Origin of the sequence: Providencia sp. PROV156 (genome assembly GCF_028480905.1) — a bacterium.
In the GTDB taxonomy this organism is placed as follows: Bacteria; Pseudomonadota; Gammaproteobacteria; order Enterobacterales; family Enterobacteriaceae; genus Providencia; species Providencia hangzhouensis.
Window position 1 is genome coordinate 1 of sequence record NZ_JAMPPE010000021.1, and the last position, 57,671, is coordinate 57,671.

At 40.8% G+C, this 57,671-nt stretch carries 42 protein-coding genes and 2 tRNA genes; 30 read left to right on the plus strand and 14 right to left on the minus strand.

Going from position 1 to position 57,671, the window contains the following annotated elements; translation table 11 throughout:
* Positions 1-348, minus strand: a 348-nt coding sequence (locus tag PSF31_RS15090) for an Hcp family type VI secretion system effector (RefSeq protein WP_272683205.1), incomplete at its 3' end; no start/stop codon positions are given.
* A 743-nt stretch (positions 349-1,091) separates the two neighbouring features.
* On the opposite strand from PSF31_RS15090, the gene PSF31_RS15095 reads away from it, so the two are divergent.
* The 3 genes from PSF31_RS15095 (at position 1,092) to PSF31_RS15105 (ending at position 4,271) form a co-directional block, all read left to right on the plus strand.
* The gene (locus PSF31_RS15095; protein ID WP_096864869.1) at positions 1,092-1,766 is read left to right on the plus strand and encodes a sugar phosphatase; all 675 of its coding nucleotides are present in this window, start codon (positions 1,092-1,094) and stop codon (positions 1,764-1,766) included.
* Between the two features lie 88 nt (positions 1,767-1,854).
* Positions 1,855-3,687 (plus strand): SLC13 family permease, encoded by a 1,833-nt coding sequence (locus PSF31_RS15100; RefSeq protein ID WP_004259790.1) that lies wholly within the window; start codon positions 1,855-1,857, stop codon positions 3,685-3,687.
* A 167-nt stretch (positions 3,688-3,854) separates the two neighbouring features.
* A complete protein-coding gene (locus PSF31_RS15105) occupies positions 3,855-4,271 on the plus strand; it encodes a hypothetical protein (protein WP_226616966.1) in 417 nt (138 codons plus the stop codon).
* 51 nt (positions 4,272-4,322) lie between these two features.
* On the opposite strand, the gene yfbR is transcribed toward PSF31_RS15105, so the two are convergent.
* Positions 4,323-4,904, minus strand: a complete 582-nt coding sequence (gene yfbR, locus PSF31_RS15110) for a 5'-deoxynucleotidase (RefSeq protein ID WP_004259798.1) — start codon at positions 4,902-4,904, stop codon at positions 4,323-4,325.
* A 407-nt stretch (positions 4,905-5,311) separates the two neighbouring features.
* A complete protein-coding gene (locus PSF31_RS15115; RefSeq protein WP_096864870.1) occupies positions 5,312-6,526 on the minus strand; it encodes a pyridoxal phosphate-dependent aminotransferase in 1,215 nt (404 codons plus the stop codon).
* A gap of 789 nt (positions 6,527-7,315) precedes the next feature.
* Here PSF31_RS15115 and PSF31_RS15120 point away from each other — a divergent pair.
* From PSF31_RS15120 to nuoN, 14 genes are all read left to right on the plus strand, one after another.
* The gene (locus PSF31_RS15120; RefSeq protein ID WP_036958083.1) at positions 7,316-8,239 is read left to right on the plus strand and encodes a LysR family transcriptional regulator; all 924 of its coding nucleotides are present in this window, start codon (positions 7,316-7,318) and stop codon (positions 8,237-8,239) included.
* 1,114 nt (positions 8,240-9,353) lie between these two features.
* Positions 9,354-9,797: an NADH-quinone oxidoreductase subunit A gene (locus PSF31_RS15125; protein WP_004259806.1), complete on the plus strand. Its 444-nt coding sequence runs from the start codon at positions 9,354-9,356 to the stop codon at positions 9,795-9,797.
* Positions 9,798-9,815: 18 nt separating this feature from the next.
* Positions 9,816-10,490 carry a NuoB/complex I 20 kDa subunit family protein gene (locus tag PSF31_RS15130; protein ID WP_004912254.1) on the plus strand — a complete coding sequence of 225 codons (675 nt, stop codon included), beginning with the start codon at positions 9,816-9,818 and terminating at the stop codon, positions 10,488-10,490.
* Between the two features lie 74 nt (positions 10,491-10,564).
* Positions 10,565-12,367 (plus strand): NADH-quinone oxidoreductase subunit C/D, encoded by a 1,803-nt coding sequence (nuoC, locus tag PSF31_RS15135; protein WP_004259810.1) that lies wholly within the window; start codon positions 10,565-10,567, stop codon positions 12,365-12,367.
* A gap of 2 nt (positions 12,368-12,369) precedes the next feature.
* Complete coding sequence (gene nuoE, locus PSF31_RS15140; protein ID WP_164561090.1) at positions 12,370-12,918, plus strand: NADH-quinone oxidoreductase subunit NuoE; 549 nt, start codon at positions 12,370-12,372, stop codon at positions 12,916-12,918.
* Complete coding sequence (nuoF, locus tag PSF31_RS15145) at positions 12,915-14,273, plus strand: NADH-quinone oxidoreductase subunit NuoF (RefSeq protein WP_004259820.1); 1,359 nt, start codon at positions 12,915-12,917, stop codon at positions 14,271-14,273. Before nuoE ends, nuoF begins: the two co-directional genes overlap by 4 nt.
* A 98-nt stretch (positions 14,274-14,371) precedes the next feature.
* On the plus strand, positions 14,372-17,095 hold the full coding sequence (gene nuoG, locus PSF31_RS15150; protein ID WP_176489323.1) for an NADH-quinone oxidoreductase subunit NuoG: 2,724 nt from the start codon (positions 14,372-14,374) through the stop codon (positions 17,093-17,095).
* Entirely contained in the window at positions 17,095-18,072 is a 978-nt protein-coding gene (gene nuoH, locus PSF31_RS15155; RefSeq protein ID WP_004912244.1) for an NADH-quinone oxidoreductase subunit NuoH, read from the plus strand. Before nuoG ends, nuoH begins: the two co-directional genes overlap by 1 nt.
* 14 nt (positions 18,073-18,086) lie before the next feature.
* Entirely contained in the window at positions 18,087-18,629 is a 543-nt protein-coding gene (gene nuoI, locus PSF31_RS15160) for an NADH-quinone oxidoreductase subunit NuoI (protein WP_004259834.1), read from the plus strand.
* Between the two features lie 12 nt (positions 18,630-18,641).
* Positions 18,642-19,184, plus strand: a complete 543-nt coding sequence (nuoJ, locus tag PSF31_RS15165) for an NADH-quinone oxidoreductase subunit J (protein ID WP_096864872.1) — start codon at positions 18,642-18,644, stop codon at positions 19,182-19,184.
* Positions 19,181-19,483 carry an NADH-quinone oxidoreductase subunit NuoK gene (gene nuoK / locus PSF31_RS15170; RefSeq protein WP_004259841.1) on the plus strand — a complete coding sequence of 101 codons (303 nt, stop codon included), beginning with the start codon at positions 19,181-19,183 and terminating at the stop codon, positions 19,481-19,483. The genes nuoJ and nuoK overlap by 4 nt, the downstream gene beginning before the upstream one ends.
* Positions 19,480-21,321, plus strand: coding sequence for an NADH-quinone oxidoreductase subunit L (gene nuoL, locus PSF31_RS15175; protein WP_096864873.1), 1,842 nt, complete (start codon positions 19,480-19,482; stop codon positions 21,319-21,321). The genes nuoK and nuoL overlap by 4 nt, the downstream gene beginning before the upstream one ends.
* Positions 21,322-21,340: 19 nt before the next feature.
* The gene (gene nuoM, locus PSF31_RS15180) at positions 21,341-22,861 is read left to right on the plus strand and encodes an NADH-quinone oxidoreductase subunit M (RefSeq protein ID WP_004259848.1); all 1,521 of its coding nucleotides are present in this window, start codon (positions 21,341-21,343) and stop codon (positions 22,859-22,861) included.
* Between the two features lie 6 nt (positions 22,862-22,867).
* Entirely contained in the window at positions 22,868-24,328 is a 1,461-nt protein-coding gene (nuoN, locus tag PSF31_RS15185; protein WP_004259851.1) for an NADH-quinone oxidoreductase subunit NuoN, read from the plus strand.
* Between the two features lie 56 nt (positions 24,329-24,384).
* Here the strand turns inward: nuoN and PSF31_RS15190 are convergent, their stop codons facing one another.
* A complete protein-coding gene (locus PSF31_RS15190; protein WP_164561088.1) occupies positions 24,385-25,368 on the minus strand; it encodes an alpha-xenorhabdolysin family binary toxin subunit B in 984 nt (327 codons plus the stop codon).
* A gap of 11 nt (positions 25,369-25,379) precedes the next feature.
* Entirely contained in the window at positions 25,380-26,588 is a 1,209-nt protein-coding gene (locus tag PSF31_RS15195) for an alpha-xenorhabdolysin family binary toxin subunit A (protein WP_164561087.1), read from the minus strand.
* Between the two features lie 745 nt (positions 26,589-27,333).
* On the opposite strand from PSF31_RS15195, the gene PSF31_RS15200 reads away from it, so the two are divergent.
* The 6 genes from PSF31_RS15200 (at position 27,334) to menE (ending at position 34,463) form a co-directional block, all read left to right on the plus strand.
* A complete protein-coding gene (locus PSF31_RS15200) occupies positions 27,334-28,668 on the plus strand; it encodes an isochorismate synthase (protein ID WP_136134376.1) in 1,335 nt (444 codons plus the stop codon).
* A 119-nt stretch (positions 28,669-28,787) separates the two neighbouring features.
* Positions 28,788-30,461, plus strand: coding sequence for a 2-succinyl-5-enolpyruvyl-6-hydroxy-3-cyclohexene-1-carboxylic-acid synthase (gene menD / locus PSF31_RS15205; protein WP_004259862.1), 1,674 nt, complete (start codon positions 28,788-28,790; stop codon positions 30,459-30,461).
* Positions 30,461-31,225: a 2-succinyl-6-hydroxy-2,4-cyclohexadiene-1-carboxylate synthase gene (gene menH, locus PSF31_RS15210; protein ID WP_096864874.1), complete on the plus strand. Its 765-nt coding sequence runs from the start codon at positions 30,461-30,463 to the stop codon at positions 31,223-31,225. The genes menD and menH overlap by 1 nt, the downstream gene beginning before the upstream one ends.
* Positions 31,226-31,237: 12 nt before the next feature.
* Positions 31,238-32,095 carry a 1,4-dihydroxy-2-naphthoyl-CoA synthase gene (menB, locus tag PSF31_RS15215; protein WP_094962302.1) on the plus strand — a complete coding sequence of 286 codons (858 nt, stop codon included), beginning with the start codon at positions 31,238-31,240 and terminating at the stop codon, positions 32,093-32,095.
* Positions 32,095-33,066, plus strand: coding sequence for an o-succinylbenzoate synthase (gene menC, locus PSF31_RS15220; protein WP_096864875.1), 972 nt, complete (start codon positions 32,095-32,097; stop codon positions 33,064-33,066). Before menB ends, menC begins: the two co-directional genes overlap by 1 nt.
* Positions 33,054-34,463 carry an o-succinylbenzoate--CoA ligase gene (gene menE, locus PSF31_RS15225; protein ID WP_096864876.1) on the plus strand — a complete coding sequence of 470 codons (1,410 nt, stop codon included), beginning with the start codon at positions 33,054-33,056 and terminating at the stop codon, positions 34,461-34,463. Before menC ends, menE begins: the two co-directional genes overlap by 13 nt.
* Positions 34,464-34,507: 44 nt before the next feature.
* Here the strand turns inward: menE and PSF31_RS15230 are convergent, their stop codons facing one another.
* Positions 34,508-35,947, minus strand: a complete 1,440-nt coding sequence (locus PSF31_RS15230; protein ID WP_004259872.1) for a catalase — start codon at positions 35,945-35,947, stop codon at positions 34,508-34,510.
* A gap of 334 nt (positions 35,948-36,281) precedes the next feature.
* Between PSF31_RS15230 and PSF31_RS15235 the strand changes: the two genes are divergently transcribed.
* A complete protein-coding gene (locus PSF31_RS15235) occupies positions 36,282-36,824 on the plus strand; it encodes a YfaZ family outer membrane protein (protein ID WP_096864878.1) in 543 nt (180 codons plus the stop codon).
* Positions 36,825-36,975: 151 nt separating this feature from the next.
* On the opposite strand, the gene PSF31_RS15240 is transcribed toward PSF31_RS15235, so the two are convergent.
* Positions 36,976-37,926 (minus strand): Rpn family recombination-promoting nuclease/putative transposase, encoded by a 951-nt coding sequence (locus PSF31_RS15240; RefSeq protein ID WP_096864879.1) that lies wholly within the window; start codon positions 37,924-37,926, stop codon positions 36,976-36,978.
* A gap of 281 nt (positions 37,927-38,207) precedes the next feature.
* On the minus strand, positions 38,208-39,356 hold the full coding sequence (gene tyrP / locus PSF31_RS15245) for a tyrosine transporter TyrP (RefSeq protein ID WP_231135994.1): 1,149 nt from the start codon (positions 39,354-39,356) through the stop codon (positions 38,208-38,210).
* Between the two features lie 479 nt (positions 39,357-39,835).
* Between tyrP and PSF31_RS15250 the strand changes: the two genes are divergently transcribed.
* Positions 39,836-41,176 (plus strand): anaerobic C4-dicarboxylate transporter, encoded by a 1,341-nt coding sequence (locus PSF31_RS15250; RefSeq protein WP_096864880.1) that lies wholly within the window; start codon positions 39,836-39,838, stop codon positions 41,174-41,176.
* A 72-nt stretch (positions 41,177-41,248) separates the two neighbouring features.
* Here PSF31_RS15250 and yfaE read toward each other — a convergent pair whose 3' ends face one another.
* The 4 genes from yfaE to ubiG all read right to left on the minus strand — a co-directional run bounded on the left by yfaE (position 41,249) and on the right by ubiG (position 46,035).
* Positions 41,249-41,512 (minus strand): class I ribonucleotide reductase maintenance protein YfaE, encoded by a 264-nt coding sequence (yfaE, locus tag PSF31_RS15255; RefSeq protein WP_004259896.1) that lies wholly within the window; start codon positions 41,510-41,512, stop codon positions 41,249-41,251.
* Positions 41,513-41,514: 2 nt separating this feature from the next.
* Positions 41,515-42,651, minus strand: coding sequence for a class Ia ribonucleoside-diphosphate reductase subunit beta (nrdB, locus tag PSF31_RS15260; RefSeq protein ID WP_004259897.1), 1,137 nt, complete (start codon positions 42,649-42,651; stop codon positions 41,515-41,517).
* Between the two features lie 11 nt (positions 42,652-42,662).
* Positions 42,663-44,954: a class 1a ribonucleoside-diphosphate reductase subunit alpha gene (gene nrdA / locus PSF31_RS15265; protein ID WP_272683206.1), complete on the minus strand. Its 2,292-nt coding sequence runs from the start codon at positions 44,952-44,954 to the stop codon at positions 42,663-42,665.
* 358 nt (positions 44,955-45,312) lie between these two features.
* Positions 45,313-46,035, minus strand: coding sequence for a bifunctional 2-polyprenyl-6-hydroxyphenol methylase/3-demethylubiquinol 3-O-methyltransferase UbiG (gene ubiG / locus PSF31_RS15270; protein ID WP_004259907.1), 723 nt, complete (start codon positions 46,033-46,035; stop codon positions 45,313-45,315).
* 308 nt (positions 46,036-46,343) lie between these two features.
* Between ubiG and gyrA the strand changes: the two genes are divergently transcribed.
* Both gyrA and rcsC read left to right on the plus strand, forming a co-directional pair.
* Positions 46,344-48,959 (plus strand): DNA topoisomerase (ATP-hydrolyzing) subunit A, encoded by a 2,616-nt coding sequence (gene gyrA / locus PSF31_RS15275; RefSeq protein WP_201276746.1) that lies wholly within the window; start codon positions 46,344-46,346, stop codon positions 48,957-48,959.
* Positions 48,960-49,172: 213 nt separating this feature from the next.
* Positions 49,173-51,959: a two-component system sensor histidine kinase RcsC gene (rcsC, locus tag PSF31_RS15280; RefSeq protein WP_232062974.1), complete on the plus strand. Its 2,787-nt coding sequence runs from the start codon at positions 49,173-49,175 to the stop codon at positions 51,957-51,959.
* 78 nt (positions 51,960-52,037) lie between these two features.
* Here the strand turns inward: rcsC and rcsB are convergent, their stop codons facing one another.
* A complete protein-coding gene (rcsB, locus tag PSF31_RS15285) occupies positions 52,038-52,688 on the minus strand; it encodes a response regulator transcription factor RcsB (RefSeq protein ID WP_004259923.1) in 651 nt (216 codons plus the stop codon).
* A 1-nt stretch (position 52,689) separates the two neighbouring features.
* Positions 52,690-55,383, minus strand: coding sequence for a phosphotransferase RcsD (gene rcsD / locus PSF31_RS15290; protein ID WP_096864882.1), 2,694 nt, complete (start codon positions 55,381-55,383; stop codon positions 52,690-52,692).
* Positions 55,384-55,596: 213 nt separating this feature from the next.
* Here rcsD and PSF31_RS15295 point away from each other — a divergent pair.
* The 3 genes from PSF31_RS15295 (at position 55,597) to lpxL (ending at position 57,258) form a co-directional block, all read left to right on the plus strand.
* A tRNA-Ser gene (locus PSF31_RS15295) sits at positions 55,597-55,684 on the plus strand.
* A gap of 5 nt (positions 55,685-55,689) precedes the next feature.
* Positions 55,690-55,765: transfer RNA gene (locus tag PSF31_RS15300), tRNA-Thr, on the plus strand.
* A 569-nt stretch (positions 55,766-56,334) separates the two neighbouring features.
* The gene (gene lpxL / locus PSF31_RS15305) at positions 56,335-57,258 is read left to right on the plus strand and encodes an LpxL/LpxP family Kdo(2)-lipid IV(A) lauroyl/palmitoleoyl acyltransferase (protein ID WP_096864883.1); all 924 of its coding nucleotides are present in this window, start codon (positions 56,335-56,337) and stop codon (positions 57,256-57,258) included.
* Positions 57,259-57,671 lie beyond the last annotated feature (413 nt).

Below are 57,671 nucleotides of genomic sequence, written 5' to 3' on the forward strand. Positions count from 1 at the left end.
GGTCAGTGTGGTGGTGAAGAAATGCTCTTGCTTGCCTTCTACTGACGTGCGGTACCATTTGAGTTCCACTTTCGGCAGCATTTCACCGGAGGCTAAGGCGTTATACAGCAGCGGAACGGCTTTATTTAACGCCACGGTGAAACGGAACGGCTTGTGCGCACGTTGGCCTGAAGGCTGGCCGGATTGTGGGTCTGTCGGCACAGTTACGACGTGAGAAAACTCTTGCACCAGCATTTGGTCTTCATGACCTTGCACGTAGATGTTACCCACTGAATCGGCAGTAAATGCACCGGCAGTGATGTTGCCTTGGGTTTTTCCCTCAATGGAAATATAACATGGAGTTGGCATAGCGATATCCTTTATCCAGAATGACAAATTGGGTTAAGTCGACATAATTATCGATTAATTTACGTCATCTCAGCCAGTGCGCACGGTAAGATTTGAGTTAAGGATAATAAAAGCTGATGAATGGACTGTAAACCTGAGGGCTGGTTTGTATCTCTCTAGGATAAGTGACTTAGCGTAAACGGGTTGAAATATCGCTATATAACTCCAGAAAAACACTAAAAATGAATCATAACCAAATAATCATCGAGCAAAAAACACACCAAACTGCGATAAGCCCAGTAAGTTCTAATGTACATAGAAATAAACTATGTAACCAAATATTTCAGCTTGCGATATTTTCATAACGACATGATTTAAAATAAATAAAATAGAGAATTTAAGCTCCCCTCTACTAGCCGTGAAATTATCGGTCTAATTTTATAGTGTATTTAACTGCCCACCATGAAATTACAAGTGATTAATATCGACAAATGTACTAACCAACTGTAAGTTTTACGTTTTTCCTGTGTGGTACAGGAGCAATATAATGATTTCGTAAAAAAGCAAATACAACAGAAATCACCATGTCGTTCAAAAAACACAAAGATCAACAGCCCTAGCGCATTCAAATTTATGTCTTAGGCTCAATTCTTAACTATTTTTAATATTGAGGTTGCGTATGAGCGCCTATTTAGCGTTAACTAGTGGGCTAGAATCGATTCAACTTTTTATGTTATGTGAATTGCAAAATTAAAGGGGTAGATGTGAAATTAAAGGCAAAAGGGTTTCTATTTGATTTAGACGGTACGTTAGCGGATTCACTCGCAGTCGTTGAACGTTGCTGGTGCAAATTTGGTGAGCGTATTGGTAAAAGTGCGGACGAAGTTATTAGCTATATTCATGGCAAACCCGCAATGACCAGTTTGCGCCATTTTTTACCCGAGGCGAGTGATGAAGAAATTATGGAATACTTCCATTGGCTAGAAAAAATGGAAAGCGAAGATGTGGAGGGCGTTGTTGCTCTACCCGGCGCTATTGCTTTGCTGACGCGTTTAAATGAAATTGGCGCGCCGTGGGCAATTGTCACCTCTGGTACTGTACCAATTGCTCATGGGCGTCAACAAGCGGCAGGGTTACCAGAGCCTAAACATTGGGTAACATTTGAAAAAGTGTCCAAAGGTAAGCCTGACCCAGAGCCGTTTTTACTTGGTGCCCAAGCACTTTCTTTTCCTGCAAAATCCTGTATTGCCTTTGAAGATGCACAGGCAGGCATCCATTCAGCATTAACAGCCGGTTGCCAAGTGGTGGCAGTCCATGCACCAGAAGGGATGCCACGTCGTGAAGAAATTCAAGTAATAGTGAGTTCATTGGAACAAATTTCCGTTATGGGACCTGACAATAATGGTGATTATGAACTTTTCGTGTCTAATTTGACTTAATGGTGATTTAATCAAAGAAATTCTCCGTAAAACATGCTTAACTAAATAAAATTCTTAGCAATGTTTTTTTTCGTCGAAAGGGGATATTTTGAACGGAGAATTGCTGTGGGTCTTAACCCTTCTATTGATTGCGATAGTTCTATTTACCACAAATAAAATTCGCATGGATGTGGTCGCGTTACTTGTCATTGTCGCGTTTGTGCTGAGCGATACCTTAACGCTAGAACAAGCTACCGCAGGTTTTGCTGACCCCAACGTCCTGCTAATTGCAGCATTGTTTGTTATTGGTGATGGCCTTGTTCGCACAGGGATAGCCTATCAAATGGGAGACTGGCTTGTTCGCGTTGCAGGAAGCAGCGAAAGCAAAATGCTGGTTTTCTTAATGCTCACTGTCGCTGGGTTAGGGGCTTTTATGAGTTCCACAGGAGTGGTGGCTATCTTTATCCCCGTCGTATTAAGCGTTGCATCACGCATGAAAACGTCCCCTAGCCGGTTGATGATGCCATTAGGCTTCGCAGGGCTTATCAGTGGAATGATGACACTGGTGGCCACGCCACCGAATATGGTAGTGAATAGTGAGTTAGTACGAGAGGGGATCAAAGGCTTTCAATTTTTCTCTATTACCCCGATTGGCATTCTCATTTTATTAGCCGGTATTGCCTACATGTGGCTAACAAGGCGTTGGCTAGGCAGTAATGAACCCGACAAACTCCCTGAGCGTTATCGACGTACTTTCCGTGATTTAATTCGTGATTACAAATTGACGGGTAGAGCTCGCCGCCTTGCTATCCGCAAAGGCTCGCCACTCATAGGCCATACGCTTGATGAACTGCATCTTCGCTCCCGTTATGAAGCTAACGTGGTTGGGATAGAGCGTTGGCGTAAATTCCGTCGCGTGATGGTGAGCGCAACGGGGGGAACCGAGCTACGCGAGCGGGATGTTTTATTAGTCGATATATCCGTGAGTGATGACGATTTGCGCCAATTTTGTAGCGAGCAACTTCTTGAACCGATGATTTTACGGGGAGATTATTTTTCAGACCAATCACGTGATGTGGGAATGGCTGAAGTGTCGATGAACCCTGATTCCGAACTATTGGGGAAATCGTTGAGGGACATTAAATTTCGTACTCGTTATGGTTTGAACGTTGTTGGTATTCGTCGAGATGGCAAGGCACTGGATGGAAAGCTAGTTGATGAACCGCTTAGGTTAGGTGATATTTTATTAGTTATTGGTGATTGGAAATTGATCCGAATTTTATCGACTAAGCCGCGTAACTTTATTGTATTGAACCTAGCTGCTGAAGTCGAGGCCGTTGCACCCGCTGCATCTCAGGCTCCTCATGCCTTGTTTTGTTTGGCGCTAATGGTCGCGATGATGGTGACCAATGAAATTCCTAATTTTATTGCAGCACTTATTGCCTGTTTGCTAATGGGGAAATTTCGTTGTATCGATATGGAAAGTGCCTATAAGTCAATCCACTGGCCTAGTATTATCTTAATTGTTGGGATGATGCCTTTTGCGCTAGCATTACAAGAAACAGGGGGGATTGCGCTTGCTGTCGATGCGTTAATGAAAGTGGCTGGTGGGTTAGGGCCGCACGTGATGTTATTGTGCCTGTTTATTTTGTGCGCCACTATTGGCTTATTTATTTCCAATACTGCAACTGCGGTGTTAATGGCGCCGATTGCCATTGCGGCGGCGCGTCAAATGGAGGTTTCACCACTTCCTTTTGCCATGATTGTTGGGATAGCCGCATCCGCTGCCTTTATGACCCCAGTTTCATCACCAGTGAATACCTTAGTTTTAGGGCCTGGTGGGTATAAATTTGCTGATTTCCTAAAAATTGGTGTGCCGTTTACTATTATCGTAATGCTAATTAGTATTTTGGTTGTACCGGTATTATTTCCCTTTAATTAATCTTTGTTATTTATAATTTCAAAATTACCATCAATAACGAATGAAAAGCAAATCGTTATTGATGGTTTTCTATTAAAAAAACGTAAGCGTTAATATTTATTCGTTTTTTCATTTGATAGATGAAATGCTAGCTTATTTCTGACAAATCAATGTGAGGAATATATAATATGAATAAAGAAACTGCTACACCGGAAAGGTATTATTTGGGCTTGGCAACATTTGAAAACTTTTGGGGGGAAGACTTAAGTTCTGTTGTCATTGAGCACTATGTTAATAACCTTAGTAATAGCAGAACGAAAAAATATCCCAGTTCACAAACTTTGTCTAATATTGCCAATAAAGCAGTTATGAAAGATATTTTTGCATTTAAATATGAGATCGGTATTAATGATTCATATGATTACTGGGTAGTTGAAATAACAACTAAAAGTGGCAAAAAATATCGTACAAAATCGAGCTTTTATTGTTCTATTACCTTTGAAGATAAAGGAAAAGTGGTTTTGGGGGTTAATGGGGACTTTAAGCGGCTGTATGTGCATTTTCCGTCATCGTCTGACTGTTCTACGGCATTTAACGAAGTATAATTAATAACTGCTTATGCAGAGTAGGAATATTTATTATTCCTACTAAAAAAATTAATTACTGATTTCATCAAGGGAAAGTTTAAAACCTGGGACAAATTTTTCCATAAAATAGTCCATTTCAGGGCTTTTCCTTTCTTCTAATATTTTCTCTAGGCGTTTTTTTGCAAGTTTAAATTCACTATTACCCGCGGAAAGCTCTTCTAAACATTTTAAATAAGCGCACAATGAGTCAGCTTGTTTAACCAATGAATGTTCTTCATCAGTTTGTAAATCTTCAATAATTAGTTCACGGAAGTCATCTTGCAGTTCTTCTGGTAGCATTTCGAGTAATTTTTGTTGGGCGAACTTCTCTATTTTTTTGTATTCATGAGCAATTTGCTGATTATGATATTTAATCGGAGTTGGTAAATCTCCAGTGATAACTTCGCTCGCATCATGGTACATGGCTAACATGGCTATTCGTTCTGCATTAACCTGACCGCCGAATCGACGATTTTTGATGATAGCAAGAGCATGGGCAACCATAGCCACTTGTAAGCTATGTTCCGAAACGTTTTCAGTTCGTACATTGCGCATTAAAGGCCAGCGGTGAATGAGTTTCATTCTAGCAAGGTGGGCGAAAAAGTAGCTCATAAGTCCTCTTCTGTGGTGTCTGCAAACAACTAAAATTATAACGGAAATAATGTGGTAGTGATATATTTTTATTGTTTTTTAATAAGTTACTAGTTCGTAATTATTTATTAATATTTATTTTCATATTAAGATGATCATAATAATATAATCAGGATTTGACTTTAATTTAACTGTTATTTTAATTGTGTTGAATTATAGAATCAAAAAAATATAATGAATGTTCAATTCAAAAATAAAGAGGCAATATGAAATATTTTCCATTTATATTATTGGGCTTTTTCCTGGTGGCAATTTATTTTATTTCTATTATTTGATTATCAGAATAATACAGTCTATTAATGATGACTCGATTTAGAATAAAAAAGCCTCCGGAGTAGGAGGCTTTTACTTTATGTTTGATAAAATTCTTATTGGTGATAACCTTCAAGGAAACGGCCGAATTTATTAATCGCCATTTCAAGGTCATCTGCATAAGGTAATGTGACAATTCTAAAGTGATCGGGTTCAGGCCAGTTAAATGCGGTACCTTGAACTAATAACACTTTCTCTTGTAACAATAGGTCTAAAATCATTTTCTGGTCGTCATAGATATTAAATCGTTTAATATCTATTTTTGGGAACATATACAGAGCACCTTGTGGTTTGACGCATGAAACGCCCGGTATTTGGTTGATCAACTCCCATGCACGATTACGTTGCTCATATAAACGCCCACCTGGTTGAATAAATTCACTGATACTTTGGTAGCCTCCGAGTGCAGTTTGAATAGCATGCTGCATTGGAACGTTAGCACACAGGCGCATCGAGGCCAGCATTTCTAAACCTTCAATATAGCTTTTTGCATGTTTTTTCGGGCCGTTTAATACCATCCAACCTTGGCGAAAACCAGCGACGCGATAAGTTTTAGATAAACCATTAAATGTGATGGTTAATAAATCAGGGGCGAGGGCAGCAATAGAGTGATGTACAGCATCATCATAAAGAATTTTATCGTAGATCTCATCAGCATAAATAATAAGATTGTGCTGGCGAGCCAATTCGACAATTTCCATTAACAGATCTTTACTGTAGACCGCACCGGTTGGGTTATTTGGGTTTATGACCACAATACCACGCGTTCTTGGGGTGATTTTTTTGCGAATGTCTTCAATATCAGGCATCCAACCTTGTTGCTCATCACACATATAATGAACGGCTTTCCCACCTGAAAGGGAAACCGCAGCGGTCCATAATGGGTAATCAGGCGCAGGCACTAACATTTCATCACCATTATTAAGCAGCGCTTGCATGGCTTGTACGATTAATTCAGAAACGCCATTACCAATGTAGACATCTTCCACGGTCATTTCATGAATACCGCGAGCTTGGTAATGCTGCACAATCGCTTTACGGGCAGAATATAAGCCTTTTGAATCACAATAACCCTGAGAACTAGGCAGATTACGCAAGACATCAACTAGGATTTCATCTGGGGCTTCAAAACCAAATGGGGCCGGGTTACCAATATTGAGCTTGAGGACTTTGTTGCCTTCTTCTTCTAGGCGTTTAGCTTCTTTTAAGACGGGCCCACGAATGTCATAGCAAACATTATCGAGCTTACTGGATTTAGTTAGATTATTCATAGTTTTCTCATTACCCTAAGGGTTACATTGGTGGAGCCGGCGTTATTCCTTTACTCTACTCCTCCCTCAGAAGCTTTTGAAGATGCAAGGTTATTTTTGGTGTAAAAGGTTGGTTTACGCTTAAATGTAATGTTTGGTATCTTATTATATAGTTTAAGTTGGTTGTATATTCCTAAAATATAGCATTATCTGGATTATAATTTTAACATTTATTGATGTTTTGGAGTATAAAAAGTAAAAAAGCAGAAAAACAGAGGAAAAAGGAAAATTTGTATCAAAATGTAATATTAAGCATTGAATCATTAAAACAGACATGATTTTTTTGCTGTAATAGCCTTTTTTTATAATAATTAGTGTGATTTTGTTAGTAATATTGATTGTTTCGAGTCATTTTTTTTAGCAAAAAGTGTCGCTTAAAACTATAACTATTTGATATTAATAGCTATGAGTAAATAGTGAAACGAATTTTATAATGTGCTTACATTAAAATAATTGTGATTACATTAAATATGTTACTATTTAGACGTGTTCTAGAAAGCGCTTTTTAGTTTGTTTTTTAGGAAAACATCTCCTTTTTATTAAAACTATTTGATTTTTGGAAGTATGCTATTTGCACACGTGCTCTATCAATTATAAATGATGAGCAGGGTGGAAAAGTAAAATAATTAGAAGTTATTGCAGATCTATGGATTAGAAATGCACTCGCTTAGTAGTCGCTATAAACTCGCTGATTCTCATGGAGGAGAGCAGAAACACCAGGTAACATAAAATTATATAAGAGAATGAACGATGATAAATTCCAATCGTCCCATCATGAACCTAGATCTTGATTTGCTACGTACTTTCGTTGCTGTCGCAGATCTTAATACATTTGCAGCTGCAGCTGCAGCCGTTTGTCGAACACAATCTGCTGTGAGCCAGCAAATGCAACGTTTAGAACAATTAGTCGGTCGTGAGCTTTTTGCTCGTCATGGACGAAATAAACTGCTTACCGCACATGGATTGCAATTACTTGGCTACGCAAGGCAAATATTGCGCGCCAATGACGATGCAACGGCATCATTAACTTATAATGACGCTGATGGTGAATTGCGCATCGGTGCATCTGATGACACCGTCGATATCCTATTACCTTTCTTGCTTAATCGTATCGCGTCTGTCTATCCAAGAATTGCAATTGAAGTACGCATTAAACGAGCTCAGTTTATTGAGTCAATGCTTGATAACCATGAGATAGATCTTGCATTAACAACGGCAAGAATTAGCCACCATCCTAAAACGGCTTTAAGAACCGTGCCTGTTTTGTGGCATAGCGCACCCGATTTTCAATTGCGTCCGAATGAGCCGATTCCATTAGTTGTTATGGATGAAACTAACCCATATCGTAAACTTTGTACTAGTGCCCTTGATGATGCAGGTTTGTCATGGCATGTTGCATATGAAGCAGCTTCTCTGCCTGCTGTTCGTGCAGCAGTTAATGCGGAAGTAGGGGTAACTGCAAGGCCAATGGAAATGCAAAATGCAGATTTACGTATTTTGAATGAAGCTGATGGGTTACCACGTTTACCTGATATTCAGTATTGGTTATATAAAAACGCAGACGAACAAAAAGATTTTGTTCTGACGGTATTCGGTGCGATTGAAAACAAAAAAATTCCTTATGTGGCAGCCTCAGCAAGTGAGTTGATGGATAGCAACGAGGAAAGTAATTAAGTTAATCGATTCATCTGGTTGCTTTAATCGCAATATCTAATCGATTTATTGTACTGGCGGTAATTCCAATTATCTTGGGATTGCCGTTTTTTTATATCATTTTTGTTAGTTTATTACTGAATCACTTGTTTGTGATCAATGTGTTATTGGCTGTGTACAAATAAAATCAATGTGTTAATCGCAATCTAAAGAAGGCTCGTGTGGCGACTGAGATAGCTATTTTTGGTTAAATGGTTAACGCACGGGTAGGTTAAGTTGTTAGATAACAGTTTAACGGATTCGTTGGTAATAACTGAAACGATTATTTCATGCAGTGGAACTCAATTTTCAATATTGGGAAATGGTATCGAGAAATTTGCTTTTATGCATGTTTAAATAATGTCCAGTGATATCCTTAGTAGGATATCGAGTTCAAATTTATCGATTTTTTATTAATTTCCGCTCATAAAAAAAACAAATAACCACTTAATAAGTATGGTTAAATAAGAAAGACCATGAAATAATTGTGATGTAGCTGGCATAACCTGAATTTCATTGTTTGGTTAACAATTTGTTATGTTATTAACAATGTTTTTTTATTGAATAGATAAAATAGCGCTGTAATGTCAGTTAGTTACTTGAAGTAATGCGTTAAAAAGAGTTACAAAGACTTAAAGTTAAATTGAATGCTATGTAAACAAATTGAGTACTTTTTCAATAAAAGTGTGCGTTAGATCAAATAAAAAGAGCAATTTTTCATCTGTTAAGACAGGTTTTTCCTGAGATAATGGTGTAGTAAAAACGAATAATCAGTTAAACTAGTTTGCGTGTTTACTTGAGTATCATTACACTGACACGTTTTAGCAGATTATGAGTGCTTTTTGTTGTTCTGTTGTTTTCAAAGTGTGAAGTTTTTGTAACAAATACGGGTTATTTTACTTAGTTTAAGTGAAATAAATTGTAATGAGAGAGGACAAACCAAACGCAGTCAACAGGCTGATTTAAGTTTGGTGATATTTTAGTTTGTGATCAATTTTGGTCTTTCTTCTCGATTAACTGGGCAATTGTGGTGCAATACTGCCGTGATGTAAAAAAGAGCAGCTAACACACCATAAGTAATGAGTAAGCAACGAGTATGTCTACATCAATCCTAGCGTTAGCCCATAACTGGGCGTTTGCGATATTCCTTATCGGCACTATCGGTCTTTGTGCTTTCATGTTGGTCGCAGGTCACTTTCTAGGTAGCCGCGCCAAAGCCAGAACAAAACATGTTCCTTATGAGTCAGGTATCGACTCGGTCGGTAGTGCACGTCTCCGCATGTCTGCTAAGTTTTACTTAGTTGCCATGTTTTTCGTTATCTTCGATGTTGAAGCCATGTTCTTATTTGCATGGTCAGTTGCCATCCGCGAAGCCGGTTGGGTAGGTTTCATCGAAGCCGCGATCTTTATTTTGGTATTGTTGGCGGGACTGTTTTACCTCGTCCGCGTTGGGGCATTGGATTGGACTCCAGTCCGTTCCCGCGGAAAAGTAAAGCATCCTAGTGAAGTTATTAAAATCAGCAATCGTCATCCGCAGTAAAAAGCGAGGCATTATACAATGGATTATACGCTCACCCGCATAGATCCGAACGGTGAGAACGACCGTTACCCACTGCAAACTCAGGAAATCGTTACTGATCCACTGGAGCAGCAAGTTGAAAACAGTGTTTACATGGGAAAACTTTCTCATGCACTTCACGATGTGGTTAATTGGGGGCGCAAAAACTCTCTATGGCCATATAACTTTGGTCTTTCATGTTGCTATGTAGAAATGGTGACTTCGTTCACGGCTGTTCATGACGTTGCCCGCTTTGGTGCAGAAGTACTGCGTGCTTCACCTCGTCAAGCCGATTTCATGGTAGTAGCAGGTACTTGTTTCACAAAAATGGCACCTGTTATTCAACGTCTGTATGACCAAATGCTTGAACCAAAATGGGTTATTTCCATGGGTTCATGTGCCAACTCTGGTGGCATGTATGACATTTACTCTGTTGTACAAGGCGTCGATAAATTTATTCCTGTGGATGTGTATATCCCAGGTTGCCCACCGCGTCCAGAAGCCTATATGCAGGCTCTGCTTCTGTTGCAAGAATCTATCGGTAAAGAGCGTCGACCGCTGTCTTGGGTTGTTGGAGACCAAGGGGTTTACCGTGCCAATATGCAATCAGAAAGAGAAAGAAAGCACGGTGAACGTATTGCAGTGACAAACCTGCGTACACCAGACGAAATTTAAGGCTTAAAGCCATACAGCGTAACAGAGCAATGTTGTTGCGAAATAATAAACCTGATCAAGCGTTATGGTGAAGAATGATGACAGATCAGATAGCGCAAGCGAGTAGTAACCAGCCAGGATGGCAGACACAGGATCACTTAAACGACCCTGTGCTTCTGGAACTGCGCAATCAATTTGGGCCGGATGCCTTTTCTGTTCAAGCAACTCGCACTGGTATGCCAGTGCTTTGGGTGCGTCGTGAACAGTTACTGGAAGTGGTCGATTTCCTAAAGAAATTACCAAAACCGTATGTCATGTTATTTGACTTACATGGGGTAGATGAACGTCAACGAATTCACCGTCAAGGTCTGCCAGAAGCAGACTTTAGTGTTTTCTACCACCTCATCTCTATCGATCGTAACCGCGATATCATGTTAAAAGTCGCTCTTAATGAGAAAGACTTAAACGTGCCTTCTATTGTTTCCCTGTTCCCGAATGCGAATTGGCATGAGCGTGAAGTGTGGGATATGTTCGGTATAACGTTCCAAGGTCACCCAAATTTACGCCGCCTTTTAATGTCACCAAGCTGGGAAGGTCACCCACTGCGTAAGGATTATCCTGCGCGTGCGACTGAGTTTGACCCTTTTGTTCTGACTAAGCAGAAACAAGATCTGGAAATGGAAGCCTTGACTTTCAAACCAGAAGAGTGGGGCATGGCACGTGGAAATGAAAACGAAGATTTCATGTTCCTAAACTTGGGGCCAAACCACCCATCCTCACACGGTGCGTTTCGTATCGTATTACAACTGGATGGTGAAGAAATTATTGACTGCGTACCTGACATTGGCTACCACCACCGTGGTGCTGAAAAAATGGGTGAACGCCAGTCATGGCACAGCTACATTCCTTACACTGACCGTATCGAGTATCTCGGTGGTTGTGTGAATGAAATGCCATATGTGTTAGCCGTTGAAAAACTGGCTGGCATTGAAGTGCCGGATCGCGTGAAAACCATTCGTGTCATGCTTTCTGAGTTATTCCGCATTAACAGCCACTTACTGTACATCAGTACCTATATCCAAGACGTTGGTGCGATGACCCCTGTCTTCTTTGCGTTTACCGACCGTCAAAAAGTCTACAACGTGATTGAAGCGATTACCGGTTTCCGTATGCACCCTGCATGGTTCCGTATCGGTGGTGTTGCGCACGACTTACCGCGTGGTTGGGAAAAACTGCTGCGTGAGTTATTAGACTGGTTGCCAAAACGTTTAGAGTCTTATGTGACTTCTGCACTGAAAAACTCCATCTTAAAAGGTCGCTCTATTGGGACAGCAATGTACTCAAAAGAAGAGGCGTTGGCATGGGGTGTGACAGGGGCTGGATTACGTGCAACAGGCGTTGATTTTGACGTGCGTAAATGGCGTCCATATTCAGGCTATGAAAACTTCGAGTTTGATATCCCTATTGCTCATAACGGTGACTGTTATGACCGTGTGATGATCAAAGTAGAAGAGATGCGCCAGAGTATTCGTATTCTTGAGCAATGCTATAAGAATATGCCAGAAGGTCCTTTCAAAGCTGACCATCCATTGACAACTCCGCCACCAAAAGAGCGCACGTTGCAGCATATCGAAACCCTGATCAACCACTTCTTACAAGTGTCTTGGGGGCCGGTGATGCCAGCAAATGAGTCATTCCAGATGGTTGAAGCGACGAAAGGTATCAACAGCTACTACTTAACCAGTGATGGCAGCACAATGAGCTACCGTACGCGTATTCGTACGCCAAGCTACGCTCACTTGCAGCAAATTCCTGCCGTGATCAGAGGTAGTTTAGTTTCAGACTTAATCGTCTATCTGGGTAGTATCGATTTTGTAATGTCGGATGTGGATCGCTAACCATGCATAATGAACATAACGAAAATGAGAAGCACAACGAGCTCAATGTCGTGAATGTGTTTGAACCGCAAGTCAATCATGGCTTTGTCTTTACAGAGAAAGAGCGTGAAGAGATTGAAGGTGAGAAACACCATTACGAAGACGCACGTGCTGCCTCAATTGAAGCACTGAAAATTGTGCAAAAAAACCGCGGTTGGGTTGAAGATGGTGCGATCCATGCTATCGCTGACGTCTTAGGCATCCCAGCCAGTGATGTTGAAGGTGTGGCGACATTCTATAGCCAAATCTTCCGCCAGCCAGTGGGTCGCCACATTATTCGCTATTGCGACAGTGTTGTTTGCCATATTACAGGTTACCAGGGCTTAGAAGCTGAAATCATTAAACAGCTGAATATTCGCCCTGGTCAAACAACAGCTGATGGCCGCTTTACATTGCTGCCGACCTGTTGCTTAGGTAACTGTGACAAGGGTCCAACGATGATGATCGATGATGACACTCACAGCTACGTGCAGCCTGAAAATATTCAAAAATTACTGGAGCAGTATCCATGACAAATTCTGTTAATCCAGTGATCCGTACTGCTGAAACTCATCCTCTAACATGGCGTTTGCGTGATGACAATCAGCCTGTTTGGTTAGATGAGTATCGCAGTAAAAACGGATACAAAGGTCTTGAGCGCGCGCTCAAAGGCATGGCACCGGATGAAGTTGTGAATCTCGTAAAAGACGCTGGCCTGAAAGGGCGAGGCGGTGCGGGCTTCTCAACAGGTCTGAAATGGAGCCTGATGCCAAAAGACGAAAACATGAAACTGCGTTACTTTTTATGTAATGCGGATGAAATGGAACCGGGCACCTATAAAGACCGTTTATTGATGGAGCAACTCCCTCACTTGTTAGTTGAAGGGATGATCACGGGCGCTTATGCACTTAAGGCCTACCGTGGTTATATCTTCTTACGGGGTGAGTATGTTGAAGCCGCGCAAAACCTGCGCCGTGCCATCGAAGAAGCCAAAGCGGCAGGTCTATTAGGCAAAAATATCCTCGGTTCAGGTTTCGATTTTGAACTGTTTGTCCACACCGGCGCTGGGCGTTATATCTGCGGTGAAGAAACCGCACTGATTAACTCTTTAGAAGGCCGCCGTGCTAACCCGCGTTCTAAACCACCATTCCCTGCAACATCAGGTGCTTGGGGTAAGCCAACTTGCGTTAATAACGTCGAAACCATTTGTAACGTGCCTGCCATTTTAGAGCACGGAGACCAATGGTATATCGATTTAAGCGCCGGTAAGAGTAAAGACGCGGGTACTAAATTAATGGGCTTCTCTGGCCGTGTGAAAAACCCGGGTCTGTGGGAATTGCCATTTGGTACAACGGCACGTGAAGTGTTGGAAGATTACGCAGGTGGTATGCGTGATGGACTGAAATTAAAAGCATGGCAGCCGGGTGGAGCAGGGACAGACTTCCTAACCAACGACCACCTCGACTTACCAATGGATTTCGAAAATATTGCCAAAGCAGGAAGCCGTCTTGGTACTGCATTGGCGATGGCGGTTGATCATGAAATCAACATGGTTTCTTTAGTGCGTAACTTAGAAACCTTCTTTGCTCGTGAATCCTGTGGTTGGTGTACGCCGTGCCGTGATGGTCTGCCATGGAGTGTGAAAATTTTACAAGCGCTGGAAAAAGGAGAAGGGCAGCCGGGGGATATTGAAACCCTAGAGCAGCTGTGCCGTTTCTTAGGACCGGGTAAAACTTTCTGCGCTCACGCACCGGGTGCGGTCGAACCGCTACAAAGTGCCATCAAATATTTCCGTGATGAATTCGAAGCGGGTATCTCGCAAAAAGATCTGCGTAACATCGTGCAGATTGCAGGTATCCAACCCAACCTGCTGAAGCAGCGTTGGTAATTATTTAGCGATTGAGCAACCGCTAAAGAGATTTTTCACGAAGAACGTATTTTTGATTAACGCCTGCTTTATGCGGGCCTTTGGGAAGCATGCTGACTATGGCTACAATATATGTAGACGGCAAAGAATATGACGTAAACGGGTCTGAAAACCTGTTACAAGCCTGTCTTTCTCTCGGGCTAGATATTCCTTATTTTTGCTGGCATCCGGCGCTGGGAAGCGTTGGCGCTTGCCGCCAGTGTGCGGTTAAGCAGTATCAGAACGCAGATGACACACGCGGTCGCCTAGTAATGTCTTGTATGACACCCGCAACGGAAGGTACCTACATCTCAATTGATGATGAAGAAGCCAAACAATTCCGTGAAAGTGTCGTGGAATGGCTGATGACCAACCACCCTCATGACTGCCCAGTCTGTGAGGAAGGGGGGAACTGTCACCTACAAGATATGACGGTAATGACCGGTCATAACATGCGTAAATATCGTTTTACGAAACGGACTCACATTAACCAAGACCTTGGTCCATTTATTAGTCATGAAATGAACCGTTGTATTGCGTGTTATCGCTGTGTTCGTTACTACAAAGATTACGCAGATGGCACGGATTTAGGGGTTTATGGGGCACATAACTATGTGTATTTCGGTCGTACTGAAGACGGTACGCTGGAAAGTGAGTTCTCCGGTAACTTAGTTGAAGTTTGTCCAACCGGGGTATTCACCGATAAAACCCACTCTGAGCGCTATAACCGTAAATGGGATATGCAGTTTGCACCCGGTATCTGCCAACAGTGCAGTATCGGTTGTAACACTAGCCCTGGTGAGCGTTATGGTGAAATCCGTCGCATCGAAAACCGTTATAACGGCTCGGTAAACCACTATTTCCTCTGTGACCGTGGTCGCTTTGGTTATGGTTACGTCAACCGTAAAGACCGCCCTCGCCAAGCCGTACTCAATAAAAATGGCGTTAAGCAGGTCATCTCGGCTATCGAAGCGATGCAAAGTGGTGCGCAAATTATCAATCAAGCGAAAAAAGTGATTGGTATCGGCTCGCCGCGTGCTAGCGTTGAAAGCAACTATGCATTACGCGCATTAGTTGGAGCAGAAAACTTCTATTCCGGTATTTCTGCGGGAGAGCAGCGTCGTTTAGCATTAATGCAAAATATTCTGCAAAACGGCGGTATCTATACGCCAACACTGCGTGAAGTGGAAGGCTATGATGCGGTACTGGTACTGGGTGAAGATTTAACTCAGACAGGTGCACGCATGGCGTTATCTGTACGCCAAGCGGTGAAAGGTAAAGCTCGTGAGATGGCGGCAGCACAAAAAGTGGCTGACTGGCAAATCGCGGCAATCATGAATATTGGTCAACACGCAAAATATCCGCTGTTTATCACCAATGTTGATGACACGCGTTTAGACGATGTGGCTGCCTTCAATTACCGTGCTCCAGTGGTTGACCAAGCGCGCTTCGGTTTTGCTATCGCCAATATGATTAATGGCGAAGCCCCTGCGGTGAATGATTTACCCGCAGACTTAAAAGCCAAAGTTGAAACCATTGCTCAAGCATTAGCCAGTGCGAAAAAACCATTAATTATCAGTGGTAGCCATAGTGCCAGCGAGGCAATGATCCAAGCGGCCGCTAACGTGGCATTCGCACTGAAAGCGAAAGGCGCGAACGTTGGGTTATCTTACTTAGCGTCTCATGCAAATAGTGTCGGTCTGGCAATGATGAATGCACAGCCATTAGACAGCGCTTTAGCTCGCATAGAAGCGAACGAAGCGGATGTGGCTATTGTTATCGAAAACGACCTGTACCGTCACAGCAGCGTGGATGCAGTCAATAGCGCATTAGCGAAATTGAGCCACTTGATTGTAGCGGATCATCAGCAAACCGACATCATGGATAAAGCAACATTAGTTCTGCCAGCAGCAAGTTTTGCTGAAGCAGACGGTACGTTGATTAACCAAGAAGGTCGTGCACAGCGTTTCTTCCAAGTCTTCGACCCAACGTATTACGATAAAGCTATCGTGATGAACGAAAGCTGGCGCTGGATGCATTCATTGCAAACTGAAGCGCAAGAGCGTGATGCGGATTGGTCTCAACTTGATCACGTTATCGCTGATTGTGTTGCCGCAATGCCACAATTCTCAGGTATGGTTGATGCCGCACCAAAAGCGTCTTTCCGTATTCGTGGTCAAAAACTGGCGCGTGAACCACATCGTTACAGTGGCCGTACAGCGATGCTAGCAAATCAATCTGTCCATGAACCTCGTCAACCGCAAGATATTGACTCTCCATTTGCTTTCTCAATGGAAGGGAACAACAGCCCAACCGCGCCGCGCCAGCAAATTCCATTTGCATGGGCACCAGGTTGGAACTCACCGCAAGCCTGGAATAAATTCCAAGCCGAAGTGGGGGGGCACCTGTTATTTGGTGACCCGGGTATCCGTTTGTTCAATTCAACAGAGAGCAAATTGGCTTACTTCACTGAAATTCCAGCGGCTTATCAAGCTAGCGAAGCGCAGTGGGTCGTCGCACCTTATTACCACCTGTTTGGCAGTGATGAAATGTCACAGCGTTCAGAGGTGATCCAAGAGCGTATGCCTGAGCCTTATATCATGCTGAACACGCAAGATGCTGCGGCACTGGGGCTGTCAGCGGGTGCTAAAGCTGAGTTTAGCCATGCAGGTCAAGCGTTTAACTTGACTGTTCGCCTCAGTAATCACCTGTCTACCGGTCAAATTGGCTTACCGCTAGGAATGCCAGGTATCGCACCGTCAATGGCTGGCGTGTCAGTCAATAATCTGCGGAGGGGAGCATGATGGATTGGATTTCTCCTGAAGTGATGGAAGTATTAATTTCCATCCTTAAATCTGTCGTCATTTTATTGGTTGTTGTGACTTGTGGGGCATACATGAGTCTGGGAGAGCGCCGTATTCTCGGTCTGTTCCAGAACCGTTATGGTCCAAACCGCGTTGGCCCGTTTGGGATGGGCCAGTTAATCGCCGACATGTTCAAAATGCTGTTTAAAGAAGACTGGATCCCACAGTTCGCGGATAAGAAAATCTTTACGCTAGCACCAGTTATCGCATTTTGTTCATTGTTCCTTGCATTTGCAATCGTGCCTGTCAGCCCGACTTGGCACGTAGCAGACTTGAACATTGGGATTCTATTCTTCCTGATGATGGCGGGTCTAGCGGTCTATGCGGTGTTATTCGCGGGTTGGTCAAGTAACAACAAATACTCATTATTAGGTGCGATGCGTGCGTCAGCACAAACCGTGAGTTACGAAGTATTCTTAGGCCTTTCTTTAATGGGTGTGGTTGCACAAGCAGGTTCATTCAACCTGATTGATATTGTGAACTCCCAAGAAGGCATGTGGAACATTATTCCTCAATTCTTTGGTTTTGTGACTTTTGCGATAGCGGGCGTTGCGGTATGTCACCGTCATCCGTTTGACCAACCAGAAGCAGAACAAGAGATTGCGGATGGTTACCACGTTGAATACTCAGGGATGAAGTTCGGTCTGTTCTTCGTTGGTGAGTATATCGGTATCGTAACGGTTTCTGCACTGATTGTGACGCTGTTCTTTGGTGGCTGGCATGGTCCATTCCTGCCGTCATTCTTGTGGTTTGCTATCAAAACTGGCTTCTTCATGATGATGTTTATCTTGATCCGTGCCTCTTTACCGCGTCCACGTTATGACCAAGTGATGTCTTTCGGTTGGAAAATTTGCCTGCCGCTGACACTGCTTAATCTGCTGGGTACTGCAGCAGTGATTTTATACAACGCTCAGTAAGGGGTGATTGAACCATGACATTGAAAGAGTTATTGGTCGGTTTCGCCACCCAAGTACGTAGTATTTGGATGGTCGGCCTACATGCGTTCGATAAACGCGAAACGCAAATGTATCCAGAAGAGCCGGTTTATCTGCCACCCCGTTACCGTGGTCGTATCGTGTTGACGCGCGATCCAGACGGTGAAGAGCGTTGTGTTGCATGTAACTTGTGTGCGGTAGCTTGCCCTGTGGGTTGTATCTCACTGCAAAAAGCTGAACACGAAGATGGCCGCTGGTACCCTGAATTTTTCCGCGTTAACTTTTCGCGCTGTATTTTCTGTGGTCTGTGTGAAGAGGCTTGCCCTACCACGGCAATCCAATTAACACCTGATTTTGAAATGGCCGATTGGAGACGTCAGGATCTGGTTTACGAGAAAAATGACCTGTTGATTTCAGGTCCGGGTAAATATCCTGATTATAACTTTTACCGTAAATCAGGTATGGCGATTGCAGGTAAAGACAAAGGTGAAGCGGATAACGAAGCGAAACCTATCAACGTCAAAGACCTGTTGCCATAAGGAGCGATATTCATGGAATTTACATTTTATATCGCCGGTCTAGTTGCCATTTTAGCAACTTTAAGGGTGATAACGAATACAAATCCGGTGCATGCACTGTTGTATCTGGTTGTTTCTCTGCTGGCTCTGTCAATGGTGTTTTTCTCCCTCGGTGCGTATTTTGCTGGAGCGTTGGAAATCATCGTTTATGCAGGTGCCATCATGGTCCTGTTCGTGTTCGTCGTGATGATGCTCAACCTAGGACGTTCTGTTCAAGAACAAGAGCGCGCTTGGTTGACGCCGAAAAACTGGATTGGTCCTGCTGTGTTATCCGCAGTTTTATTGGCTATCTTAGTTTACGGCATTACCTCATTGTCATATCAAGAAGGCATTGAGGGCACCATCATTGGGGCGAAAGAAGTGGGTATTAGCTTGTTCGGGCCTTACGTTCTGGCTGTCGAATTGGCGTCACTGTTACTACTAGCTGGTTTAGTTGTCGCATTCCACGTTGGACGTGACCATAAAGAAAACGGTGCTGATCTTGTCAGTATCGCGAAGGCGGAGGAGCAAAAATGATACCTCTAGAACATGGTCTGATTTTAGCGGCGATTTTATTTGTGATGGGGCTTAGCTGCCTTGTTATTCGCCGCAATCTGCTTTTCATGCTGATCGGACTGGAAATCATGATTAACTCAACTGCACTGGCATTTGTGGTTGCAGGGAGTTTTTGGGGGCAGCCAGACGGCCAAATTATGTATATATTGGCAATTACATTGGCTGCAGCGGAGGCGAGTATTGGATTGGCGTTGTTACTGCAACTCCATCGTCATCGTCAGAACCTGAATATTGATAAAGTCAGTGAGATGCGCGGATGAACCTACTCTATTTAACTATTCTGTTGCCTTTACTGGGGTCGGTGTTGTTAGCCTTCTCCCGTGGACGCTGGTCAGAAAACGTTTCGGCCATTATTGGTGCGGGGTCGGTCGGCTTAGCGGCCATCGTCGCATTCTATGCTGGCAATGAATTTTTAGCTCAAGACGCTGGTAGCGTGTTCATCCAACCTCTGTGGACTTGGATGTCTGTCGGTACCTTTAATATCCCATTCACCCTAATGTTAGATGGTCTATCTCTGACCATGTTAGGTGTGGTAACGGGTGTGGGCTTCCTTATTCATGTATACGCTTCTTGGTATATGCGTGGTGAGGAAGGTTACTCACGTTTCTTCGCTTACACTAACCTGTTTATCGCGAGTATGGTGGTCTTAGTCCTCGCTGATAACATGATGCTGATGTATCTCGGTTGGGAAGGGGTAGGGCTGTGCAGTTACCTGTTGATTGGTTTCTATTATACCAATCCAGAAAACGGTAAAGCCGCAATGAAAGCGTTCTTTGTCACGCGTATCGGTGACGTATTCCTCGCAATTGGTATGTTTATCCTGTGGAATGAGCTCGGCACATTGAATTTCAGCGAAATGGCGGTGTTAGCACCTCAGAAATTTGCTGAAGGTTCGAGTGCGATCAATTGGGCAACCTTGATGTTATTAGGTGGCGCAGTCGGTAAATCAGCACAGTTACCATTGCAAACGTGGTTGGCAGATGCGATGGCGGGTCCTACGCCAGTTTCAGCATTGATCCACGCCGCAACCATGGTAACGGCCGGTGTGTACTTAGTGGCTCGTACCCACGTTCTGTTCTTATTAGCGCCAGAAGTTTTACATCTAGTTGGCGTTGTGGGCGCAGTGACATTAGTACTGGCAGGGTTTGCTGCACTGGTTCAAACCGATATCAAGCGTGTGCTTGCTTATTCCACGATGAGCCAAATCGGTTATATGTTTTTGGCTCTCGGTGTGCAAGCTTGGGATGCTGCGATTTTCCACCTGATGACGCACGCTTTCTTTAAAGCACTGTTGTTCCTGTCAGCAGGTTCGGTCATTTTGGCATGCCACCACGAGCAAAATATCTTCAAAATGGGCGGATTGCGTAAGCAAATTCCATTTATCTACGCTGTGATGTTGATTGGCGGAAGCGCACTGGCAGCATTGCCATTGTTTACTGCTGGTTTCTACAGTAAAGATGCCATTTTGTGGGGTGCGCAGCTTGATGGACAAACTGTATTGTTGTGGGCAGGTATCCTCGGTGCATTAATGACCGCAATTTATACCTTCCGTATGATTTTCATCGTGTTCCACGGTGAAGCAAAAATCAAAGCGCATAAGGTTAAAGGCATCACTCACACATTACCACTGGGCATTTTGGCTATCCTTGCAACGTTCGTTGGTGCATTAATCCACCAACCACTCGAAGGGGTATTCCCTGCAGAAGCGGCTAGCAGTGAAGACGGTAAAGTCTTACTCGAAGCGATTTCTGGCGGGTTTGCTATCGCTGGTCTATTAATTGCGGTATTCCTCTACCTGTTTAGACGTTCAATAGTCGATGCTATCGCGAAAACTGCGGTGGGTCGTTTCTTCAGCGCATGGTGGTACCAAGCGTGGGGCTTCGACTGGCTGTATGACGTAGTCTTTGTAAAACCGTTTAAAGGTATTGCATGGCTACTGGAAAGCGATCCGATTAACTCTCTGATGAATATCCCTGCACATCTTTCACGTTGGGCAAATAAAGGGCTTGCAGTGAGTGAAAACGGCCAAATCCGTTGGTATGTTGCCTCGTTGGGGCTGGGTGCAGTGCTGATTCTTGCTCTGCTGCTTTTGGTTTAATTAAGGGACACATTGCGCCATGCTATTACCCTGGCTAATACTCATTCCCTTCATCGGAGGCCTGCTAAGCTGGCAGGCTGACCGGTTCAGTCATCGCGCACCGCGCTGGATTGCACTGGCGACGATGGGAATAACATTAATACTCTCCGTGCAATTGTGGTTAGAAGGGAATTACTCTCTTGTTAATCCACAAGGGATTCCACAATGGCAATCTGTTTTCTTTATGCCGTGGATCCCGTCACTGGGAATTGACTTTCATTTAGCTATTGACGGCTTATCACTGCTGATGGTCGTATTAACGGCTATCATGGGGGCTTTCTCGATTCTGAGCTCTTGGAGTGAAAACCAGAAGAACCAAGGTGCGTATCACTTTAACCTGCTGTGGATTATCACAGGTGTGATGGGGATTTTCACCGCAGTTGACTTGTTCTTATTCTTCTTCTTCTGGGAGATGATGCTGATCCCAATGTACTTCCTGATTGCCAATTGGGGACACAAAGGGTCAGATAACCGAAAACATATCAACGCTGCGACCAAGTTTTTTATCTATACGCAGGCAAGTGGCTTGATTATGTTGGTCTCCATCATTGGATTGGCACTAGCGAATTACAATACTTCAGGCGTATTAACATTCGATTATAACCAACTGTTAGGCGCAGAGCTGTCTAGTAACGTTGCGTTTATGTTGATGTTAGGCTTCTTTATCGCCTTTGCCGTTAAAATGCCATTGGTTCCTTTCCATGGTTGGATGGCAGATACCCAAGAACAGTCGCCTACAGCGGGTTCCGTGGATATCTCCGGTATCATGCTAAAAACCGCAGCATATGGTCTGTTACGCTTTACCTTGCCTCTGTTCCCTGAAGCCTCTATCCAGTTCACACCAGTGGCGATGACACTGGGTGTGATTAGTATCTTCTACGGTGCATGGTTGGCGTTCAAACAAACGGATATCAAACGTCTTGCAGCATACAGTAGCTTATCCCACATGGGCTTTGTGACAGTCGCTATTTACGCGGGTTCAACCTTGGCCTACCAAGGTGCTGTAGTTCAAATGATCACCAATGGTTTGTCTGGTGCGGCACTGATTATCATTAGTGGTCAACTGTATGAACGTACGCAAACTCGTGATATGCGCATGATGGGTGGATTATGGAAACGCATTAAATGGTTACCAGGAATGTCCCTGTTCTTTGCTGCGGCAACGCTAGGAATGCCAGGTACAGGTAACTTCATTGGTGAATTTATGATCCTGTTTGGCAGCTTCAGCCAATTCACGTTAGTGACTTGTATTATGGTCTTTGGTGTGGTGTTTGCGTCTATCTACTCACTGTGGATGATGCAACAGACATATTACGGCACACCAAAATCAGAAAAAGAAATGAAAGGGTTAACGGCACGTGAATTTGGTGTGCTGCTGGCTCTGGCTGCTTTACTGGTTATTATCGGTTTCTACCCACAACCAATTTTAGATACATCAATTGGTTCGATGGAAACATTGCATAACCTGTATTCTGCTTCACTTACAACATTAGGGCTGTAATTCGCCATGACAATAACTCCTCAAGAACTGATCGCAATACTACCACTGATGATCGTCGGGTTGACGGCGGTGGTTGTGATGCTGTCCATTGCGTGGCGACGCGATCACCTTACCAGTGCCGCGCTGACAGTATCTGGCTTTGTTATTGCGTTGCTTTCACTGATTTGGGTAGCCGATGGCTATCTAATGGATGTGACTTCGCTTATCCGTGTTGATGGCTTTGCGCTGTTCTATAGTGCATTAGTCCTGATTGCAGGTATCGGTACCAGCATCTTTGCCTACCACTGGCTGGAAGGTTTTGGCGACAATAGAGATGAATTCCACTTGTTAGTTGCTATCGCGGTGGCAGGTGGTGTGCTGTTATCTATGTCAAACCATATGGCGTCGATGTTTATCGGTATTGAGCTGATTTCATTGCCACTGTTTGGCTTAGTTGCCTATACCTTTGAGCGCAGTCGCACATTAGAAGCTGGGATCAAGTACATGCTGTTATCTGCAGCAGCGTCTTCATTCCTGTTATTCGGAATTGCGTTACTGTATGCGGAATCGGGTAGCTTAAGCTTCGCAGCTGTTGGTCAAAGTCTTTCTGATAACCAAATTCACGCCCCATTAGTGATGATTGGTTTCGGTATGCTCATTGTTGGTTTTGGCTTTAAACTGTCACTGTTTCCATTCCAACTGTGGACACCAGACGTTTACCAAGGTGCGCCTGCACCTGTGTCAGCTTTCTTAGCAACGGGTAGTAAAATCGCTATCTTTGCTGTATTAGTGCGTATCTTTTTGGAAGCACCAATTGCCAACAGCAATACGTTAGCGATTGTGATTTCAGTGATTGCCATAGCATCTATCTTGTTTGGTAACTTACTGGCTATCACACAAAAAAGCGCAAAACGCTTGCTGGGTTACTCATCTATCTCGCATATGGGTTATTTACTCGTTGCCCTTGTTGCGTTACGTATCGACCCAGTAGCGTCACAAGTGACTATCGCAATCTACTTAGTGGGTTACTTGTTTGCAAGCTTAGGCGCATTTGGTGTTGTGAGTATCGTTTCCAGTCCTTATCGTGGTGATGACCAGGATGATTTCAGTGCATTCCGTGGGCTGTTCTGGCATAAACCCGTTCTAGCAACGGTAATGACTGTGATGATGCTGTCGCTGGCGGGTATTCCAATTACATTAGGATTTATTGGTAAATTCTATGTGATTGCATCTGCGGTGAATGCAGAGTTATGGTGGTTAACAGGAGCTGTAGTGGTTGGTAGTGCAATTGGCTTATATTACTACCTAAGCTTTATGGCTAGCCTATATAGCCGTGATGCAGAACATGCAGAACGTTATACAGGCCCTGAAAAAGCAACGTTAGGGACCGTTGTTGCTGTTATTTGCGCCATTGCGGTTATTGTCTTTGGTGTATGGCCACAACCTCTTATTGATATGACATCAACAGCACTTGCTGTGATTAACTAATAGGCCAAAATTTCCTATAGTTGATAAACCGGCTACTTTTGAGTAGCCGGTTTTTTTTAATCAGGTAACTGACGCTGATATTGGTATTCCATATCATCTAAAAAAGACATTAGTACTTGGCTTGCGGTATTGATCTTTTGAATATTCACTGTTTTTTCAGACGATTTTTCATTAATAAAATGGCACCATTCCCACCAATAATTCTTAATGAGGCCTATCTGAGTAATAATTGATAATTTATGTGAATCTATAGCGGTGATTTGTTCTGATAAGAGCATGAGTTGAGAAAGCTTAAATATTGTTTTATCAATGTGATTAACTTCTTCCTTTAATTCTAAAATTTGGTTTCCTAAATCTAGCCTGACCTCTACAAGTTGCGCAAATTCTAAACCATCATCAATGACTGATAATAAATTTTTAATAAAAGCAATGGCTGACTTTAATATTTGCTTTTTATTTGTTGGCATATCAATTGAGTCAATTAACTCATCATTTAACAAATGTTTTTTTAAGAAATCAGTGATTTTAGATTTTAAGATGATATCTTCTGCTGCGGTAATAACGGAGTGTTGCTGATTGATTTCGTTTATTTTTAGCATTTTACTATTTTTGGATGTGACTAGGAGTTCTTTTTGTTCTGCGTATTGCTGTAGTTTATGTTGGTTGCTTTCTTCCACATGAATGAGTGATAGAGAGTCGGTGGTGTAACTGAATTTGGTAATTATTCTTTCTAGCTCTAATTTAAAATCAATTAAATCTTCAATAAAGCTTGTGACTAAAATTCCGTCAGGTATATTTGTATTTTCACTATTTAATTCACTTTTTAAAATATAATTTAATTTTATTTTTAGCTTCGGTATCGAGTTTCTGATTATTTCATTTATATTGAAAGTCTTACTTGCAATTTTTTGTATCTTTCCGTGTATGATAAAGTCATAATGTATTATATTTTTATTAAATGCGGAAATTTCATTTGACATATGCCTTAACTGATAAATATCAATGGAGGGCAATATCGGTAAATCAAGCTTATCTTGCATATGAGTACCTTTTATTGAGGGGGGGTGCTATTTGGTTGAATTTGGTCAAATAACGTTATTAAATGTGTAGAGTATTCTTGAATGGTATACCAGGATGTAACAATTCGTTTGAAATGAGTAATGAATTTAATAAGTTTATCAGCGTTATTGATTTTTTTGAAAACCTCGATTGATTGGGTTATTTCAGTTAGGAGGACAAGCCACATATAATCTAAATGGTCAACGGCTAACCGTGCATCTTTAAAGAAACCATCGATTTTATGGAGGTTAATTTGAATATCAAAGATAACTTTTTTGATGAGTTCTTCTTTGTTAATTTGGTCGTTAATTGATTTTATTTCTGCTAATGTTTCATTTTTTCTTGCTCGAATTTTTTCAGCTTTCGAGCCAAAAATACTACCAGTAATAATGAGACCGATGACACCACCTGCTAAGCCGGTGAAGCTGAGTTTTACAAAATGTGAATACTCTTGTTCTAATTGCTGTAGTTCCTGTTTTTTCGTTTTAAGTAATTCTTGTAAGTAGGTATCTGTAATTTCATTATCAGTAGTTTCAAGTTGATTATATAGCCCTTTAATATTAAACAATAATGATTCAACGTGTTGATAATTAGATAGATACCCACCTGTAATATGTACTCTAAAATCTGAAATGATATTTTTAATATTACTTGTCTTAATGGATTGCTCCTTAATATCATCTTTAATTAATTGTAAGATATTAGTTAGTTCAGTCGCTATTTGTTGGTCATCGCTTTGATAAAATATTTCATCTAACTCACTTTCATTAATATCATTCAAACTGTCTGATACTCTTTTCAATATAGGCATATGGTTTATATATTCAATAATCTGCCCTCCTGTATGTATAATGTTTCGGCTAGCTAGAGATAGGTTGACAGATTGCTCTTTAACATGTTGCTCGACATTATCCCAGGTATTGGCATGATCTCGAATATTGATAATAGTATTAATTAATTCGTCTGTATCTATTGGTAAAGTGGTTGATGAGGTAATACCAAACCATTTTAGAATATCATTTTTTTTCCAAGGCAAAGAAAGAGAGAAGTAAACATGGCGATGTATGCTAATTAAATCGTCTAATGTAAAAATACCGACTTCGCGGGTTGAAAGAGCATCTTGATTCGTTAATAAAGCTAAGGTTGTATGGCCTATATGCTCTTTTTCAATAATTCTGTCGTAATTTTCTTTTGTATTCATTTTAAAATCCATGTTGATTAAGTTAAGGATTGAACACTAATTTGTATTAGCACTATTGTATGGTTGAGTTACCTATTTATTGTAAATGAAAATATAAATTTCATATTTGTTAACCTACTAGAAATTGACTGAAAGTTTTATACTAAAAAATGAAAAACAGAGCTAAAAAATAGCACTTTGAGCAAGTCAATACATGTTTAAAATATTATTTTTTATTATATATATTTAGAAATCATCTATAGTGATACTAAATTAAATAACGCATAACAATATGATGATAATTAAAATTTACGGCGGTTTTACTTTTGAAGGCTAAATAGAATTGTAATGGAATATAGGTTTGCAGCTTAAATATAACTATGTTTCAAAATGGAATTCTTTTTGGATAAAAATGAAGCAATTTCGAGAGAGAGGAAAGAAGAAAGGGGATAAAATCACATTTTCCATTAATTAAATGAATGGAATGACGTGTAATATATATAATAAGCTATACTATCAACAACCTGAACCTCTATTCGTGTAACAAGGTTGGTTTTGATGTGATTTCTCTTGGCTATCGTCATTTGGGGCATAAGCGATAATTATAGTGATGTACTAAAAACAATTTGTTTATTGCAGATAATCTGTTTTTAGTGCTGAACCGGTGACATAGCATTTACTGTTAGTCATCAATGTATTAAAAAATGGTTTTGCGCTATATAATAACGCGTAGTGAATTTGTGTGATGTAGCAGTGGGAATCTAAAGTGAACTATAAAAAAATTGATCAACTGATAACTGAAATTTTGGATCATTTGTCTACATTGACACTAAAAAACCAAGAGTTTATTCGTTTTGTTTGGCAATTGGATGCGCAGACCGCTTTCCCTGGTCTTTCATGGCTATCAGTGCAAGAAAGCTACCCTCAATTTTACTGGTATCAACGGACGGGAGCTGAAGAATGTAGTGCTCTTGGCATGGTGAAATCTTTTGATTCGATAGATAAGGCTCAAGCTTTTTTATCGCAATACCCTGATATACCAGAAATGCGCCTATGGGGGCTTAATGGGTGGAATGCCGTCGGGGATGGGATCCCTGACGAGATAAAACGTCAAGCAACATTTTGTTTTTTACCTCGTATTGAAATTCATCGACTACGTTCAACGATTAACGTTAGTATCAATATAGAAGGTGAAGAAGATCGCTTAAATGCCATTCATCTTTTACAGCAATTAAAACCCGCTTCTCAAGTGACATTGGCACTGAATGCGGATATTACTGCGCAAGAACATATTCCTACTCATGATGAATGGTGCCGTTTATTAAATTGCGCTATTGATGATATGAAGTCAGGGAAAATGGAAAAAGTGGTTATGGCAAGGGAAACAAAACTCACCCTGTCTAAGCCTATTGCGGTTGCTCAGTTTTTAGCACAAAGCCAGCAAGTGAATCATCATTGCTACCATTTTATGATGGCCTTCAACGCGCATTCTGGTTTTATTTCTTCAACCCCCGAGCGTTTATATTTACGTCAAGATGGCCAATTAAATTCTGAGGCCTTAGCGGGAACCGTCGCTAATGACCCTGATGATGCAGTCGCAGCAGAGTACGCTAAATGGTTGATGGAAGATAAAAAAAACCAACATGAAAACTTAGTGGTTGTTGATGATATTTGTCAACAATTGCAAGGGGCGGTGACTGGGGTAGATGTGTCTTCAGCAAAAGTTATTCGTTTAAGAAAAATTCAACACCTTTATCGTTCAATTGTTGCGACGCTAATCACCCCTTCTGATAGCGATTGTTTACAACGCCTCCAACCTACCGCAGCCGTGTGTGGTTTGCCACGAAAAGTCGCTCGGCAATTTTTAGCCAAAAATGAACCTTTTTCTCGCGGCTGGTATGCAGGAACGGGTGGTTTTATGAGCTTAAATAAAAGTGAATTCGCGGTATCTCTACGTTGTGCGCAAATAGAGGGTGCACAGGTCTCATTATATTCAGGCGCTGGTATTGTCAGTGGCTCAGACCCAGAGCAAGAGTGGATAGAAATTGAAAATAAAGCGGCTGGGCTAAAGTCTTTATTTGAAAATAACGAAAAACCATAAAATAAAAATGGTTATTTTCTTTTTTATTTCAATTAGTTCATCAAAAATTGTCCTGAGATCAAGAAATTTATTTCAGCCAGTCTAAACTAATTGATAACTAATAATTTGCTGAGCATATTATGTCGAATTCTGCTTTTAACCTCCGTTGGGCTGAAGTGATTATCGAAGCACTGTCTCGCCACGGAATGAAACACATCTGTATTGCGCCTGGTTCGCGCTCAACACCCTTGACCCTTGCGGCGATTAACCATGGTAAATTGCATTGCCATACGCATTTTGATGAGCGTGGTTTAGGGCACCTAGCTCTAGGTTTAGCAAAAGCCAGTCATGAGCCTGTAGGGGTTATCGTTACCTCTGGTACAGCTGTTGCAAACCTTTACCCTTCATTAATTGAAGCCGGTTTAACAGGGGAAAAGGTGATTTTTCTTACCGCTGACAGACCGCCAGAATTGATTGATTGCGGTGCTAATCAAGCTATTCGGCAAACACATATTTTTGCGTCTCACCCCTCTCAATCATTAATGTTGCCAAGGCCGACGCAAGATATTTCAGCGAAATGGTTGGTCACCGCGATTGATAATGGCATGAACCAGTTACACCATGGTGCCTTTCATATTAATTGTCCATTTGCAGAGCCACTATATGGTGAAATGGATGGGGAATATGAGTGGCAGCAAACACTTGGAGAATGGTGGAATTCTTCTCACCCGTGGTTAACGGAGCCATTAACCCATTCCGTCGCATTGGTTGCGGATTGGTATTTTTGGCGTCAGAAAAAAGGCGTTGTGATTGCAGGGCGAATGACAGCGAGTGAAGGGGAGTTAGTTGCAAAATGGGCACAGGAACTTGGATGGCCAGTACTCGGTGATGTGCTGTCTCAAACCGGACAACCTTTTCCATGTGCCGACTTATGGCTACAACATCCAGAAACTCAGTCTATTTTAAAAGATGCGGAATTAGTCGTTCAGTTTGGTTCAAGCTTAACGGGAAAACGGCTCTTACAATGGCAAGCCAATTGTGAGCCGCAAGAGTATTGGATTATCGACTCAATACCTCAGCGGTTAGACCCAGCCAATCATAAGGGAAGAAAATTAACCTGTTCAATCAAGGGTTGGCTAGATAACCATCCTGCACAGCCGAGAAGCTTGTGGTGTGAGTCGCTGCCCACTTTAGTGCAAAAAACTCAACACCATGTGCGCCAACGCTTACAAGCGCAGTTTTCAGAAGCCGCAGTTGCACACCAATTACCTGAACTGCTGCCTCCACGAGGCCAACTATTTGTTGGCAACAGCTTAATTGTCCGTTTGGTAGATGCACTAGCACAACTTCCATTGGGCTATCCTGTTTATAGTAACCGGGGCGCGAGTGGTATTGATGGTTTGATTTCTACCATGGCAGGTGTTCAGCGGGCAACAGCACGGCCAACATTGGCTATTGTTGGGGATATTTCTGCACTATATGACTTGAATAGTTTGGCTTTGTTGCGTGAGCCTTCAGCGCCCACCGTTCTGATCGTGGTGAATAACAATGGTGGGCAAATTTTTTCTATGTTACCTACACCAGACGAAGCAAGACAAAACTATTACTGTATGCCGCAAAATGTCAGTTTCGAGCCCGCGGCGAAAATGTTTGGCTTACAATACTGTGCGCCGACAGACTGGACAACACTAAAAAATACCGTTCAACAATTTTGGCGCCGTCAACAGGGCACATTGCTGGTGGAATTGCAGGTGGCAAGTGATGAAGGCGCCCGTACGTTAAAACAACTATTGAATGAAGTTGTGGAACTGTAATGTTATCTGCCCATAGACATAATTCAGTCTCATCTTCTCCTTGGGTCATCTGGCTGCATGGCTTGTTAGGTAGTGCCGATGACTGGCAACCTGTGATTGAACAAACACGTGCTTTTCCATCGTTAGCGGTGGATTTACCAGGGCATGGCGGTTCTCACTCAGAGCCATGCCAAGGTTTTTCACATTTTGATCAACAACTCAGCGCTCTTTTACAGTATCATCAAATTAATGAATACTACTTGGTTGGCTATTCACTCGGTGCTCGGTTAGCGATGCATTTTGCCTGTCACTATCAGCCTAACGGATTATTAGGTTTAGTGATTGAGGGGGGCAATGTGGGATTAGTCAATGAACAAGAACGAGTTGCTCGGGCGGCTAATGATAAGGCATGGGCACAACGTTTTCGTTCAGAACCCATCGAAGAAGTGTTAGATGATTGGTATCAACAAGCTGTATTTGCTGATTTGTCGACCACTCAGCGCCAACATTTAATTCAGTTACGTCGGCAAAATAACCCGCACAGTATTGCTGCTATGCTAGAAAATACATCATTAGCAAAGCAACCTTTCTTGGCGGACAAATTGCATCAATTGACCTGTCCTTATCGTTATTTTTGTGGCGAAAAGGATAAAAAGTTTCGAAGCGTTTCGCAACAATATGAATTGCCGTTAACGCTAATTGAAAATGCAGGGCATAATGCGCATCGGGAAAACCCAATGGGCTTTGCAGCTGCACTACACCATTTTTTATCACACTGTGGTTAAAGGAATCTGATAATGATTTATCCAAGCGAAGAAAAATTATACGCACCAATTGAATGGCAAGATTGCTCTACAGGGTTTGAAGATATTCGCTATCATAAATCTCCTGAAGGGATTGCAAAAATTACGATTAATCGCCCAGAAGTGCGTAATGCTTTTCGTCCACAAACCGTGAAAGAAATGATCCAAGCTCTATCTGATGCACGCTATGATGACCAAGTTGGAACTATCATTTTAACGGGTGAAGGTGAAAAAGCATTTTGTGCCGGTGGTGACCAAAAAATTCGTGGCGACTACGGCGGGTATCGTGACGAAAGTGGTACTCATCACTTAAATGTATTAGATTTCCAACGTCAAATTCGTACTTGTCCAAAACCTGTGGTGGCAATGGTCGCCGGTTTCTCTATCGGTGGTGGTCATGTGTTACATATGATGTGTGACCTGACTATTGCTGCAGATAACGCAATCTTCGGCCAAACCGGTCCAAAAGTTGGCTCATTTGATGGTGGATGGGGCGCGTCTTATATGGCACGTATCGTAGGGCAAAAGAAAGCACGCGAAATTTGGTTCCTGTGCCGCCAGTATAATGCACAAGAAGCGTTGGAAATGGGACTGGTTAATACTGTCGTTCCTTATGCTGACTTAGAAAAAGAGACTGTGCGTTGGTGCCGTGAAATGTTAGAAAACAGCCCAATGGCATTACGTTGTTTGAAAGCTGCTTTGAATGCAGATTGTGATGGTCAGGCTGGCCTGCAAGAGCTCGCAGGTAATGCCACTATGTTGTTCTATATGACAGATGAAGGGCAAGAAGGCCGTAACGCCTTTAATGAAAAACGTGCTCCAGACTTCTCTAAATATAAGCGTAATCCATAATGCGTAAAGCCAAGATTTATTCGTTCAGCCTGCCGATGGAGGCAGGCGTTATCCTTCGTTATCAGCGACTAAAAACGCGTGATGGGCTTTTAGTCTGTTTACAAGATGGGGATAATGAAGGTTGGGGAGAAATTTCGCCTCTACCTGAATTCAGTCGTGAAACATTAGAAGAAGCAACCGCAGAAACTATTAAGCGACTGAATGAATGGGTGAAAGAAGGCAAAATTTCTAATAGTTTATTACCCTCTGTGGCTTTTGGGTGCAGCTGCGCTCTAGCGGAGCTGGCAGGGGAACTTCCTGAACAAGCGGACTACCGCAAAGCACCTTTATGTAGTGGTGATCCTGACGATTTAATCTTAAGCCTTGATGCAATGGAAGGTGAGAAAGTCGCTAAGGTTAAAGTCGGTCTATATGAAGCGGTACGTGATGGTATGGTGGTTAACCTGTTACTAGAGGCAGTTCCAGAACTGAAACTGCGTTTGGATGCGAATCGCAGTTGGACCCGAACAAAAGCCGACGGTTTTGCTAAATATGTTAACCCAGACTACCGTAGTCGTATTGCGTTTTTAGAGGAGCCGTGTAAGACCCGTGAAGAGTCACTGCAATTTGCAGCAGATACTGGCATTAGTATTGCTTGGGATGAAAGTGTACGTGAAGAAGGCTTTATGGTAGAAGCGCAGGAAGGGGTTTCTGCGATAGTCATTAAACCGACCCTGACAGGCAGCTTGTCATATTGCCGCTATTTAGTGGAAGAATCACATCGCTTAGGGTTACAAGCTGTGATTAGCTCATCCATTGAAAGTAGTTTTGGTTTAACACAACTTGCTCGTGTAGCGCATTGGCTAACGCCAAATACCATTCCAGGCTTAGACACGGTATCACTTATTCAATCTCAATTGGTACGGCCTTGGCCACAATGTGATATTCCGCTTCAGCAGTTAGATGATTTAACGCTTGTATGGCAGAGTTAGCACAATTTAAAGATTGGCCTTGGCAACACTGGGCCAATCTTCGTCCGAACTCAATCGCTCTAGTCACAGAGTCCCAAAGTATGACTTGGGAAAGTGTAAGCCAACAAATTACTGACCTTAGAACTTACTTTTTAATGCAAGGCGTAGAGCAGGGGCAGTGTATTGTTTTACATGGGAAAAATTCAGTTGAATTATTACTGAGTCAGCTGGCACTTATTGCTTGTGGGGCTCGTGTTTTACCATTAAATCCCCGCCTCCCAGAACGGTTGTTAGCAGAATTATTACCTCATCTTAATGTTAGCTCAGTTATTGATTTTACTGATGAATCAAATCTGTTAGCAAATTATCGTAATTTAGATTATCAACTTTATTACCATTTTATTAGTGATGAAGAGGTTGCTCCGGTTATTTTTCAAGAGGTTATTCAGCAGCCCGCTACGTTGATTTTAACATCGGGATCGACAGGTCTACCTAAAGCCGCTGTTCACAATGTCGCTGCGCACTTAAATAGTGCAGCAGGTGTTGTTAATCTGATGAATTACCAGCAAGGAGATTGTTGGTTACTATCGCTGCCGTTATTCCATGTATCTGGTCAGGGGATTGTTTGGCGCTGGCTTCTTAAAGGTGGCTCACTTGCGGTCAAAAATCTTCCTTTGGCCCAAGCATTGCATGAGGTCACTCATGCCTCTTTAGTTCCGACCCAGTTATGGCGTTTATTAAATGATAAATCAGTGACTAATATCGCATTGAAAGCCGTTTTATTGGGAGGAGCGAGTATCCCTTCAACCTTGACGGATCTGGCTCAACAGCATGGTATTGCTTGTTGGAGCGGCTATGGGATGACAGAAATGGCATCTACGGTTTGTGCGAAACGGGCAGACGGTAAAAAAGGTGTCGGTTTACCCTTAAAAGGCAAGCAAGTTCGTCTTGTGGATGATGAAATTCAAATTCAATCAGATAGTCAGGCTCTGGGTTATTGGTTTGATGGGCAACTTCACCCATTAAATTGCCTAGATAACTGGTTTAAAACTAACGATAAAGGGACTTTTATCGATGGGGAATATCAGATTATTGGTCGTCTAGACAACTTATTTATCAGTGGTGGGGAGTGCGTTCAACCCGAAGATATCGAATCAGTCATAAATTCACATCCTGATGTCAGCCAAAGTTTTATTATACCTATTGATGATGTGCAATTTGGGCAACGTCCTGTCGCGGTTATTGAAGCAAATGAGTCAGTGGATTTAAATCAGCTGGCGGATTGGTTAAAAGATAAACTCGCTCCATACCAATATCCTATGGCATTTTATTATTTAGACCCTGAATTGAAAGCAGGGGGAATAAAAGTGTCTAGGCAACAAGTGAAGAAGTGGTTGTTAGCGAGAATAAAAGAATAGGGCGAAATAGTGGCGGGGTTATCCCCACCACTTAATGACTTACACTATTTTAGTGCTTTTAACGCTTTTTCGACACCCGCACCGTATTCAGGGTGAACTTGTTTAAATAACTCGATTTGGCGCACTTGTGTGGCTTCAGTCGCGTCAATCAGTTCACCGGCAATACGTTTAAACATACGTTGGTGCTCGGCATCATCTAACAACTCATATAATGCACGTGGCTGGCTGAAATAATCTTGGTCTTCGCGGTGATCCCAATGGTCAGCAGCACCTTCAATAGATAATGGCGGTTCGCTAAAGTCCGGTTGTTCTTGGAATAATCCGGCTTCATTTGGCTCATAGGTCACATGGTTGCCACTATTACCGTCAACGCGCATTGCCCCATCACGGTGGTAATTATGGAATGGGCAACGTGGGGCGTTTACTGGGATTTGGTGATGGTTGACACCAAGACGATAACGATGAGCATCGCCATAAGAGAACAGGCGGCCTTGTAACATTCTATCTGGCGAGAAACCAATACCCGGAACCACGTTAGCAGGGCTAAAAGCCGCTTGTTCTACGTCAGCAAAATAGTTGTCTGGATTACGATTAAGTTCAAAATAACCGACATCAATTAATGGATAATCTTTGTGTGGCCATACTTTGGTTAAGTCAAATGGGTTATAAGGAACTTGAGAAGCTTCTTTTTCTGGCATAATTTGCACTTGCAAATTCCAGCGTGGGAAATCCCCTTTTTCGATGGATTCAAACAGATCTCGCTGTGAACTTTCTCTATCTTTACCCACTAACTGCTCAGCTTGTTCATCAGACAGATTTTGAATACCTTGCTGGCAACGGAAATGGAATTTGACCCAGAAACGTTCATTGTTACTGTTGATGAAACTATATGTATGGCTACCAAAACCATGCATATGACGGTAACTTTGTGGGATACCACGGTCACTAGCATCAATGGTTAACTGGTGTAAAGATTCAGGTAATTGGGAGAAAAAGGCCCATTTATGTTCCATTGTACGCAGATTAGAGCGAGGGTCACGTTTAACTACGTGGTTTAAATCAGGGAATTTTAATGGGTCACGGAAATAGAATACAGGGGTGTTGTTACCCACCATATCCCAGTTACCTTCTTCAGTATAAAACTTTAATGCGAAGCCACGAATATCACGTTCTGCGTCGGCAGCTCCACGTTCGCCTGCAACGGTAGAGAACCGAGCGAACATTTCTGTTTTTTTCCCTACTTCAGAGAAAATTTTTGCACGAGTATAGCGGCTAATATCATGGGTTACGGTAAAGGTACCGAAAGCACCAGAACCTTTTGCGTGCATACGTCTTTCAGGGATTACTTCACGGTCAAAATGGGCAAGTTTTTCTAAAAACCAAACATCCTGTAATAACATTGGGCCACGTTTACCCGCTGTCATGACATTATTATTATTGGCGACTGGGGCGCCTGAGGCGGTAGTAAGGCCTTTCTTTTTCATCACAATGCTCCTTTGTTTGGATTAAATGACTACACAAACCTAACTAATAAGTTAATATTTTGTAAAAAATAAAAAACACGACTACAATAAACTTGTAATTCAGTATAGTTATTATGGAATTGATTATCTAATTAATATAACCAATTACTGTGATTACAAGTAAAAAATACGTATTTATCGCACTTTTTTGCACTAAAATTTTTGATGCGTGAAATTTTGTAATGAATAACGAGGGCTTTTATCGAGGCTATAGCGTAAATCTAGGTAAGAATGGCTGAAAATAGGGTGAGATTCGCGTAATATCCATAGGTAATAATATCAAGAGGATAAAATAATGCGCAAATTATTATTATTGGCAGCAGCGATGTCACCATTATTCGTAGGTACTGCACATGCAGTTTCAGTTAGTGCACAAGCAGGTGAACATTTTACTGAGCTGTCTGCAGGGTTAGGTAACCAAAATGCAGGATTGGCATTTAACGGCTCTTGGGCTCGTAGTGACCATGATGGGCAAATGGGTAGTATTGGTGCCACATTTGGCTTACCTATTGGGCCTTTTTCTGCATTTGTAGGGGGTAAAGGGCTATATCTATCACCTGATCACAATAGTAATGGTGCTGCATTAGCTGTTGGTGGTGGGTTAAATTGGCAGGCTTTGCCTTCACTCAATATTTACGGTGAAGCTTATGGTGCTCCAGAGCAACTGACTTCAGGCAGCAAATCGTACGTCGAAGCTAAAGCCGGTGCACGTTATACGGTATTTAAGCCTTTATCTATTGATGCGGGATATCGCTTAATTGAAATGAAAGGGACACATGGTCATAGTAGCGATAAAGTTGCTGATGGCTGGTATGTAGGGGCTGGCCTTTCATTCTAACAGGGTTATCTTGTTCATAATGCCCCTAGGCGTACATTATGTGTACGCCTAGGGCGAATTTGATGATGTAAACTTAGTTGAGTATTTTTTAAAATAATTGGTTAAACTTTTAGCTGCTTATCCATAGCTATTTACTTCAGTTTTTATTGCATTACTTTAATGACGTCAGCTCATCACGGCTCAATCCGGTGCTTTTCATAATAATTTCAGGGCTAACACCGTTTATCAATAAGTTGCGAGCTAAGGTGGTTTTAGTTTTTTGAACGCCTTCTTGAAGCCCTTTTTGAAGCCCTTCCTGTTTGCCTTTTTGCAGCCCCTCGAGAAGGCCCTCTTGATGACCCTTATTATGTAAGCGTTGTGCGATATTCATAATCGTCTTCTTGTGCTTTTCTGTTTGCGCTTCTAATGTGTAGATAAATTTTTCAAAATCAGTTGAGTCTAAAGCAGAAAATAGGTAATTGATGATAGTGACCACATCATTGTCGCTATTATAGTGTTGATTGAGTGCTTGCGCCAATAAAGGAAGCACATGGTGAAACTCATCTCGCAAACGTTTATGTTTCATCGCTAATTCCATAACAGCAATTTTGCGATGATTTACTAATTCATTATCGTCTATTACAGTGATATCAACCAACGGGAATGATTGTGTATATAACGTATTTGCCAGCTTGGGCTGAGGAAAACAATCTGTCCATAACTGAGTGTAAGGGTAAGGTGAACGAGTACCGTGGTAGAAAAGAATAGGAACAACTAGAGGTAATACAGTGCTTCCTTGCTGCATATGCTGATTCATTGCTAAAAACGCATAATGCATTAAGCGCCACGCCATCAGTTTATCTGGGGTTGACTGGTGCTCGACTAATAAATAAATATAGCCTGTTCCATGTGAGGTCTGTACTGAATACAGAACATCAGATAGCCGAGAGCGAAGCTGTTTATCAATAAATGATGAGTTAGTCAGCTTTAGCGTAGTGAAATCACATAATGATTTTATGTGTTTTGGTAAGTGAATTTCAAAAAAGTCACGTGCGCTGTCTATGTTTGACATAAACCTCTTAAATGCTGCATCGTGGACAGCAGAAATATTTTTCCTTTTCATTCAACCTAATTCCTTATTTACCTCTCAATAACTGTAAAGCAAGAGGGGTAGGGTTGTCTTTTCGGAATTATTTTCTGCCAAATGACGTAATTAAAGAAATATATATTAAATTATATGCAAATAATATATATGTGGAGATAGAGTAGGAATGCTAGGGGATTATTGATTGATTGCGGATATCAAACGATGGCCACCTTGATTGGGAGTGAGGATAGTTAATTTCAGATAAACAAAAGCCGTAATTTGAAGTTATCCGAATTACGGCTTAATTTATCAATTTGTTAGCCGACGTTCGGTAAGAAGCCGGCAACAATCGAAAATTGGATAGCGATTACTGCCACACCACATGCCAACACTAAGGCTAAAATAGGTGTACCACCTTTAACTTGATACCCACCTTGAGATTCTAATTTACGTACACGTAATGTTAGCAATGCAGGAATAATCAGCGCTAAGACCGAGAGAGCAACAGCTGCATAAGTTAATGCTTGTACGAAACTACTAAAGAATAGAGCAGCCAATAATGGCGGAACAAAGGTGAGTAAGCCTGTTTGTACTCGACCGATAAAATGATTACTCCGTTTGAATAAGTCGGCGAGGTAATCAAATAAGCCTAATGCGACACCTAAGAAAGATGTGGCCAACGCTAAATCCATAAACAAGCTGACGGCGATATTAACGCGAGGTGTAGCGACAACATCGCGGATCGCGGTGAGTAACCCATTTAGACCTGATTCCTGCGCTAGTATTCCGAGAAAAGTATGTGATGGAATAGACCCTAACGTCGCAATCTGCCATAGAATATAAGCAACTAAAGGAATTGCGCTTCCGGTAATGAAAATCATACGTAATTTACGTACATCCCCATTCATATAGTTAACTAAACTTGGGACGCTGCCATGGAAACCAAAAGAGGTAAAAATAACGGGTACTGCGGCAAGGATAAGGCCTTTTTCAATTGGCATGGTGCTTAAGTTTACGGCTTCCGCGTGTGGCATCATTACAACTAACATGATGACTAAAAAAATCGTTTTTGCTGTGAATAAAATTCGGTTAATAAAATCGACGGAATGCGTACCAATACAGACAACTGCACCACCAATAATAGTAAATGCAATAATGGCAGTGTCAGTTGAAATTTTAAAGCCCCACCATGAAGACAGACTATCTGAAATTAATACGCCAGCTCCACCGATATAAGCGGTTGTTAATGCGTACATTAATAGCAGCATACTTAGCCCAGTCACTATCTGGCCAATTGGGCCAAGATATTTTTTAGCAACGGAGCCTAAGCCCATATTTGCAGGGTTATGCTGATACACTTCAACTAACAGTAATGAGGTATAACTCATTAACATCCATAATCCAACAAGCAAACAAACGATGCCTGTGAAACCGACTCCTGCAGCGGCAAGTGGCATTGCCAACATCCCTGCACCTATTGTTGTCCCTGCAACGATTAACACACTGCCAAGCGTACGATTCTTCACAAGTTCCTCTAATTGAATTTGAATAATTAATAAGTGATGCAGATTATGCGATTGCAAGTTCGCTGTCAAATGTAAATTACAGCTAGTGTAATGTTAAGTTTACGACAATAATCAAGTAGATAGAGAGACTCAAGACAATGAGCAGAGTTAATAAAGTAAAGAAAAAATGATGATTTAAAGTGACTAAAGGTAAATTTAAATGGAGTGAGTTGTTAAAATTGGTGTAGTAGTTGATTGATTTTTATCAAAATGGTAGGTAACGGAATAGTATGTCAGTTACTTAATTAAAATTATGTGATGAGGTCAAAATAAAAGCATAAAAAATAAAACTAAATTGATTTTGAAGTTATCATAAATCAAATTAATGCTTGAAAATCATCCCGATAATATATGTAAACATATATATAAAGGATGGAACTATGGACTTTATGATTCAACTCGCCATTATCCTTGTTTGCTTATTCTATGGAGCAAAAAAAGGGGGAATGGCACTCGGGCTATTAGGTGGTGTTGGTCTAGTTATCTTAGTTTTTGGCTTTGGTTTACCGCCTGGAAAACCGCCTGTTGATGTAATGCTTGTTATCATTGCTGTTGTTGCCGCATCAGCAACGTTACAAGCATCAGGCGGTTTGGATGTCATGCTGCAAATTGCAGAACGACTACTGCGGAAAAACCCTAAGTACATTTCTATTGTGGCACCTTTTGTGACATGTATCTTAACCATTTTGTGTGGTACAGGGCATGTGGTGTATACAATTTTACCTATCATTTACGATGCGGCGATTAAAAATAATATTCGCCCTGAAAGGCCAATGGCTGCGAGTAGTATTGGCGCGCAAATGGGGATTATCGCTAGCCCAGTTTCAGTTGCCGTTGTTTCATTAGTCGCAATGCTAAATGGTGTGACAATCAATGGTAAGTCACTCGAATTTTTGGATTTATTAGCAATTACTATTCCATCAACATTAATTGGTATTTTAGCTATTGGTATTTTCAGTTGGTTTAGAGGTAAAGATCTCGATAAAGACCCTGTATTCCAAGAGTTTATCTCAGTCCCTGAAAACCATGATTATGTCTATGGTGACAGTGTGACACTGCTAAATACCAAATTACCGAAAATTAATTGGGTCGCGATGTGGATTTTTTTAGCTTCCATCGCAGTTGTGGCATTACTTGGCGCATTTTCTGAACTTAGACCGCTAGTTAACGGTAAGCCACTATCCATGGTTTTAGTCATCCAGATGTTTATGTTATTAGCAGGTGCGCTAATTATCATTATTTGTAAGACTAATCCAGGACAAATTTCAAAGAATGAAGTATTCCGTTCAGGGATGATTGCGATTGTTGCAGTATATGGTATCGCATGGATGGCAGAAACCATGTTCGGTGCTCATATGGATGAAATTAAAGGAACTTTAGGTTCTTTAGTGAAAGATTTCCCTTGGGCTTATGCAGTTATCTTATTATTAGTCTCTAAGTTTGTTAACTCACAAGCAGCTGCTCTGGCCGCTGTAGTACCAATTGCACTAGGGATTGGTGTTGACCCGGCTTATATTATCGCTTCTGCACCTGCGTGTTATGGGTATTACATTTTACCAACTTACCCTAGTGACCTTGCGGCAATTCAATTTGACCGTTCTGGAACAACGCGTATTGGTAAATTTGTTATCAACCACAGCTTCATTCTACCGGGGTTAATTGGGGTGGGTGTTTCTTGTGTATTTGGTTGGATATTTGCGGGATTATATGGTTATTTATAATCAATAAAGCAAGTGAATAAAAAGTGATTGCACAGGTAACTGATAGACAGCTGTGCAATCACCTATTTTAGATTAACCAATTTCAATATCTGAAAGTGGATGACAGCAACAAGGCAGAATTTCTCCATCTTGCACAAATGCAATAGGTTTTTGCTTATAGCCCACTTTCCCATGTAATAACGTCACTCGGCATGAACCGCAGTAGCCTTCACGACATTGATATTCTACAGGAATACGGCTGTCTTCTAAGGCTTCCAACAAACACGAATGGACTTCAGTATGGAAGGGGACTTGAACACCCTGCGTTAACCGCAGGGTGATTTTATGGCTTGCCATGCTTATAGTTCGAAGTCGCTCAAATCGTCGGTATCGACTTGAGAGTCAATTTGGCCGACTAAATAAGAACTGACTTCAACCTCTTGAGGCGCAACTTGTACGTTGTCAGACACCAACCATGCGTTGATCCATGGAATTGGGTTTGAACGCGTTTCAAATGGCAATTTCAGACCGACAGCTTGCATGCGAATATTAGTAATATATTCAACATATTGGCATAAAATATCTTTATTTAAACCAATCATAGAGCCTTCGCTGAATAGGTAGTCAGCCCACTCTTTCTCTTGCTCTGCCGCTTGAACGAATAAGTCATAACATTCTTGCTCGCACTCTGCCGCGATTTCTGCCATTTCTGGGTCATCTTGCCCCGAACGTAACAGGTTCAACATGTGTTGTGTACCAGTTAAGTGCAGTGCTTCATCACGTGCGATCAGTTTGATGATTTTAGCATTTCCTTCCATTAGCTCGCGTTCAGCAAACGCAAATGAACAGGCGAAGCTAACATAGAAACGAATTGCTTCGAGCGCATTAACGCTCATTAGGCACAGGTACAGCTGCTTCTTCAACTGACGCAGAGAAACAGTAACTTGCTTACCGTTGCAAGTATGCGTGCCTTCACCAAACATATGATAGTAATTGGTCATTTCGATCAGGTCATCGTAAAAACCAGAAATATCTTTAGCACGTTTTAAAATTTCTTCATTTTCAACGATATCGTCAAAAATAATGGCAGGGTCATTCACAATATTACGAATAATATGTGTATACGAACGTGAGTGGATAGTTTCAGAAAACGCCCACGTTTCAACCCAAGTTTCCAGTTCAGGAATCGAAATCAGTGGCAATAATGCCACATTAGGGCTGCGGCCCTGAATAGAGTCCAGCAGCGTTTGGTATTTCAGATTACTGATAAAGATATGCTTTTCGTGATCTGGCAGCGCATTATAGTCAATACGGTCGCGAGAGACATCAACCTCTTCAGGGCGCCAGAAAAACGACAGTTGTTTTTCAATCAGCTTTTCAAAAATAGGGTACTTTTGCTGATCATAACGCGCCACGTTAACGGGTTGGCCGAAAAACATCGGCTCCAGCATTTGGTCATTTTTTTTCTGTGAAAACGTTGTATATGTGTGTGACATAACAATTCCTATTAAATTTTACACGCGCCGCCTTCGCAATCGGAATCCGCTGACTCAACAACTTCTTCCAGATCGCCCTGAACATCTTCCGCCCCATCGCGAGTGTTATGGTAGTAAAGTGTTTTCACACCAAACTTATAGGCGAGCAATAAATCTTTTAGCAATTGGTTCATTGGCACTTTACCGCTCTCAAAACGAGTTGGGTCATAGTTTGTGTTAGCAGAAATCGACTGGTCGATAAATTTCTGCATGATACCAACGAGTTGTAAGTAGCCACTATTTGAAGGCATTTGCCACAGTAGCTCATAAGCACCTTTCAGATTTTCGTAATCAGGCACCACTTGGCGCAAGATACCATCTTTAGAGGCTTTAATACTGATATAACCACGCGGTGGTTCAATACCATTGGTTGCGTTAGAAATCTGTGATGATGTCTCTGAAGGCATCAATGCAGACAGTGTCGAGTTACGCAGACCATGTTGTTTAATTTCTTGGCGTAACGCTTCCCAATCGTAATGCAAAGGTTCATTAGTTAACTTATCGAGCTCTTTTTTATAGGTATCGATAGGTAAAACGCCTTGTGCATAAGTTGTTTCATTGAACCATGGGCAAGCACCTTGCTCTTTTGCTAACTCATTCGAGGCTTTTAATAGATAATACTGAATGGCTTCGAATGTTTTATGCGTTAAGTTGTTTGCACTGCCATCAGAATAACGAACGCCGTGCTTCGCGAGATAATAAGCGTAGTTAATCACGCCAATACCTAATGTACGACGGCCCATTGAGCCTTGTTTAGCCGCAATGATTGGGTAATCTTGGTAATCAAGTAGCGCATCGAGTGCACGAACAGCTAATATTGCTAGCTCTTCTAATTCATCTAGGCTATCAATATCCCCTAAGTTAAATGCCGATAATGTACACAGCGCAATTTCACCATTTTCGTCATTTATATTATTTAATGGCTTAGTTGGCAGCGCAATTTCTAAACATAAGTTCGATTGACGAACAGGCGCAATCTGCGGGTCAAATGGGCTATGTGTATTACAGTGGTCAACGTTTTGAATATAAATACGGCCAGTAGACGCACGCTCTTGCATCATTAATGAAAATAGCTCAACCGCTTTAACGCTCGATTTACGAATATTTTCATCTTGCTCATATTTCACATATAGACGTTCAAATTCGTCTTGATCTGCGAAAAAGGCGTCATAAAGACCCGGAACGTCCGATGGGCTGAATAATGTAATGTCTTGGTTTTTAATCAGACGCTCATACATTAACTTGTTTAATTGCACACCGTAATCCATATGGCGAACACGGTTACCTTCAACCCCACGGTTATTCTTTAGAACCAGTAAGCTTTCTACTTCAAGGTGCCAAATAGGGTAGAACAAGGTTGCAGCGCCACCGCGAACACCACCTTGCGAACATGATTTAACCGCAGTTTGGAAGTGTTTATAGAATGGAATACAACCCGTATGGAAAGCTTCTCCACCACGAATTGGGCTGCCTAATGCACGGATACGGCCTGCATTTACCCCAATCCCTGCACGTTGTGAGACATATTTCACAATTGCGCTTGAGGTTGCATTGATAGAATCTAAGCTGTCACCACACTCAATCAGTACGCAAGAGCTGAATTGACGTGTAGGCGTACGTACCCCCGCCATAATCGGCGTAGGTAATGAAATTTTGAATGTTGAAACGGCATCATAGAAACGACGGATATAATCAAGGCGTGTTTCTTTTGGATAATGTGAAAATAGGCAAGCTGCAACTAAAATATATAAAAACTGTGCGCTTTCATAGATTTCACCAGTAACGCGGTTTTGAACTAAATATTTCCCTTCAAGCTGTTTTACCGCAGCATAGGAAAAATTCATATCACGCCAATGATCAATAAAGCTATCCATTTGCTCGAACTCTGCTTCAGAGTAGTCTTCCAGCAAATGCTTGTCATATTTCCCCATTTCAACGAGGTGTTTAACATGCTTATATAGTGCAGGCGGTTCAAACTGGCCATAGGCTTTCTTGCGTAAGTTAAAAATAGCAAGACGTGCAGCTAGGTATTGGTAATCAGGTGTATCACCCGTAATTAAATCTGCTGCTGCTTTGATCATCGTTTCGTGAATGTCAGAAGTTCTGATCCCATCATAAAACTGAATCTGTGAACGTAACTCCACTTGAGAAACGGATACGTTACTTAGGCCTTCAGCAGCCCAGGTGATTACCTTGTGGATTTTATCAAGATCAATGCGTTCTTTATGTCCATCACGCTTTGTGACTAACAGACTCTGGTTCATGAGCAAGTACACCTTGGTTGAACTACAAATAGTTTAAAATAAACATAAAAAAGCTCATGGTGTAATGCCATGAGACTAGTTGTATTATGTTTTGTTGTACCACTATATGTAGTAGTTTGTTTAGAATACCATAACAAGATAATGTTAATATGTGATTTTATCAAGTGAACAAATTAGAGGGATCTTGTGGATAACTGGTTGGATAAGAAAAGTGATCATGTCGGTAAGCTGCATGGTAAAAGGCATTAATAAAAAAAATGCTTCCGACATGAGGACTAAAATAAATTTTGTAAAATGCGATCGTTTGCTGCTTTCTTAAACGTAGTGCTTGTGATTTATTCTTTTCACGACTAAATGACTATTCGTTTACCGTATGCAGCATATAGTTTACATCAACATTTGGCCCAAGCCAGAACTTGTCTGTTAATGGGTTATAATGCAACCCTATGATATGTTTGTCTTTTAATTGTGTTCCGTCAATCCAATTAATTAACTCAGAAGGGCGAATAAACTTGTTTGCGTCATGAGTGCCTTTTGGGACGATTTTCATTATATATTCAGCAGCAACAACAGCCATTAGCCATGCTTTTTTATTACGGTTGATGGTTGAAAAAATTACGTGTCCACCCGGTTTGACTAATTTTGCGCAAGCCCTAACGACAGACTGAGGGTCCGGAACATGTTCAAGCATCTCCATACACGTGACAACATCATAGGCTTGAGGGTGCTTGTCTGCATGTTGTTCAACGGTTTCTTGTACATATTCAACTGGAATGCCGGACTCAAGAGAATGTAAGCGAGCAACCATTAAAGGCTCGGCACCCATATCAAGACCGGTGACTTCTGCACCTTCACGCGCCATACTTTCCGATAAAATGCCACCGCCGCAGCCAACATCAAGAATTTTTTTACCGAAAATACCGTCTACACGCTGCATAATATAACCTAAGCGTAATGGATTGATGCGGTGTAGTGGGGCGAATTCCCCTTCTAAGTCCCACCAACGTGAGGCAATGGACTCGAATTTTTCGATTTCTTGCTTATCGACGTTAAGGTAGGTTGGGGTTTGGGTGTCATTCATACAAAGAAGCTCCTATTTTTAACCTATTACCCGAAAGCCTATTAACGATAGTTATATTTAAACTGTATTTAAACTATGTTTAATAGTGGGAATAGTAGCCCGACAATCATTGATGGCTAAAATGTAAACAACAATGTAATTATTGCAGTTATTAATTGATAAACCTTCAAGTTTCGGACACATAAACTTAATTTTCCGCTATTATACATAGCTTGGAAGACAAATACCCGTCTCTTATTTTTATTAAATTGGCGAATTGTGGTATAGTTCTACTCTTTGAATCCGAAGTTATGAGGGACAGTGGTTCCATGAGCGAGATTGCCAGAGAAATCACACCAGTTAATATCGAAGAAGAGCTTAAAAGTTCGTATTTGGATTATGCAATGTCCGTTATTGTCGGCCGTGCGCTTCCAGATGTTCGAGATGGACTGAAGCCAGTACACCGCAGAGTACTGTATGCGATGAATGTATTGGGAAATGATTGGAATAAACCCTATAAAAAATCTGCCCGTATTGTTGGGGACGTCATCGGTAAATACCATCCACATGGTGATATCGCTGTTTACGAGACAATTGTTCGTCTTGCACAGCCTTTCTCAATGCGTTACATGCTGGTTGATGGTCAGGGAAACTTCGGTTCAGTTGACGGAGACTCCGCTGCGGCAATGCGTTATACGGAAATCCGTATGGCGAAAATTGCCCATGAGCTACTTGCTGACCTTGAAAAAGAAACCGTTGATTTCGTTCCAAACTATGACGGAACAGAGCAAATTCCTGAAGTCATGCCAACGAAAATTCCAAACCTTTTGGTTAATGGGTCGTCTGGTATTGCGGTTGGGATGGCAACCAATATTCCTCCTCACAATTTAGGGGAAGTGATTAATGGTTGTCTTGCTTATATAGAAGATGAAGACATCAGTATTGAAGGTTTAATGGAACACATTCCAGGGCCTGATTTCCCAACAGCGGCTATTATCAACGGCCGTCGTGGGATTATTGATGCATATCGTACAGGGCGTGGCAAGGTCTATATCCGCGCAAGCGCTGAAGTGGAAGTCGATGAGAAAAATGGTCGCGAAACCATTATTGTCAGCGAAATCCCTTATCAAGTGAATAAAGCTCGCTTGATTGAAAAAATTGCTGAGTTAGTTAAAGACAAACGTGTTGAAGGAATCAGTGCACTGCGTGACGAGTCGGATAAAGACGGTATGCGCATTGTTATTGAAGTTAAGCGCGATGCAGTGGGTGAAGTTGTCCTGAACAACTTATATTCCTTGACTCAATTGCAAGTTTCTTTTGGTATCAATATGGTGGCTCTACATCAAGGGCAACCGAAAATACTGAATTTAAAAGATATCATTGCTGCTTTTGTGCGTCACCGTCGTGAAGTTGTCACTCGTCGTACGATTTTCGAATTGCGTAAAGCGCGTGACCGTGCTCATATCCTTGAAGCACTGGCAATCGCACTTGCTAATATTGACCCAATTATTGAATTGATCCGTAAAGCACCAACGCCAGCTGAAGCTAAAGCAGGGTTGATTGCACGTTCTTGGGATCTGGGTAATGTAGCGGCAATGCTAGAGCGTGCAGGTGATGACGCAGCTCGTCCTGAGTGGTTAGAACCACAGTTCGGTGTTCATGAAGGGCAATATTTCCTGACTGAGCAACAAGCTCAAGCTATTTTGGATTTACGTCTCCAAAAATTAACCGGTCTTGAGCACGAAAAACTACTGGAAGAGTACCGTGATCTTCTAGTACAAATTGAAGCTTTACTGTTTATTTTACGTAGTCCTGAACGTTTGATGGAAGTGATTCGCGAAGAGTTAGAAATTATTCGTGATACTTATAATGACCCTCGTCGTACAGAAATTACAGAAAATACCGCAGACATCAATATTGAAGATTTGATCAATCAAGAAGATGTGGTAGTGACATTATCCCACCAAGGTTATGTGAAATATCAGCCTCTGTCTGATTACGAAGCACAGCGCCGTGGTGGTAAAGGTAAATCTGCTGCACGAACAAAAGACGAAGACTTCATTGAACGCTTATTGGTCGCCAATACGCACGACACCATCTTGTGTTTCTCAAGTCGTGGGCGTTTGTATTGGATGAAAGTTTATCAGTTGCCAGAAGCGAGTCGTGGTGCTCGTGGTCGTCCAATTGTTAACTTATTACCACTTGAGCAAGATGAACGCATTACTGCTATCTTACCTGTACGTGAATATGAAGAGGGCTATAACGTCTTCATGGCAACGGCGAGTGGTACAGTGAAGAAAACACCTTTACAAGAGTTTAGCCGCCCAAGAAGTGCCGGTATTATTGCAGTGAACTTGAATGAAGGTGATGAACTGATTGGGGTTGATTTAACCGATGGTTCAAATGAAGTCATGCTGTTCTCTGCACAAGGTAAAGTTGTGCGCTTCGCTGAAGATGCTGTTCGCCCAATGGGACGTACTGCAACGGGTGTTCGTGGAATTAAATTAATGGATAACGATAAAGTCGTATCCTTGATCATTCCACGTGGTGAAGGCCATATCTTAACTGTCACAGAAAATGGTTATGGTAAACGTACTGAAGAAGCAGAATACCCAACTAAATCGCGTGCAACTCAAGGGGTTATCTCTATCAAAGTGAGTGAGCGAAACGGTAATGTTGTTGGTGCTATTCAAGTTGATGAAACTGACCAAATCATGATGATTACGGATGCCGGCACATTAGTTCGTACCCGTGTATCTGAAGTGAGCGTCGTTGGCCGTAATACGCAAGGTGTGACCTTGATTAGAACAGCTGAAGATGAAAAAGTGGTTGGTTTACAACGCGTTGCTGAAACAGATGATGATGAAAATAATGATGATGAGAATGCGATTGAAAACACTGAAGAAAACGGTGTTGATGATGCAAATATCGACGATCAAGAGTAATTATCGCGTTTAATTTAATGAACGGGTAGCATATTAGCTGCCCGTTTTAGTTTCTAGTCTAAATTTCTTAGTTTTATTACTTTTCATGTCTGTCGCTTTTTTATTATGTAATCGAGTATAATTAGCGATCATCGTATCGAATATACAGGAAAACGCTTGAGATACTTACCCTCGTTTAAAACATCACTTAGACTTTCTCGGGATTTATTTCGTATCCTCGGCTTGATGTTGTGGGGCATGGGTGCTTTTATCACTTTATTTTTCCTTTATTCGCAATTTAATGAATACAAATCTGATCTTCGCCAGCAGTTCTATTCTGGGTATGAAAACCTACAAGTCTATATACAGCAAACGGCGGCGACACTGAATTCTATTCAGTCGATGACTGATCTGTACCAAATAAAGCTGCAAGAATCGACAGAGGAAAATACTTTTACGAGTAAATTTATGGAATTGCCAAATGCCTCTAATTACTCGTTCTATAAATTAACTCCGAATACGGATTGTGATCATTTTAGGGATAAAGCTGAAAACTATTTGCAGGCTTTTGAACAACTGAATTATTTTTGGAAAGAGAGTATTGCAGCGCCTCAAGCTTTAAACCATGTCTTTTTAGTGGGTTCGAAAAGTTATTGTCTGGTGGATTATCCTATTCGTTCTACAATATCGGATATAGAAATACTAAAAAAAGTTAGCTACGAAAGTGTGCGAACTTATCAAGGTTTAAGGCTACAAGGTAAAGAGCGTAAGCTATTTACCATTACGCATGGTGCTCAGCCGGATTATGGGCAGGTTTACTTAATTCAAGCAATCAAGCACGATAATCTGCTCCCCGCATTTATTGGGTTAGAACGTTCAATTAATTTAAATCAATTTAATATACGGCGAAATAAGGCTATCGAAATATTGATAATTAACGACTATAACCAGCCTGTTTTATATTCACCTACAGATATCAATCCTAAGAGCTCTGCATTGCTCAATATTTCTGAGCCTTCATTTTTCGGTTTTAACTCAGATTACTCAAAATTAATCTTCAAAAAAAGGTTAGCACCTTCTCAAATTACGGTCATTTTCTCAATTGCGACGTCGGAAATATTAGCGAGTTTAGAAAACACCATTTTTTACGGTATCCTCCTAAATATTTTTACGGGTGGGCTGATTTTCTTTTTAATTTGGTTACTTGAAAGGAAAATGCTAGAACCCGCAGAGAACACTGCGATACGGCTTGAGGAACATGAACAATTCAACCACAAAATTGTAGCATCAGCACCGGTCGGTATCATCATTTTAAGATTAACAGATGGTGGTAATATTCTCAGTAATGAATTAGCCCATGACTATTTTCGGCTGTTAAATGATGATGATAAACAGCGAATATTGACAATTATTCGCCAAAAATCGAGCAATTATATAGATGTGGTGACAACCAACGGCACACACTTACAAATTAGCTTTGTAAACTCTCGATACCAAAATGAAGATGTCGCTATTTGTGTATTAGTCGACATTAGCATTCGTGTTCAAATGGAAAAATCGCTACAAGATGTAGCCGATGCGGCGGAACAAGCAAACCATGCTAAGTCAATGTTTTTAGCGACAGTTAGTCATGAATTAAGAACGCCGTTATATGGAATTATTGGTAATATAGAATTACTACAACGTTATGAATTACCTGAGAAAGCAACACGCTTAGTCTCAACTATGGATAATTCATCTTCACTTTTATTGCAGATTATTAGTGATATTTTAGACTTTTCGAAAATTGAATCTAAGCAATTGAAAATAGAAAGCAAATTATTTAATTGTCGAGAGGTTTTTGCGTTTGTATTAGCAAACTACCTGCCATTAGTCACGAAGAAAAAAATATCTTTATATTCCTTTATTGAGCCTAATATACCTGATCTCATTTTGAATGACCCTGTTCGTTTACAACAAGTGATTTCTAACATTGTTAATAATAGTATTAAGTTTACAGAATCAGGTTTTGTATTGCTTTATGTATGGAAAGATGAGAATTATTTAAAGATTGAAATACGTGATTCAGGGATTGGAATGACACATGCGGTGGTCATGAAGTTGTTTGATCCATTCTTTCAAGTTTATGACCAAAATAATATGGGCCATAAAGGAACTGGTTTAGGTCTAGCTATTTGCGAAAAACTGGTTAACCTCATGGATGGTGACATTGAGGTCAGTTCCCAAATTGGACTTGGTAGTTCATTTACTATTCGAATTCCTTTATATGGTCAAGAATATCTTAAGAAAAATATTCCAGAATACCGGGCTCATTATCGGATTGCAGTTTCGTGTCGAAATGAATTTTTAATGAACTTTCTTTTGCGTTTATTAAGCCAAGAACAATTTTCTGTTGTCCGCCATAATGCAACGGATAAGACACAACATTATGATCTCTTAATAACTGATTATGAGCAGGCTGAAAGGGGCATTTGTGAACATCATATCCAATTATCAAGTATTTATGCGGGTGAACTCCACCAAATAAAACAAAACCAGTGGATTTATAATACATATCAATTAGATAAATTACCTATCTTAATTGATAAAGCCATCATGAAAACGGCCGAACAATCGCTGAAAAATAGTACAGTAAATCCATCATTGGTTGCTGACCATTCGTTAAGTGAACACCATGTATTAATTGTCGATGACCATCCAATTAATAGAGCATTATTGAGTGAACAATTAGCGACTATCGGTTTTACTACAGGCACAGCGATAGATGGGCTAGATGCATTAAAATATTTAGATAATCATCATGTTGATATTGTTTTAACAGATGTAAATATGCCAAATATGGATGGCTACCAGTTGGCAAAGGAACTGCGCCGTTTAGAGTTCAATTTACCCGTTATTGCATTAACTGCTAATGCAATGGCAGAAGAAAAGCAACGCTGTATTAACGCAGGAATGAATGATTGTTTATCAAAACCGACAACAATTGCAATTTTACGTGAGACTTTGACGCGCTATTGTTGAATGTGACTAAAAAAGGACGCAAAAATAAAAACCCATAATTGGGTTTTTATTGGCGTAGTCTTATAGTTAAAATGAAATTTACTCTGAAGGCGAGTTATCAATGCTGACAGAAGAAAGGTAATTCAGTAGCGCTATATCATTTTCAACACCTAATTTCAGCATAGCTGATTTTTTCTGGCTACTGATTGTTTTTATACTGCGGTTAAGTTTCTTTGCAATTTCAGTGACCAAAAAACCTTCAGCAAACAAACGTAGCACTTCACTTTCTTTTGGTGATAAACGTTTATCGCCATAGCCGCTTGCATTGACTTTTTCTAACAGTTTGCTCACGCTTTCTGGTGTGAATTTTTTGCCTTTCTGTAAAGCCGCTAAAGCTTTAGGTAAATCAGCTGGCGCACCTTGTTTTAACACAATTCCTTCAATATCCAGCTCTAAAATAGCGCTAAGAATGGCAGGGTTATTGTTCATAGTGAGAACAATAATTGACAGGTCAGGATAATGCCGCTTGATGTATTTGATTAAAGTAATACCATCGCCATATTTGTCACCTGGCATAGATAAATCAGTAACTAGCACGTCTGCATTTAAGCGCGCTAAGTTATTAATTAAAGAGGTTGAGTCCTCAAATTCCCCTACGATATTCACCCATTCAATTTGTTCAAGTGATTTTCTGATGCCGAAAAGAACGATAGGGTGATCATCGGCAACAATGACATTTAGGTTATTCATATTATTGGTTACCTTCTGGCATTAGTTTTTTGACTGAATTATCCAGCATGCTAATGCAATTTTTTATTTCCAATCCGTTTTCATCTGCTATGTAACGCTCCAAATCTTCACAAAGTTCATGAAGATAAGTAAATTCGAGCATAGCAAAAACTCCTTTTAAACGATGTGCAGTGTTTTTCAATTCGGTCAAATCCTCAACACTTTCACTATTATACAGTTTATTAATATCTATCGGTACTGTTGTGATAAACAAATCTCGATATCCGCTATTTGCCAGTGCTAATTGATAACTTGTAATTGCATTTTCAATTGATTCATTCGAGTCCTGTGAAAGCGCTTGAGTACTAATATGGTCTGGAGACAAAATATCAGCATGCTCATGCCCTGCGTTTTCGATCAATAATGAGATAGCATCAATTAATTCATCAGCAAAATTGTAGTTAGTTTCGATGTAGTGAGGTTGTAATTGATTAATCCCTAAAAGAGTACCATTTACTTTAACAATATTTTCAAAACATTCCTCATTATTATCAGTTATCAAAAGATCCCAGTCGGTGTGAGGGGAACTTTCACTTAAGTCCAAATATTCTGCTCCATAATTTGTTAATATGTTCCTAACAATCCGTGAGATATCTGCATTATGTATATTTAAACGTATACAAACATCTTCCAATAAAGCTGGGAAGTCTTTGACGAGCATTTCTTTAGCTGCAGGAAGCGTAATTTCATAATGAGTGCCTATTGCATCACTAGAACGAATAGAAAAAGTACCATTCATTTTTTTAACCAGTAACTTACATAAATAAAATGTTATGCCTGAACGCGTAAAGTTAGAAGCATTCAAAATTTGCCCAGTAAAAGGACTGTGTAAATTACTAAGCTCAAGATTACTGACCCCAGTTCCACTGTCTTTAATACTCAATAAAATTACATTTTTATTGGCATCATAAGATAACGCGAATGAAATTTTTCCAAAAGAGGTTGTTGCAATAGAATAATCCCAAATTAGTTGTATTAACTGTTTTAAATAATCAGGGTTTGCCATGATCAGTGAATCTGGATTGAGATTATTATGAAAATAAAGTGCTAACCCCTTGTTATTGCATTGGGATAAATTTTGTTTCAAAAACTCGCTAACAAGATTACTGATAGAAACGTTTTCAGTTTTTACTGAGCTAGCTTGAGACTCAAGCTGATTTAATAAGTTAATGTTTTTAAACCAGCGATTGATATAAAAAAGCTGACTTTCAATTTCTAAAATAAATGCACGGTTATTTGCGCTGACTATTTCGGATAATTTAGTTAATTGTTCATCCACCTTAATTAGTGAGGGTAATATCTCAGTACACATATTCTCAAATACTATCTTACGCATGTGAATATTTTTTTTGTACTCACGATTTGCTAATTCTTGACGTTTTTGGGTCAATGCTTCTTTGTCTTTGTCGATAATAATAAAGAGAACGGTATTGGGTTTTGTCATGCTATTGACAAGAATAACTTCATAGATAATATTCTCGATAGAAACTTGGATAACATCATGGTTTTCTATCGCCATTTCTTTAATGTGAATAAGATCCATAGAAGGTAATAACTGGTTAGCAATATCATTGCTCAGAATCTTTTTGTTAGTATTAAAATCATAAACCAAAATACCGTATGAAATATGGCTGATAATATCGCTTGTCAATGATTCATTAAAACTCAGCTCTTGCAACATATTTGTATTGGGCGAAATAAGGCGCTTACGAATGAATAGCATGATCAGTAAAGCGAAGAAGATCATAATAAGCATGCCAGTCATTAGCCATAAGTTATAGCCAATAACATTAAAGATAATGCTTTTTAATGAGACATGGTAATAAAGTTGATAGCTGGTGCCATCAATAGGGTGGGAGAAAATGAGGTTAGTTCCGACCCAAGTTGTATGAGGTTCATTGCTACCTGTGCTTGCAGGGCGTGTATTAATCGTAAAAAAATCCCCATTTAAATTTGGAGGGATCAGTGAATTGATAGAAATATCAAAGGATATAACACTCGTTAGCTGCCCTGGAGAATTAAACATTAGCCGATATGTATAGTAAAAAAGGTTATCGGGAGAGTACTTTTGAATATTTGAAATTATTTCCCGTCGGTCTAATAATGTTGATTGAGTCAACATATCAGCACGTTTTTCTTCAGCAGTTAATGTGAGATAACTTTCTTTAAAACGTAGCTCAGGTTTAAGAATTGAATGAGTGGTCACTAAGACTAGGGTATTGTCTAAGCCATTGAGATAATACATTGAGTTATATTCATTACGGGCTCCCCAGACAATCTCCATATAATTTGCAAGTTTAGATGCTAAAACATGACTACTTTGCTTATTATTGCCAAATACAATAGCATCGATGGATTGGTTGGCACTACTTAGCCAAAAAATATCATGGCGTATTCCTGTCACGGCAAGCTGATCAGCGGATGGGGTAGAGGATTTATTATTGGCAATTTTGTAGATATGGCTTGCTTGATAACGATAATCTTCGATTTGATACGCTAACCGACTAGCCATACTGTTCAAACTAGCCTGACGGCTTTGAACCAATGCTTGATAGTAGTTAAATAGTGATAAACAAAGCATCACTATCAGCAGTAAAATAAATGCTGCGAAAATACGAAAAAGAGTGTTTGGCTTTAATAATGATTGTTTGTACATACTGTAGCAAGTCGTCCCATCGGCAAAAGTATTATTAGGTTAAAAATCATACGCCTAGAGAAAGGATAGACACCGATTTTGCACAGATATTACCATTTTTCTTGGAAAAGAGAGAGCAATTGAGTGAAGATTAGCCAAACGAAGTAAAAAAATCAATTTTTTTACTTTCAGGGGTAGACAAGTTGCTGGGATTCCTCCATAATCGCGCCCCATGGAGAGATGGCCGAGCGGTCGAAGGCAGCGGTCTTGAAAACCGCCGATGGGAAACCATCCTAGAGTTCGAATCTCTATCTCTCCGCCATATTCGCCGGCTTAGCTCAGTTGGTAGAGCAACTGACTTGTAATCAGTAGGTCACCAGTTCGACTCCGGTAGCCGGCACCAAATAAGAACCCGTTACATTTAATAGATGTAACGGGTTTTTTCTTGCTTGTAATCCATATTATTTAACTACCTTAAGTCGCTGATGTGACAAACTTCTGGCTCCATCACCAAAAGAACATCAATTTTTCTTTCCATCGCTGATTGTGGTGGCTTCTTGAAAGCACCAATAAAAAGTAACGATTAAATTGACAAAAATCAGCAAAAAAATTCGCAAAATGACAAAAGTGCATATTAATAGTGAGATTAATTAAGCCATATATGTGATAATTTTATCTGTTCCTTGCAGTTTAAGTGATTATGTTGTTGGCCTAACCGATGCATAGTTTTGATGAATAGAAAACGAACTTCACAGAGCTATTTATTAATTAGCCATATTAAAAATCAAATATTGCTTAATGGCTTGGAAAGATTATTCGGTTGTTATCTACTCGAAAGGGAGATGAACTGCAAGGTATTCAGATAGTTATGGGTGAAAACCCATCTTGTTGTAGTAATCATGTTGAATTTAAAAGACTAAATATTGTCTAAAATAGCGTGCATTCTGCAAAGGCGAAGTATTGGGAGATATAATGTACGCCAAAAACCCATTTTCACTGAAATTGGTCCACCCGAAGTATGTAGTAACTTGGGTGGGAGTTTTTATCTTATTTTTATTAGTTCAATTGCCGTATAAATGGCAAATGTGGCTTGGTGCTTTTTTAGGCAGTAATTCACGGTATTTTATTAAAAGAAGAGTATCAATCATTAAGCGAAATTTAGAATTGTGTTTCCCAAATAAAAACAAAAATGAAATAGATACTTTGGTGAATGATAACTTAAAATCTTTAGGTATCGCATTATTTGAAACTGGGATAGCCTGGTTTTGGAGTGATAAAAAAGTTAAAAAATTATTTCAAGTAAAAGGAATGTCCAATTACTTAGATGCTATTGCTAAAAATAAAGGTGTGATTATTGTTGGAGTCCATTTTATGTCACTAGAACTCGGTGGACGGATTATGGGGCTTTGTTTTCCTGTTAATGCAATGTATCGTCCTCATAACAATAAAGCGATGGAATATATTCAGACAAAAGGGCGGTGTCGTTCAGGTAAAGGAATGATTGATCGTAAAAATTTAAAATTTATGGTTCAAGAGTTAAAAAGTGGTAAATCCATATGGTTTGCACCGGACCAAGATTTTGGAAGAAAAGGCACGATATTTGCGCCGTTTTTTTCTGTCAAAAATAGTTCCACGTCAAAAGGAACCTCAATACTTGCTCAATTATCTAAATCTCCAACACTCACGGTAACATTATTGAGAAATAAGAGCGGTGCTAATTATGATTTGGTACTGGGAAAAGAAATACTAGGATACCCAAGCTCTGATGCATTACAGGATGCAACAATAATTAACTCTATCTTAGAGGTTGAAATAATGAAAGCGCCCGAGCAGTACCTTTGGGCTCATCGACGGTTTAAAACCCGGCCTGAAGGGGAAGTGTCGCTTTATAGCTAGTTTTATATTTATCTTATGGCACTTTAAAGTTCATAATAAAAAACGAGATAAACACATGTTTTATCTCGTCTATTAATAATTTATAGCCTTGTTTAGCACAAGGTTATCGTTATAACCAGCTGTGTAGCATAAAGTATGATAATGAAAATATAAAAATTACCATTAGGTGTTGGAGCACCTTTAAAAACAAAAGAAATCTTCTTACTTGATTCATTGTTTCCTGCTTTGGCGAATATAATAAACGGCTAATTAAAACTCTTTTTTAGTGTAGTTCCACTAATAATAAAATACCAATTTCCATTTAAAAAATTAAAAAAATGTGAAATAAATTACACTTAATAAGTAAAAATAACTAAGTTAATGAGTAATTAATAAATAATAAAATAGCTGGTCATTTATCACGTAAAATATGT

What these genes read in the sequence shown, in the direction of transcription:
- PSF31_RS15105 (WP_226616966.1), top strand. Translation starts at nt 3,855, where the DNA reads ATGAATAAAGAAACTGCTACACCGGAAAGGTATTATTTGGGCTTGGCA.
- yfbR (WP_004259798.1), bottom strand. Translation starts at nt 4,904, where the DNA reads ATGAGCTACTTTTTCGCCCACCTTGCTAGAATGAAACTCATTCACCGC.
- PSF31_RS15115 (WP_096864870.1), bottom strand. Translation starts at nt 6,526, where the DNA reads ATGAATAATCTAACTAAATCCAGTAAGCTCGATAATGTTTGCTATGAC.
- PSF31_RS15120 (WP_036958083.1), top strand. Translation starts at nt 7,316, where the DNA reads ATGATAAATTCCAATCGTCCCATCATGAACCTAGATCTTGATTTGCTA.
- PSF31_RS15125 (WP_004259806.1), top strand. Translation starts at nt 9,354, where the DNA reads ATGTCTACATCAATCCTAGCGTTAGCCCATAACTGGGCGTTTGCGATA.
- PSF31_RS15130 (WP_004912254.1), top strand. Translation starts at nt 9,816, where the DNA reads ATGGATTATACGCTCACCCGCATAGATCCGAACGGTGAGAACGACCGT.
- nuoC (WP_004259810.1), top strand. Translation starts at nt 10,565, where the DNA reads ATGATGACAGATCAGATAGCGCAAGCGAGTAGTAACCAGCCAGGATGG.
- nuoE (WP_164561090.1), top strand. Translation starts at nt 12,370, where the DNA reads ATGCATAATGAACATAACGAAAATGAGAAGCACAACGAGCTCAATGTC.
- nuoF (WP_004259820.1), top strand. Translation starts at nt 12,915, where the DNA reads ATGACAAATTCTGTTAATCCAGTGATCCGTACTGCTGAAACTCATCCT.
- nuoG (WP_176489323.1), top strand. Translation starts at nt 14,372, where the DNA reads ATGGCTACAATATATGTAGACGGCAAAGAATATGACGTAAACGGGTCT.
- nuoH (WP_004912244.1), top strand. Translation starts at nt 17,095, where the DNA reads ATGGATTGGATTTCTCCTGAAGTGATGGAAGTATTAATTTCCATCCTT.
- nuoI (WP_004259834.1), top strand. Translation starts at nt 18,087, where the DNA reads ATGACATTGAAAGAGTTATTGGTCGGTTTCGCCACCCAAGTACGTAGT.
- nuoJ (WP_096864872.1), top strand. Translation starts at nt 18,642, where the DNA reads ATGGAATTTACATTTTATATCGCCGGTCTAGTTGCCATTTTAGCAACT.
- nuoK (WP_004259841.1), top strand. Translation starts at nt 19,181, where the DNA reads ATGATACCTCTAGAACATGGTCTGATTTTAGCGGCGATTTTATTTGTG.
- nuoL (WP_096864873.1), top strand. Translation starts at nt 19,480, where the DNA reads ATGAACCTACTCTATTTAACTATTCTGTTGCCTTTACTGGGGTCGGTG.
- nuoM (WP_004259848.1), top strand. Translation starts at nt 21,341, where the DNA reads ATGCTATTACCCTGGCTAATACTCATTCCCTTCATCGGAGGCCTGCTA.
- nuoN (WP_004259851.1), top strand. Translation starts at nt 22,868, where the DNA reads ATGACAATAACTCCTCAAGAACTGATCGCAATACTACCACTGATGATC.
- PSF31_RS15190 (WP_164561088.1), bottom strand. Translation starts at nt 25,368, where the DNA reads ATGCAAGATAAGCTTGATTTACCGATATTGCCCTCCATTGATATTTAT.
- PSF31_RS15195 (WP_164561087.1), bottom strand. Translation starts at nt 26,588, where the DNA reads ATGAATACAAAAGAAAATTACGACAGAATTATTGAAAAAGAGCATATA.
- menD (WP_004259862.1), top strand. Translation starts at nt 28,788, where the DNA reads ATGTCGAATTCTGCTTTTAACCTCCGTTGGGCTGAAGTGATTATCGAA.
- menH (WP_096864874.1), top strand. Translation starts at nt 30,461, where the DNA reads ATGTTATCTGCCCATAGACATAATTCAGTCTCATCTTCTCCTTGGGTC.
- menB (WP_094962302.1), top strand. Translation starts at nt 31,238, where the DNA reads ATGATTTATCCAAGCGAAGAAAAATTATACGCACCAATTGAATGGCAA.
- menC (WP_096864875.1), top strand. Translation starts at nt 32,095, where the DNA reads ATGCGTAAAGCCAAGATTTATTCGTTCAGCCTGCCGATGGAGGCAGGC.
- menE (WP_096864876.1), top strand. Translation starts at nt 33,054, where the DNA reads ATGGCAGAGTTAGCACAATTTAAAGATTGGCCTTGGCAACACTGGGCC.
- PSF31_RS15230 (WP_004259872.1), bottom strand. Translation starts at nt 35,947, where the DNA reads ATGAAAAAGAAAGGCCTTACTACCGCCTCAGGCGCCCCAGTCGCCAAT.
- PSF31_RS15235 (WP_096864878.1), top strand. Translation starts at nt 36,282, where the DNA reads ATGCGCAAATTATTATTATTGGCAGCAGCGATGTCACCATTATTCGTA.
- PSF31_RS15240 (WP_096864879.1), bottom strand. Translation starts at nt 37,926, where the DNA reads ATGAAAAGGAAAAATATTTCTGCTGTCCACGATGCAGCATTTAAGAGG.
- tyrP (WP_231135994.1), bottom strand. Translation starts at nt 39,356, where the DNA reads ATGTTGGCAATGCCACTTGCCGCTGCAGGAGTCGGTTTCACAGGCATC.
- PSF31_RS15250 (WP_096864880.1), top strand. Translation starts at nt 39,836, where the DNA reads ATGGACTTTATGATTCAACTCGCCATTATCCTTGTTTGCTTATTCTAT.
- yfaE (WP_004259896.1), bottom strand. Translation starts at nt 41,512, where the DNA reads ATGGCAAGCCATAAAATCACCCTGCGGTTAACGCAGGGTGTTCAAGTC.
- nrdB (WP_004259897.1), bottom strand. Translation starts at nt 42,651, where the DNA reads ATGTCACACACATATACAACGTTTTCACAGAAAAAAAATGACCAAATG.
- nrdA (WP_272683206.1), bottom strand. Translation starts at nt 44,954, where the DNA reads ATGAACCAGAGTCTGTTAGTCACAAAGCGTGATGGACATAAAGAACGC.
- ubiG (WP_004259907.1), bottom strand. Translation starts at nt 46,035, where the DNA reads ATGAATGACACCCAAACCCCAACCTACCTTAACGTCGATAAGCAAGAA.
- gyrA (WP_201276746.1), top strand. Translation starts at nt 46,344, where the DNA reads ATGAGCGAGATTGCCAGAGAAATCACACCAGTTAATATCGAAGAAGAG.
- rcsB (WP_004259923.1), bottom strand. Translation starts at nt 52,688, where the DNA reads ATGAATAACCTAAATGTCATTGTTGCCGATGATCACCCTATCGTTCTT.
- rcsD (WP_096864882.1), bottom strand. Translation starts at nt 55,383, where the DNA reads ATGTACAAACAATCATTATTAAAGCCAAACACTCTTTTTCGTATTTTC.
- lpxL (WP_096864883.1), top strand. Translation starts at nt 56,335, where the DNA reads ATGTACGCCAAAAACCCATTTTCACTGAAATTGGTCCACCCGAAGTAT.